The sequence below is a fragment of the Anaeromusa acidaminophila DSM 3853 genome (genome assembly GCF_000374545.1).
Classification (GTDB): Bacteria; Bacillota; Negativicutes; order Anaeromusales; family Anaeromusaceae; genus Anaeromusa; species Anaeromusa acidaminophila.
Window position 1 is genome coordinate 1 of record NZ_KB894608.1, and the last position, 45,258, is coordinate 45,258.

The following is a 45,258-nucleotide window of genomic DNA, read 5'->3' on the forward strand; positions in this document are numbered from 1 at the left end:
CTACACCCTTATATTTGCACAACGCTTTTAAGATATCTCTGATATCTACTTTTAGTTGGTTATAGATGATTTTTCTCCTATACTTGGGCGTAAATACTACGTGATACTTGCACATCCATTTTGTGTGTGCTAAGCTTTTGTCCATAGAAATTCACCTGCTTTCTTCTTTCTGATGGCTTGAACACTCATCAGTATAGCAGTTGGTGAATTTCTTTTTGTTTAACTTTTTATCTCCACCCGTTTAACGGGTGGTTTTTTGTTTCCGACGTTCCTTCGTCAACACGCTGAAGCGCATAATAAAAACAAACAGCAGGCAATAACGCTCTCGGCTTACTTGTCGGCTGTTTGTTTTATAGTCGATATAACGCAAGAGCTTGCTTCGATTCCCCCGTAAGTCAGCCTAACGCCATTCTTTGTGAGGAACGCAGCGACACGGCAATCTTCTTTACTAATATTCTCTCTGGATTTTCTCTGTTACTCTATGTGACGTTCTCCCGTTCTCTAGCTAAGGCGCAGTAAAGGTCAGCACAGCTTCGCCCGCCGGAGCGCTTATCAGCACCTGGCCGCCTTGGATACGCCCCGGTCCGCTTTGCAACGTCCAGTCCGCAGGAACCTCCAGCGGCAGCTCTTCCACCGCTTGCGGCAAACGCAGCCGCACCTGACGAAGCTGTCCCTGAACGAACACATCCGCCTCCGCCTCATCCCGCGCCTCCCACCAACGTCCATATTCTCCCAGCGAGCCAAACCAGGCCTTGTCTTTAAGAGCGTTTACAAGCCCTTGCTCAAAAGTCATTTTCTCCTCTAACACGTTAGGATGAATTAGGATATTCAACAAGCCACCGTAGCGGGCGACCTTCGCACTCAGCGCCAGCGCTTTATCTAGACGCTTGTCCATTGGCGAATCCAGTTCGTCTTCAATCGTAATCGGAAATTCGTATATCGATGTCTCACCTTGGCTGCCCCGAGAATAGTTTAGTTGAAAAGGCCGATGCGTTAATGCCGTATTAGCAGTCACATTCGAACTGTAACGATAACCGGTTGCCGCCAGAGCCTGGGGCAAAGTCAGCGGATTTTGCAGGTGTCCCGCCCGGAAAGACGTCACGGCTACGCCTGTTCCTTGTTCTAACAAAAATTTACTGACCCGTAGTTCGCCCAGCACCGTGGCATTATGAATGGCGTACCTGCCGCTAATGAATGGCTGGTACGCAGGATATGTTTCCGTTCCGCTTCCTAAAGGCAGCGCCGCAAAAACATAAGAATGGCTGACTGTATGGCTTCCCAATTCCATGCCTAATTCAATTAACTTGCGCAAATACGGCAGATACGCTTCATTAAAAAATATTGCATCATAGTAGTCGCGGATGTATTTGGTTTGGATAAAGTACGTCCCCCGAATCCCCATAGATTTTTCATATTCCGCATATGCTACAGCATTGACTACTGATTTTGTAAAATCCACGTCATGCGTAAGCAAGACGGCAAGCCCCCTACCAGATGGAACAGAACCAAAAAAGACGGCATTTTTTTCCGCATTCCTATATACTTCCTTCAGCCACTGCAGCAAGATATCCAAAGACGGCTCATATTCGTTTACATAGCTGCGCGCACTACTCTCAGCTCGACTGTTATAGCCTGTCAAAAGCCAATGCCCCAAGTCCAGCCCAACTGCATAAGCCGCCCCTCCGCCATAATTCTTACGAATAATGGCTGCTTTGCCGTCTTCATACGCCGCTACAATCTTTCCTGTAGGAAAAAGAAAGCTATACGTCCCCAAGGCAGCTTCCGGCGTACTGCCATTTATGGTCAGCGAAGTCTCTCGGACATCATCCAATACCCATGATAAAACGCCTTTTTGAAAAGCTAGGCTTTTCTGCTGCCGTGAAGGAATGGCTTCGGTAAAACCAAACAGACTTTTCATGGAATTAGCCAACGGCTGCACCGCTACCAAGGTACCGCCGCTTTGCACATGCTTGGATAACGCTGCCGCCGCTTCCGGCGAAACCGTACCGCCGGAAATCATGGGATACGCCAAAATCGCCTTGTGGCGCAACGCTTCCATGTAATCCTTCGTCATCCGAAAAGGAATGCCGGCGCTCTTTAAACCATGCGCCAGCCCCAGCCAATCCGACTTCTCATCGGTAACCAACACCGCAAGACGACTGCTATCTCCCTGCTCATAGCGTGCCCATTTTTCTTCCACAGGCGCTACTGTACTAGCGCTGGTCGGACCAGTTACGCCAGGAGCTATATATAAATCAGCAGCGTCCACATGAAACGAACCGGAATTGTCAATTTGTCGCGGCTCTTTAGAATTGCTCGGTCCGACCTGGCCATATGCATCCGCCGTGCTCAAAGCAATAATCCAGAAAAACAAACAAGACGCCATAACTTTAGCAAATCGTTTCATCCTAGCCTCCTTACGGCCATGGCCGATACTGAAAACCATGAATTATCACTTCTACATTCTCGCCGTTATGCGGCTGCCTTCCTCCATAGAGCCACAAATTCATACGCACCTGCAGATAGCGCCGTTCAAAAAGTGTTTCTCCTAAAACCGGCTTCTGGGGATACTGCCAGCGGGCAAAGACAGCTTCCTCGTCGCTGCGATGCCCGTATTGCCCGACAAATCGCACTTGCTCCGGCATCCAATCGATCCAATAGGTGCTGTAGCTTCCCTCTGGAAGCGAAAATCGAAAAGGCTGCGCCTCGTGCAAATCTTGCCGATATATACCGAACAAGCCATTAGAGTTTTTCGCCCTTCCCCAGCGCGCCACTTCCACATCCGCCTCCTCTAAACTGGAAGGATGGTACAAAAATAAGCCCAGCACTACCTGCGGGTCCAGCCGATCCAGTTCACCAATGACTTGAAACGAAAAGCGTCCATAGGAAAAATACTCCCGAGTGATCACTTCAGCGCAATACCAAAGGCCTCTCTTTTCCAATCGCAAATGCAAAGCGCCAGTTTCATCCACCCACGCCTGGCGAAAAGACCAATGATTTTTTCCCGGATAATCATAGCCGTCCTTCACCTGCCATTGATAGCCAGCAAAGGACAATGCCGCTGCAGCCCAAACGCTGGCTGGCCAAACTAACACCAAGGCCAAGTAGACAAAGACGAGCTTTTTTCTCATAGCCTTCTCCTTTGCAGACACAAGTCGGTGAGCAAAAAAAGGATTATTGTGTTGATACAGTTCGCGCCCAAACAAGAGGTTCCTGCTATAGAAAGCCAATTTAACAAAACAGCGACTATCCAAAGACTTCGAATTCCGCAAATTTTCACCAAAGTCTTTTATGAGGCTTCTATTTTTGCTATGATAGATATGGATAGATCTAGGCAAAGGAGACTTGCGACTTGTTACAGAAAGAACAGCAGTCCATTACCCTCTTTACCGTCTTCGTTCTGTCCGGCATTTGGGCCGGCGTCATCTTCTTTACATACCAAGAAAGTCAAGTGGTCAAAGAAGCCTTCTCCGAGCGTCGTTCCCTCTATTACATAGCAGCCACTGTATTCAGTGCGCTGCTGCTTAGTTACGCCATTTACCTAATTCGCAGCAAAAAACAGGCGTTGCTTTTGGCGGAAGCCAAGGAAGAACAGGAACAGCTGCTGCGGCTGTACGCCAGTAAACTCCCGGATCCGTGCTTCATTATTGCCGAAGACGGCACCTATATGGACATCATCGGCCCGGAAGACAAGCTGTTTATTTTCACGGCGGAGCAGGCTATCGGGCGAAACCTTGGCGATTTTTATCCTCCTCGGGAAGTGCAGGAAGTGTTAGAAGTCATTCGACGCACCATTGAAAGCGGCGAACCGCAGGTGACGGAATATACGCCGCAGTTTCCCTTTGGCGGCACCCGTTGCTTTGAAGTGCGAACCTCTCCCATCGACCGATTGGTAGAGGAAAAAAGAGTGGCCATGATGGTAGTCATTGATATTACCAGCCGCAAGCAAGCGTTGGAGCACATTCAGTTCATGACGGACCATGATTCTGTTACAGGCCTCTTAAACCGCAGCCGTTTTGAGAAAGAATTGCTGCGTCTTACCGCCCCTGGCTTGCCCACAAGCCTTATTGTCTTTGACATCCACGGTCTGCGCAGCATCAACAATGCCTTCGGCTATCAAGCCGGCAATGATCTCTTGCTGGCGCTGGCGCACGTCCTCAAGCAAGTCGGCGGCAAACACTTTATTCTGGGCCGCATCGGCGACGACGAATTAGCCGCCATTCTGCCGGAAAGCGACGCCACCGCCTTAGAAGCCTACCGCAGCGCGGTATTGGCTCAAATCGAGCTGTACAACCAGTTGCATCCGGAACCGGCCTTATCGGTTCTTATAGGACAGGCCTTCTCTAACGGCACAACCAATCCAAGCCTGCTTTTACGCACAGCCGATGAAGCCATACTCCAACAAAAACAGGTGTTACTCTGCCGCCCACGAGACTAGGATTGAACCGGAGCACGGAATACGGCTTTTGAACAGGAGTAGAGGGAGTAAAGTGAGGGCTACGGAACAGGATTGAACAAGAGAATCGGCGACGGCGCTGGATGCGCCTAGGGTCGGTTGCGCCATGGATGGCATGGCAACCGACATCTATAAAGGGCTCGCATGAGACCTCTGGAAATAGAATATTGAACAGGAGTACGACGGTGCCAGAAGCACCTATTATGTTCTCTCTGTTTCCTCTGGCCTTTCCTCTGTTACTCTGTGCGAATCGTATCTCTTGTGTTGAGGTTACACTTTAATTCTCTAATTCTAGTATTTTATTATTTTTTGATACATTGTTATAAAATCAGTCGTTGTTTTCTGTTGTTTTTTGTCTTTTGTATTCTTTTCGTTGACAGATTGCACGCCCCTGCGATACAATTTAACCATCGTCGATTCGGAATTGTCCGCCAACAATTCGCGAACTCGACCCATGAAGAGTTAGACAAGCAGCGCAAGGCTGTTTGTCTAACTTTTTTTATATGCAAAGGAGTTGCGCCAGGAAGCACAACTCCTTTTTTTAAACCGTTGCTTACTTATAATGATTCGCTCATTCCGCTCTCTTTTGCGTATAATAGAAAAACTCTTGGTCATCGTGGATCATATGATTCGTAATGATATCATCAATGAAAAAAGAACAAAACGCAAAGGAACTAATTTTTTCAGCTACATAGTCTTCTTGTAGTTTAGCTGCTTTCGCAAGTAAGGTTTTATGGATTCTTTCATGTTCTTTTACATCTGGATATCCGATTTCCTCCAATATTTGTTCTTCGCTTTCAAAATGCTTTACAATTTCTCCGACTAAATTAACCATTAGCGAAATTATCATTTTCCGATCCGGCTCCGGCTGCAAAGCATAATAAAAGTACTCGCTGGCCAAATTCACAAGAGCTTTATGTTGGCTATCGATTGTCGCTTCACCGCTATTCCATTCATCTCTCCATTCCACGTTCATTGACGCAACAGGAGCTAGCTTAGGGATATAGCAGACAACTCTATTTCTTCCTAATTTTTTAGCTCGATACAGCATTTCATCGGTTCGTTTATACCAAGATAAAAAATCTTCTTCTGCCTTTTTTTCGCTAACTCCCAGACTTGCGGTAACGTGACCGGCTATCGGATGCCTGGCGGTGTCCATAGCCACTCGGATTTTTTCCGCGGCACTTTCGGCTTCAATAATATTAGTGTGAGGCATTAAAACAAGGAATTCTTCTCCTCCAATGCGGAAAAAATGATCCGCGCTTCGAATAACCTTCTTAACCGTTTGCGCTGTTTGAATTAAAACCTCGTCTCCAATTGGGTGCCCCCATGTGTCATTTACTTTCTTAAAGTGATCAAGATCAAATAAAATCATGGCTAAGGATTCCTCATAACGTTCCGCATGAGCAATCAATTTTACCACTTCTTGTTCAAGCATTTGTCGGTTATATAGCCCAGTTAAGCAGTCTTGCGTCGCTAGTTTTTCATTCTGCGCTTTTAGCTCCTGCGTTTCTTTTAGGCTTGTATACAGCATTTTCACACCTTGCGTCAACAAGCCGATTTCATCTTTCCGCTTCAATTCTTCTTCTAACGGAATAACCGGTCTGCCATCTACAATGCTTTTTAACGCCCCGATAATTCGTTCTAAGGGGGCAAATAAACGCACTCGAAAATATACCAATGTAAAAAGAGCAAATCCCACTGCCAGGAAAAATTGCAGCGTCGCCCGCTCTAGTTGTTCTTCCGCTCTACTTTCTAAAGCGTCAACCGATCGAGCCGTTTCGCGGTTCACTTCGCGGATTAATTCAAAAATAGAATCAAAGGCTTTTACCGATAAATCAGCCAAACGGGCTGCATCAGAGCTTGTTGCGCTCCCATTCATTGTTTTTTGCAATACTTCATTTTGAAAAGGTCTATAGGTTTTATAATAATCATTGTACACTCTGTCTTTCTTTTCGGTCAGTTCCGCACGATTGATGTCAAAGACACTTTTTTCAATACCACTCCAAATGTAATCGGCTTTTGAACGATATTCAATAAAGTTCTCATATTCGCTTGGAGATAACTTCTTGCCTTGATTGACCACGGAAGTTAGTGTGCTCGCACTAGAACCGCTAAAAAGACGAAACTCAACACAATCAAGCTGAAAATGGTGATAAAAGTCAAAAAAACCGATTTCACTTGTTGGTTTTTCCAGTTCTTCAATGACTTGTTTTATGTGAAAAATGATCAAAGTCGACTCATTAAACCAGGTAGTCCGAAACGAAATGTCTCGATCCGCTAAATTTAGCGAAGCTTGCACATCTGCATTCGATCGTAATTGCTTCAATTGATTATGCTTTTTTTTTAAGTTTTCCGCTTCTTCGGGGTTAAGAGAAGCAAGTCGATTAATTCCATCACTCAAAGAAGTATCAACCTGCCTTCTTCGCTCGGTAATGAAAATACGATTTGCTTCGCTAAGCGGCGTTTTTGACGTTAGCACAACATTAGTTCGTCCACGTTCAAAAGCAAGCGCTTCTAGCGTAGAAAACAGAAACATACTGCACTCGTTAATAGTCTCAATTTCTTTTGCTTTTTCCTTCTTCTCTATGACATCCACAAGCATAAAGGCGGAAGTAGAAATCAAGATCACGTTCACTAATAAAATACAGATTAGCAGTCTTCTTTGCAAAGAACCTCCAATAATAGCAACCACCTTCTTAACGAATTTTATAAGTTTCTATTTCTCTCATTGTTAACTGAACTCCTTTTTCGTAAAGAATATTACGAAAATACTCTTTGCGTACCCTCCCTCTACTCTTGTCAAAACTCATACCCCGTAACCCTCATTCGTACCCTCTCATGACTCCGGTTCTCTTGTTCAATCCCGTCTTCCCTCGCACCCCTCTTGGTATGAATTGGTTTTCATGCTAAAATGGAGGGACCGACAAATAGCAAGTAGTTGCTGATTTATATACATGGAGGTACATTAACTATGACACAAGCATTGGCCGCGGAGAGCAAACGGCGACGCACGTTCGCCATCATCTCTCACCCGGATGCCGGTAAAACAACCTTAACGGAAAAACTCCTCTTATACGGAGGCGCTATTCACTTGGCCGGTTCGGTCAAATCCCGCAAGGCGCAGCGCCACGCCGTATCGGACTGGATGGAGATCGAAAAGCAGCGCGGAATTTCCGTTACCTCCAGCGTTATGCAGTTCGACTATGACGGTTTCCGCATTAATATCCTCGACACCCCTGGTCACCAAGATTTCAGCGAAGATACCTACCGTACGCTGATGGCCGTAGACAGCGCCGTCATGCTCATCGACGTAGCTAAGGGCGTAGAGCCCCAAACAATCAAGCTCTTCAAGGTCTGCCGTCAGAGGGGCATTCCCATCTTTACCTTCGTCAACAAGCTGGACCGCCATGGCAAGCATCCGATGGATTTAATGGAAGAAATCGAAAAGGTGCTGGGTATCCAAAGCTATCCCATGAACTGGCCCATCGGCATTGAAGGCGACTACAAAGGCGTCTACAACCGGCGCGAGCGTCAGATTGAACTGTTCCAGGAAGACGGCACTCATGGTCAATGGGCGCTGCCGTCCAGCAAAGGCAGTGTTGACGACCCGGCTTTTACCGAAGTCATTGGCGAAGAAACGCATCGCACGCTTTGCGAGGAAATTGAGCTTTTAGACACCGCCGGCGAAGCCTTCGACATGGAACGCGTCCAAAAAGGCGAGCTGACTCCTATCTTTTTCGGCAGCGCCATGAGCAATTTCGGCGTGCAGCCGTTTCTAGAAGAATTCCTGCGCCTAGCTCCCGAGCCTGCTCCGCGTCGTTCTTCCGACGGCGTCGTACAGCCTACGGAAGAAGAGTTTTCCGCTTTCGTTTTCAAAATCCAGGCCAACATGAATCCCGCCCACCGGGATCGTCTGGCCTTTATCCGCATTGTTTCGGGTCATTTCGGCCGAGGCATGACGGTGAACCACTCCCGCAGCGGCAAACCGGTCAAGCTCTCGCAGCCGCAGCAATTTTTGGCGCAGGACCGCACCATTATTGAAGAAGCATGGCCTGGCGACATTGTAGGCCTCTTTGACCCGGGAGTTTTTGGCATTGGCGATACCCTTTCGGTCAACCGCAGCAGCGACTTCGCCTTTGCGGACTTTCCGATTTTCCCGCCGGAGCGCTTTTGCCGCGTCCAACCCAAGGACACGATGAAACGCAAGCAATTTTTAAAAGGCATTACCCAGCTCACCCAAGAGGGCGCTGTACAGCTGTTCCAACAAGACGACGCCCTAGCGGAAAGCTATGTCGTCGGCGCTGTCGGCCAGCTGCAGTTTGAAGTGCTGGAATACCGCCTTAAAAACGAATACGGCTGTACTATTTTAATGCAGCCGCTGCCTTACGAGCACGCCCGCTGGCTCGATGCCGGCAGCCAAGATGTGACCACCTTCAAAGGCATTGACCGCGCTATGATCGTGCGCGATGCCAAAGACCGCAAAGTGGCGCTGTTCCAAAGCGACTGGGCTCTGCGCTGGTCTGAAGACAACAATCCGAAAATCGGCTTTTTGCTTTCGCCGCCAGAGCTGTAGGCCATGAACATCAATCGACGCAAAGAAATCCTCAACCTGCTCCTGCAGCACGGCTCTGTCAAGGTTTCCGTCCTGGCGGAACGCTTTGCCGTCAACGACGTCACCATTCGCCGGGATCTTAAATATCTAGCGGAAAAGCACGGCGTCACCCTCACCTACGGAGGCGCTTTTATCGACACGCCCTCCAGCACCTACCCCATTGCCGAGCTGACCCTTGCAGCCAAAAGGCGGCAGCAGTACGAAGAAAAGCAAGTCATCGCCCGCAAGGCGGCGGCGCTCATCGAAAACGGCGATACCATCGCCCTGAACGCAGGCAGTACGGTGGAATACGTCCTAGATTACCTGCCTTCGGCGGTGCAACGCCTCAACGTACTGACCCTCTCTTTGGGCGTTGCCGTTAAGGCTAGTTCCCTGCCGCAGGCCACGTTATTTCTGCCTGGCGGCAAAGTCCGTCCGGAATCTACGGAGATGTGCGGCAGTGAAACCGAACGGTTTTTGCGCCAGTTCAATGTGGACAAGGTGTTCTTCGGCGCGGCGGCGGTCCACCTCAAACGCGGCGTCACGCATCCCGTACCGGAAGAAGTCACAACGAACCGACTGATTTTGGATATCGCCGCCAAGCGCTACTTGGTCTGCGACTCCAGCAAATTTGACGGTGTCTCGCTGCAGCATATTGCAGACTTGTCCTTTTTCGACGCCATCATTGCTGACGATAAGCTGCCTGAAAGCTACCGCACTTACTGCCAGCTTAACGGCATCACGATTCTATAATATTTTCTAAAACTTGATACTGCAGAAGGCAATTGACAGCAATCACATGCTGTCAATTGCCTTCTCTTTTTATGCCGCATTCCTCACAGACAGCCACTGTGCATCTCCCCGAGCCGCGTCTTTTCATCTCGTACAGACGCTTCTCTTTTTCTCTCCGAAACAAACTTTTCTCTTGTATACAAAAGATTTCTCTTGTTCTCTTGACTTTTCTCAGGTATTTCTATATCATTATTTTCAATTTAAAAGTTATGTTATTATATCCTCACATTTTAGATGCACAAGCTAATGATCTTTCTAGTCATTGGCTTCTTCTTTTTTATCGTCTCGTAGACTACATAACTTGTTGATTTTCTCTTGTTTATTAATTTCTTTTTACAAATCCTGAGCCACTCCAATTGTATGTTATTATAATTTCAAAACGATTCTCTTTCGATTTCACATAAAGGAGGCTTCCACATGCTCCCTCACCCTATATCGCAGCCAATGCTGCCTGACAGCATCTTAGACGGCTTTCCCTGCCCTATTATCAAAATTGACCGAGACTTTCGCTTGCTGTATCACAATCCTGCAGCCTGCCGCTTACACGGTCCTGTACCGGAAACAACGCCGACGCCGCGTTGCTATGAATGGCTCAAGTTAAGCCAGCGCTGTCCGCACTGTCCTGTGGAACAGGCATTCCAAAACGGCCAGCCCTCTACGAATCAAAAGTGCTCTGTAACCTCAGACCATCGCCTGGTTCGCCTTGAACAAACGGCCATTCCCGTCTATGACGCCCAAGGAAACATTGAATATGTTTTAGAAATTGACCTGGATACTACGCCGTTAATGACGCTCCAATGGGATTATGAAGTTGATTTTGTACAAACCATGTTCGCCTTTGCAGAGCTAATTGAAAAACGCGACATCTACACCGGACGCCATTCGGAAAATACCCGCGCCGTTGCGCTCGAACTGGGGCGCTCTCTTGGGCTGGACACAGCGCAATTGGACGATTTATCCACCATAGCGCTGCTTCATGATATCGGCAAAGTCGGCATCCCGGAAACCATCCTTCTGAAAAAAGGGCCTCTTAGCGCCGAAGAACGACAACAAATCGAAACGCACTCGCAACTCGGTCACGACGTGCTTTGCAAAATTAACCGTTTTCAAAAAATCGCCAACTGCATTCTCTGCCACCACGAATGGTTTAACGGGCAAGGCTATCCGGAGGGCCTGCAAGGCGAGGAAATCCCTTGGTTATCGCGTATTCTCAGCGTCGCCGACGTCTTTGAAGCTTTGACGGCGGACCGCATTTACCGTCCGGCTCTTCCCCGCGAAAAAGCGCTAGAGATCATCAATAACGGCAGCGGCAGCCAATTCGATCCGCAGGTAGTTGACGCCTTACTGCAGCTTAACGCAGAAAGCCCTTGAAATTAACGTTCCTCGGAAAACCATGGGAACCTCTGGTTTAATGAGCACGCCAAGCAAAGAGAGAACTTTTTTCGCCAGACAAGAAAGAAAACGCAGGCATAGCGGCGCTATGCCGAGGCTTTCTGACGATGTATGACGGAAAAAGAGCCTCTTTGATGGGAGTTGCGCATAAAGCAGTGGTTCCTAAAGAGAAAAAGGGAGGCACTACATAATGAATCGTTTTCCTCTCGTAGCCCAAATTGTCGGCATCATTGTTTTGATTGTGGCATTGATGACTGGCGTTGTAAGCTACACCTATTATCATCTCCGCGCCGTGGGCGCCGAAGCACAGCAAGTCATTGAAACCGACGCGATGGACATGGTGTTGGCAAAAGACGCCCACACCCAATTTACCAGGGCGCTTTTAGACATGCGGGGCTTTTTGACCTATGCTGACGGCATGGATACCTATGAAAAAGGCTATCGCGCCAACATCCAGACAAGCTACCAAATCATGACCGACTACACCTCGAAGGTGCAAAATCCCGCCCTGCACAGTAAAGGGGCGGAAGTGCAAAAGCTGATTGGCGATTATCTCAAACTAGGCAACCAAGTCATTGCCGCCAAACGCAGCAACGCAGCGAATATGACGCAATTAACAACGCAAGGTCGAAATCTGGTGGCTGCCATCGACAAAGGCTTTGTAGACTTGTCGGAAGTCCAAAAGAAAGAACTTCTGACCCAAACAGCCGCTATGAAGAGCGACGTCCAAGCCCGTTCCAACAATGCTCTTTTAGTCACTGCTGTCATTCTTCTATTTTCTTTGGCTCTCGGCATTTGGTACAGCCGCCAACTGGCAGCTCCCGTCAAGGAACTGCAACGCTTGATGGCGGAAGCCAGCAAAGGCAATCTGACCATCCGCTCGTCTAACCAGGCGGCTGATGAAATCGGCCAGCTTAGCCAATCCTTCAACACCATGATCGAAGGCCAGATGCGCATCGTCAAAGATGTTTCCACCAGCGCCGTCGAGCTTTCCGCCGCCTCCGAAGAACTGGCGGCTTCGTCAGAGCAGGTTTCCGGCGCTGCCAACAGCATTGCCAACGATATTCAGCAGGTAGCTTCCTCGATGAGCGACGCCGCCAAAACGAGTATGGAAACCTCGCAGGTGCTTGTAGAATTATCCTCGCTCATTCAAATTGCCAAAGACAAAGCGCATTCGGCCAGCGACAAATCGGAAATTACCATGGCCACCGCCAAAGACGGCAAGGATACCATCAACAACGCCATGCAAAGCATGAACACGATTCATGCCAAAACCATCGAAGCCGAACGGGTCATTACGCTGCTCAACGATTATTCCCAGCAAATCGGCAGCATCAATGAAACCATTACTAGCATCGCCAAGCAAACGAATCTGTTAGCTCTGAATGCCGCTATCGAAGCGGCGCGAGCCGGCGAATCCGGTCGCGGTTTTGCTGTTGTCGCCGAAGAGGTTCGCAAACTGGCGGAACAATCCAATACGGAAGCGGATAATATTTCTCACCTCATTACTAAAATCACCGACAATACGCAAAATGCCGTTTTCGCCATGAAACAAAGCCTGCAGGAAGTGGAAACCGGCGTTACCGCCGTGACCGCAGCGGAACAGTCTTTGGAGCACATCATGGCCGCCGTCATCGAGACAGTGGAAGACGTCGACGGCATTGCCAAAATTACCAACGCGGAAATCGCTTCGTCCGATAAAATCATTCAACTTATTGAAAACGTCGCTAATGACATCGAAAGCACGGAACGAGAAACGCAGTCCGTTGCCGCCGCCATCCAGGAAGTTACAGCTACTGTCGAAACCATCGCCTCCACTTCGGAGGAAACCAGCGCTATGTCCCAAAGTCTTCAAAACAACATTATCGTTTTCCAGATTTAATTTAATAGTGAAAGGAAGATTCCCGCCATGGAACATACCTTAACAACCAACGGAAATCAAGCCATTCTCTCTTTAACCGGCAAGCTATACGTACATGACGCCGGCATTATTCGCGACGCCATGATCGAAAAAATCGAGACCGGTCACCATCACCTGACAATGAACCTAGCTGGCGTGACCTACATCGACAGCTCCGGTCTGGGCGTGCTGGTCACGTTGCACAAAATGACCCAGGAAAAAAACGGCTCTCTTACCTTAATAGGCGTCCAGGGCATGGTCAAAGAACTGTTGCAGCGCACTCGTCTGGATAAGGTGCTGCATCTGGAAAGCTAAGCAGCTGATACTGGCTTCACACTTTCTCACACAAAAGGAGTCCTTGTTCATGAACCACGGAGAGCTTAGCCCGTTGCAGGTCATCTTTCAGCACATGCCAACCCTAGCTTGGATGAAAGATAGAGAAGGGCGCTTTTTAGAAGTCAATACCGCCTTTACCCGCTTCTGCCACAAAAGCCCTGCTGAAATTTTAGGCAAAACCGTTCACGACATTATGCCCGCTTTTTTAAGCACTGTCTATGAATCGCTGGATACGGCGGTCCTGCAATCACGCATGCCCCAAAGCCGGGATCATATATATCGGGAAAATCGCGCCGGCAGCAATTGGTTTGACACCCAAATCATTCCTATCTTCCATCGAAACGGCAGCCTTTGCGGCACCATCGGTTTTTCCCGTAAAATCTCCCGACGCAAGCAATTGGAGCTAAAGCTGGAAAATCAACAGCAATTTTTACGAACCATGATGGACAGTATCCCGGATATTCTTGTCTTCAAAGACCTGCAGTGTCAGGTTCTGGGCTGTAATAAATCTTGCCGCGAATTATTGTACGGTGTTGAACAGGAACAAGACGTTATTGGCAAAACTAGCTGGGACATCCTGAAAGATACCCAACTGGCGGAAAACTGCCTTAAGAAAGACTATGAGGCGCTGCTGCTGAACCAGCCTGTCAAAGTAGAGGAGCAATATACCTTAGTCAACGGCAGCGTCATTGACGTGGAAACCTTGAAAACGCCCTACCACGACAAAGAAGGCTATGTTACCGGCTTGATCGCCATCTCCCGGGACATCACCGAACGCAAGCGCTATGAACAGGAGCTGCGCTGCCGCGAGCAGCAGACCTTGAAAGAACTGCACCTAGCCGCTCAAGTGCAGCAGGACACTTTGCCGGATGCCTTGTCCTTGCCGGAACTGCGTGTGAATACGCTCTTTTTGCCTTATCATACGGTAAGCGGTGATCTTTTTAACTACAAATGGTTCGCCCCGGAAAAAACGCTGCGCGGCTACATGGTCGACGTCAGCGGCCATGGCGTAGCTACGGCTCTGCAGACGGCTTCTTTGAAAATGCTGCTAGACACGCGTCTGCTTACTGGTGAAAGCATCACCGAGGACCATTTTGAGCTCATTAACCAACGCATTAAGCAATATCTTCATGAAGACGCCTTCGCTGGCATCGCCTACTTCGAATTTGATCTGCAAAAATCGCTGCTTACCTTTATTTCCGGCGGAATTAATTTCTATCTTGCCGCCAATGAAAGCCGCTGCTCTTTAATTCCCGTCAGCAGCCGTTTTCTAGGCATCTTTGACGACATTGACATGCAGACCGTCACTCGTCCTTTAAAAGCAGGCGAGGTCTACTGCATCATGAGCGACGGCGTTTCCGATTTAATGGAGCTTCATGGCTTACAAGCGCAACCTGGCTTATCCGGCTATACGCGCTGGCTTGAAACACTGTCGCAAAAGCCGGAACGCAGCGACGATTTCTCTGCGGTGGTTCTGGAGATTAATCAATTACCCGGTCAATTGCGCCTGCCTTGCATCCAGACGCAGCAAGATCTCTCTCGGGCGCAAACAGCGATTCATGAGTATGTAACAAGCTGCGCGCCGGAAGGAGAAGCCGCTTTCCTTGAAGTAGCCGCCAACGAAGCCTTGAACAACGGCTTTTTAGCGGGTCAACGCGTTTCTTTGCGTATGCGCCGCTGCGGCAATCGCCTGAGTATACGCGTCAAAGACGACGGGCCTGGTTTTGACGCTCGCAGCCTCTTAAGCAAACTGCAAAACACCAGCCCGGAAGCTTGGTACGACGAGTTGGGTCTCCACGACCATGGCCGCGGTATTTTCTTGATGCATTCGGCCTGTGATCGCTTGGCTTACAACGCCAAAGGAAATGAAGTGCTGCTTCTGCGCAAATTCTCGACGCCGGCGCTTGAAAACAAGGAAGCCGAAACACAAAGCAATAGGGACCCAGAAAATACCAAAGGAGTTCTTTAAGGTTACGCTTTTCTATGAATCTTTCGGCCCGCTTAAGCGGGCTTTTATTTTTTGCCTACTTTTGTGTCGGTTTATTTCTGATTTTTGTCGTTTTATAGTATATTCGTGTTGACTTCAGAAAGTTCTGTCGTAAAATAAAATAAAGAGCTTCTTGAAGTTGTTTATTTTTACCTATTTATCGAAAAGCGGAACGCGCGCCGCTTTTCCTAAAAAACCACAGAGAATGGAGATATGTGGCTATGATGAACGACATGGAACGCTTGCACAATCTGAAGTATTTCGCCTTGGACATGGACGGCACTATTTATCTGGGACAAAAGCTGCTGCCAGGAGCCTTGGACTTCTTGCAGTACCTGAAGGACAGCGGGCGCAAGCATCTATTTTTGACCAACAATTCTTCAAAACACAAGCACAGCTATGTGGAAAAGCTGCAAAAGCTAGGCATCAACGCAACTGACAAAGAGGTCATGACCTCTGGTGAGGCGACCGCTCTCTACTTACAGGCTAAAAATATGAATCGAGTCTACCTTTTGGGAACGCCGGACCTGGAGGATGAATTTCGCCAGCATGGTCTGACGCTGACCTGCGACAAGCCTGCCTGCGTCGTCCTCGGCTTTGACCAAACGCTAACCTACGCCAAGCTCACCGAAGCCTGCCACCTGCTGCGAGAAGGGGTCCCTTTTATCGCCACGCATCCGGACATCAACTGTCCTACCAATGAGCGTTCCGGTTATCTTCCTGACACCGGCGCGATGCTCAAGCTCATTGAGGCATCTACCGGCGTAACGCCACAGCTCATTATCGGTAAACCCCACCAAGAAATCATTAATGTCCTCATGTCCGCCTTGCATTGCACCAGAGAAGAAACCGCCATGGTCGGCGACCGTCTCTATACGGATATTCAGCTGGCTACCAACAGCGGCATCTGCGGTGTTCTCGTCCTCAGCGGCGAATCCACCCGCAGCGACATAGCCGCCAGCAGCGCTAAACCGACTTTCGTCTTTGAAAATGTCGGCGACCTAGCCAACGCCTTGCGTACGGCCGATGCCGCGTTGGGTAAAACGCCTGTGCTAGTATAAGAAATACGGAACAAGAATCGTACCGAGATTACAAGCAGACGCCGCGGTCTTTAAGACGGGCGTCTTTTGCTTTTTCAGCAGGAACCTCTCATTCCGCAGCGAAATAGAAATTACTGGACACCGCAGTTTACCGTGAAAGGAGTCAAAACTAAAATGAATCATCGTTTTTCCTGCAAGACCGCTTCTCTCGTTCTTGCTTTGTTCTTATGGCTGCCCGCTTTGGTCTGGGCCGCACCGGTCAAAAATGTGATTGTCTTGATGACCGACGGCACCGGCACAACCCATACCACACTCACTCGCTGGTACCTGGGCGGTCAGCTTCTGCCGCAAGACCCGTACGTAGTCGGAGCCGTGCGCACCTTCGGGGCTGATTCAATTATTACTGATTCCGCACCGGCCGCCAGCGCCTTTGCCACCGGCCATAAAACCGATGACAAATTCATCAGCGTCTTGCCGCCCAAAAGCACGATTCCCGGCGTAGAGGCAACACCGCTAGCTAAGCAGTATAAACCGGTGGCCACGGTTTTAGAAGGCGCCAAGCTCCAAGGTAAAGCCGTCGGCCTTGTAGCCACTTCCAACATCCAGCACGCCAGTCCGGCCGCCTTTTCGGCACATTGGCCCGACCGCAGCAATTACGAAGAAATCGGCAAACAACAAGTCTATTTGGATATTGATGTTGTCCTTTCCGGCGGCAGCCAGTATCTGCTGCCCCAAACCGCCGGCGGCAGCCGCAAAGACGGCGTTAATTTATTTGACGTGCTGAAACAGCGAGGCTACGCCATTGCCGCCACCGAAAAGGAAATGCAGGCCGCCAAAAGCCCTCGCCTTTGGGGTCTTTTTGCGCCAAATGATTTAGACTACGACATGGACCGCAAAACCTTGCATCCGGAGCAGCCTTCCTTAGCGGAAATGACCGCCAAAGCCATTGAAACCCTTTCCCAAAATCCGAAAGGCTTTTTCCTTTTTGTAGAAGCCAGCAAGGTAGACTGGGCCTCCCATGCGAATGATCCCATCGGCGTCATCAGCGACTCCGTCGCCTACGCCAACGCCATCCGCACAGCGCTGGACTTTGCCAAAAAGGACGGTCAAACGCTGGTGCTCTGCTTTGCTGACCACAGCAACGGCGGCCTAGCCATTGGCAGCAAGAAAAGCGACAAGGGCTATGATCACATGCCTTATGAAAACCTTGTCGCCCCGCTGCGCCGCGCCACGCTGACCGCTGAAGGAGTTGCAACCCTGCTTAACGGCGACCGTTCCACTGCTTCCTTACGCGAATACATTCAACGCTACTACGGCGTAGATGATTTAAATGACGAAGAAATTGCCCGCCTGCAACAGGCCCCTGGCATTCGTTTCAACACCGTATTGGGACATATTCTCAGCGAGCGTTCCATCTTGGCCTGGACTACAACCGGTCATACCGGCGAGGATGTTATGCTTTACGCTTATGGTCCCAACAAACCCAGCGGCCTTATTGACAATACCCGCCTAGCCACGTTATGCGCCGAAAGCATGGGCTTCAACCTGGACGAAGTCGATCAACGCCTCTATGTAGAAGCCACTTCACTCTTTGCCCCCTTAGGCGCTGCGATTTCTCTAGAAACGGACGCTACTGCCGATCCTGTCTTGGTAATCCGCCGCGGCGCCAAGGAAGCGCGACTGCCCTGCAGTACCGACTTGCTGCTTTACGGCGGCAAAACCTACCGCCTTGACGGCATTACCATTCATGCGCCCAACACCGGCCGCACCTATGTCAGCCGACAGGCTGCGGAGCTCCTGGAAAAGCAAGGTTTTTAAAAAAGAACGGGACTGCGAACAAGAGTCGCGGGAGTCACGAGAGGGTACTGTATGAGGATTACGGTATGTATTCAAAATCGTGCTACTCCTGCGTACCCTCCTATTCTCATCGCGACTCTTGTTCGATCCTCTATCTTCTCCCACTCAAAAAGACGCTGCTGTCTTCCAAGACGCAGACGTCTTTTGTCTTTTCAGGCAGGATGCCTGCCGCCTGTGTCGAACTAAAGAATAAAGAAATTTAAAAGGAGGCTCGCGCCATGACCGACCAACTTCGTCTAACGGCAGACGTTTGCCAACTTCACAATATGGTACATACTGCATTGCGCGACGCCTTGACTGCGTTGCTTACCCTTGATACGACTCTCGCCCAAGAAGTTCGGGAGAAGGAAAAAGAAATTGATCGCACCTCGGTTCGTCTCGATGAAGCCTGTATCGCTTGGCTGAATGAGCATCCTTCACCGACCGAAGTCTCCCGCGCCGTCGCCAGCGTCAAAATCGTCGCAGAACTGGAACGCTTGGGCGACTATGCCAACAACATCGCTAAAATGGTACGTCGTCGTTTTTGCTGCTACGACATGGCTCCTTTCGAAAATGTGCTCGCCTTGATTCGCTCCATGATGGAGCATGCCCTTTCCATGCTCCAAGACATCATGCAAGCCTACGGCCAAGCGGATGCCGAACTTCTTTTAGTTTCCGCTTTGCACGAAAAAGACAATATTGTCGACCAACTGTGCCGCGACATCTACAAAGAAATCATTATGGCCGCCATGGTCCATCCCTGGACGCTGGAAGCAGCCATTGATCTGCAAATCGTCGTCCGCTTCATCGAACGCGTAGCCGACCGCACCACGAATATTGCCGAATGGCTCCACTACGCCGCCTGCGGTCAACGCTTTCAAAAGGAGGCAACCGGCTCATGATCATTGATGACGTAACCGCCACGCTGCGCTTAGTCCTCTCTTTAATTCTGGCCGGTGTCATCGGCTACGAGCGCAGCTACTTCCATAAAGCAGCCGGTCTGCGCACACACATTCTTGTCGCCCTCGGCTCTTGCTTAATTATGATTTTATCAATGAATCTTTACGGCGGCGTTGAAGGCAAAACCAATGCCGACCCCGCCCGCTTGGCCGCGCAGGTAGTCAGCGGCATCGGCTTTCTCGGCGCCGGTACCATCATGAAAGAAGGCGCTACGATTAAAGGGCTGACCACTGCCGCCAGTCTCTGGGTAGTAGCCTGCGTCGGCCTGGCTGTAGGCAGCGGCTACTACTTGGGTGCCATCGTCACTACCGTCCTATCTGTGGTGACCTTGACTTGGCTGTACCGCGTTGAATCGCATCGCGCCACAGGACCAAGCGAAGCCGTGCTGGTCATTCATTCGCTGGATAAGCCGGGGCAAATCGGCAAAGTAGCGTCCTGTCTAAGCAGTGCCGGACTGACCGTCACGGATATGCGCCTGGAAAAAGGCGACAAAGGACACACCACTTTTTTTGTCGCTATTAAATCGCCGGACCCCTCCGTCACCAAGACCGCCCTTAAAGACTTGAGCCAGCTCGAAGGAATTACCGAAGCACAGCTAGCTGAGTAGAGAGAAGACTCATCGCGACTCCTATCCAAAACCTCGTTCGCATTCGTATCTCTAGCAGAGAAAGGCGTGAGGCAGCATGTCCAAGGACGAAATCGGCCAATTGGCGGAAGCCCACCAAGTCATGTTGTCCGGAATTACCAGCGTCATCAGCCGTCTGCAGCAGGTCAACCAAAATTTAAAACTTAGCGAAGAGCGCTGGCAGTTGGCGCTGGAAGGCAGCAGCGATGGCTTGTGGGACTGGGATATCTCCACAGGTCTTGTTTTTCTGTCATGCCGAGCGCAACATTTGATGAGTTTGGAGCCGACGGAAAAACTGCTTCCTTTGCGGCATTGCCTGCAGCAGGTCATGCCCGAGGACCGCAAACAGCTTTCTTTATTAATTCGCCGCCATCTCAAAGGAAAGTATCCTTTGTTGCGGGCTGAATTTCGCGTTATCACCGACGAGGGTCCTTCTTGGCGCCTGCTCAAAGGAGACAGTTTGCGTGCAGAAGAAGGCTACCGCCCTTTGCGCATGGTAGGCTCGCTGTCCAATATCCAGTACCGCAAGAACGCCGAGCGGCAGCTGCGCGAGGCCAACGAAAAATTAGAAAGCAAAGTCCAGGAGCGCACACAGGCGCTGGCGCAAAGCAATCAGCAATTAACGCAGACGCTAGAACAGTTGCGCAGCGCGCAGGAGCATGTACTGCAGGCGGAAAAGCAGGCCGCCCTTGGCGTTTTAGTCAGCGGCATCGCCCACGAGCTCAACACCCCATTAGGCATCAGCATTACCGCTTCCTCCCATGCCCAGCAGGTACTGCAGGAAACGCAGGAGGTTTTAAACGCCCCCGCCGTCAGCCGCCAACAGCTACAAAGCCACCTGGATTTATTAGCACAAAGTCTGCATCTTTTAGAGGACAATCTGGAACGCAGCGCTGATTTAGTACGCCGTTTTCGTACGGTTGATGTAGAGAACAGCAGCGCCTCTCAATGGTTTGATGTCAAGCAGTACCTCTATGCTATCGCCCACAGCCTGGAAAACGAATTGAACTACACGCCCCATCACCTGTCTATTTCCTGCCCGGATCAGGTGCAGCTCTTCGGTCCCCCTACCGCCTTTTCCCAGATCATCACCAACTTAATTCGCAATTCCTTGCAACATGCTTTTCCTACTAAGCAAGCAGGAGAACTGTCCATAGAAGTCCGTCCCTCCGAGACCGCGCTAGAACTCATTTACAGCGATAACGGCGTTGGTATGCCGCCGGAGGTGCTTGCTAAAATTTTCGATCCTTTCTTCACCACTAAACGCGGTCAAGGCGGCACCGGCTTAGGCCTATATATCTTATATTCTTTAACAACCAAAAGCTTTCGCGGCAGCGTTACCTGCCAAAGCCAACCTGGGCAAGGCGCACGCTTTCTTTTTTCTTTCCCCGTCAAAGAAGCAACAGAGCCATTAACGCCGCTGCAAGGAGGGAGCTAGGATGGGCATTCGCATCAAGCTAACACTTATGTTTTCCCTGCTTCTTACCGTCAGCCTACTGTTGGCCAGTTTGGTAGAATACCAGTTTGCCCGGCAACAATTGCTGTTGCACCTGCAAAAAGAAAGCAACGCTGTTACCCAAGCAGAAGTGGCCCGCCTTGATTTCTGGCTGCAGCGCAAAGCAGTCGCCTTAGAACAAACCGCCAGTTTCTTGCCGCTGCTCCCTCGCTCGCCGGAAAGTCTGCAACCATTATTGGCGCGACAACTGAGTCTTGACTCCGATATTACCGATATCTATTTAGGCACGGAAGAAGGCGTGATGATCGACGGCTCCCGCTGGCAGCCGCCGACAGGCTACGACCCTCGACAGCGCCCATGGTATCGCCAAGCGCTTTTTTCATCCGGCTTAGTCTTCAGCGACCCCTATCTGGATCTGGTTACCAACCAATACGCCATATCCATCGCCAAACAAGTGCGCCTTGATAATCAAGCGCTGGCCGGCGTTCTCAGCCAAGATGTGCCTCTGTCTCGCTTTTTAGATCGTATCCGCCATATTCAGCCTTTTGATGGCGGATATGCCTTTTTGTTGGATCAGAACGGCATCATTCTGGCTCACCCGGATCCAAGTCTGCAGTCGCTGGACATTAACCAGTCAGAAACCCTCCAAGCCCTGCCGCCTGAAATGCGCAGCGACCTGCTACAGCAAAGCGAAGGCTTTCTTGAATACACATTTCAGAATGAATCACGCTTAGCTTACTTTGGCAAGCTCCCCAGCACAGGCTGGACATTGGTCATCACCTTACCGCGCAGCTATCTTGACGAACCATTGCGCGAGCTCTTGCTACGCTACCTCTTTTTGACGTGTTTCGCGCAAGTTTTAACTCTCTTTTGCATTCACCGTTTGGCGAATCAATTCATTCGCCCCTTGGAATCCCTCACTCTGCAAGCCCGCCAGGTTTCCGGCGCTGTACAGCGGCTGCAAGAACGCCTAGATGCCGGTGAAAACCCAGCCCAGCTATCCGATTGGGCGCAAGATCTCCCTTCCTCCAAGCCGGTACAGGCGGAAAATCGTCCCGAAAAGCCTTGACAAACAGTACATTCGCACCGTATTATTAGTTCTAGTTACAAAAAACTGTATAGAGTAACTCTTATCAAGAGCGGTGGAGGGACTGGCCCTTTGAAACCGCGGCAACCGGCCTCCCGAGGCGTCCGGTGCTAAATCCAGCGGAATGCATGCGTTCCGACAGATGAGGGAGAGAATTATCGCCATTACGCGCCTCTTTTCTTCCGAAAAGAGGCGCTTTTGCATAACAAAAAGAGGAGGCCTACTATGTCCACGCAAAAAAGTTATGAAGAAATCAACGAGCGCATCCGCAAAGGTCAAGCGGTCGTACTCACTGCGGAAGAAGTCAGCCAAATGGCTCAAGAGCAAGGCGTAACCGCCGTAGCCCGCAAGGTCGATGTCGTCACCACAGGCACTTTCGGTCCCATGTGCTCCTCCGGCGCCTTCTTAAACTTCGGCCACAGCGAGCCTCCCATTAAAATGAAGCGCGTCTGGCTCAACGATGTGCCCGCCTACGCCGGCATCGCCGCGGTGGATGCTTATATCGGCGCTACGGAGGTAGCCGATAATGATGAACACTACAGCGGCGCCCATGTGATCGAAGATCTCATCGCCGGCAAGAAAATCCATCTGCGGGCTACCGCCCCCGGCACGGATTGCTATCCGCGCCGCAGCATTGACACCTGGGTCACAAAAGACGATTTAAACGAGTGCTTCCTCTTTAACCCCCGCAACGCCTACCAAAATTACGGCGCTGCCACCAATACATCTGAACGCATTCTCTACACCTATATGGGCATGCTGCTGCCCCGCTGCGGCAATGTTACCTATTCCACCGCCGGCGAGCTCAGCCCGCTCCTCAACGATCCTTATCTGCGCACCATCGGCCTGGGCACGCGTATCTTCTTGGGCGGCGCCGAAGGCTATATCGCCTGGAACGGCACCCAACACAACCCCTCACGCCCTCGTAATACCTGTGGCATCCCCACCGGAGGCGCAGCCACCTTGTCTCTTGTGGGGGACCTCAAAGCCATGAGCCCGGAATTCATCCGCGCTGCGGTTTTTGAAAAATACGGCATCAGCCTCTCCGTAGGCGTAGGCATTCCTATTCCGGTGCTGGACGAGGATGTGGCCAGGGCCGTCTCGGTGACCAACGCTGATATTGAAACCTCTCTCTTCGATTACAGCGTGCCCTCGCGCAACCGCCCCGCTTTGGGAACCTTCACATACGCACAACTGCGCAGCGGCAGCATCTCCTTCAAGGGGCGCACCCTCCGCACCGCGCCCATGTCCAGCCTTCCCAAGGCGCGGCAGATTGCCGGCCAACTCAAGGACTGGATTGCCGCCGGACGTTTTGAAGTCAGCCGTCCGGTAGCGCCATTGCCAGAAACAGCGAAACTGAACAGCCTGGAAATCCGCAAGGAGGGTGAATAACATGCCGGCTACGGAACGAGTTTTACTGAATTTCACCGCTGAATCTTACGATAAAGCGATCGCTTACCATTTGGTCAAAGATTTTGAACTGAAGATCAACATTCTCCGGGCGGAAGTCACCCCCGGCGAGGAAGGGCATCTGCTGCTGGACCTGGAAGGCGAAGACGCGCAAATCGCCGCGGCCTTGGAATTCCTCACCGCTGAAGGCATTGAAACCACCTCGGTACGACGCCAGATTCGCGTAGATGCCGACCGCTGCACTCATTGCGGCGCCTGCACGGCAGTCTGCTTCTCCAAAGCCCTGGTGTTAGAGCAGCCCTCTTGGGAGCTGGCTTTCCGGCCTGAAAAATGCATTGCCTGCGGCCTCTGTTTGCAAGCCTGTCCTATGCGGGCCATCCGCCAGGGAATGGTCGCGCAGGCAGCGCAAGAAACACCGGAAGCATGAGTTCCTTTGAACCGCGCTGGTACCGCGAGGCGCTGCATCGCTCCAGCCTCGCCCCCTTTGCCGTGCGCTTTCGAGAAACCGATCTTTGGGTAGCCGTGCCGCCGCGCCAAAACACAGCGGCCCTGCGACAATACTGTGAAAAAATAGCCGCCTCTCTTTGGGAGGAACTGCACGCCTATATTTTAAAAGATCCGGTATTTTTGCATTCTCTGATTCCCCATACGCCTCATTTTGGCGCACCGCCAGTGGCGTTAAAAATGGCAGCCGCTGCAGACAAAGCCGGCGTGGGTCCTATGGCCGCCGTGGCCGGGGCCTTTGCTGAAGAAATAGCGCAGCAGCTGATGCAAAAATTCAAAGTCCAAGATATTATTGTTGAAAATGGCGGCGACATCTATCTGGCCGCTACCCAGCTTCGGCGCATTGCCATCTGGGCCGGCGCTTCACCGCTTTCCGGCAAGCTGGCCTTAGAGCTAGAACCAGCCCAGTCACCGCTAAGCCTCTGCACTTCTTCGGCTACTGTCGGCCCATCCCTCAGCTTAGGCCAGGCTGACGCCGTCACCATCCTTGCTAAAAGCGGCGCTGTCGCTGACGCCTACGCCACGGCGGTCGGCAACCAAGTGCGCTCCGCCGCCGACATTGAACCCGCCTTAGCCTACGCCGACGCCCAAGAAGATATCCTGGGCTGCGTGATCGTCATCGGCGACCGCATCGGCGCTATCGGGCAAGTAAAACTTTCCCCCTTATAAGAAACGAACAAGAGTCAAGGGTGTCCCTTGTTCATTTCCCATCTTCGCCATTATTTTCTTATAGAAAGGACTTTTATATGCTGATTCACGAACTGTTTCAACAAAAAAAACCGGTTGTTTCTTTTGAGATTTTCCCGCCTAAGCCGGATTCGCCGCTGGAGTCGATTTTCCAGTGCATCGAAGAGCTGCAGCAAATCAAGCCCGACTTTATCAGCGTCACCTATGGCGCTGGCGGCTCCACCCAAGGACGCACGCTGGAAGTGGCCCGCCATATCCAGGACGACCACGGCATCCTTGCTTTGGGCCATCTGACCTGCGTAGGCGCAACGCCCGCCCAAAGCCAAGCCGTTTTGGACGACTTCGCCGCCCATGGCATTGAGAACATCCTAGCCCTGCGCGGCGATAAGCCAAAGGATGCGCCGCCTGGGCCTTTAAACTGCTATGCGCAAGATCTTATCCGTCTGATTCGCAGCCGCAACCAGCCTTGCAGCATCGCTGCAGCCGCCTACCCGGAAGGCCATCTGGAAAGCCCTAACCGCGAAGAAGACTTAAAGCGCCTCAAGGAAAAAGTAGACAGCGGCGCTGATTTTCTCATCACCCAGATATTTTTTGACAATGCTATGCTCTACCGTTTTCTCGACGGCGCTCGCGCCCACGGCATTGCCGTCCCTGTTACCGCCGGCATTATGCCCGTGTTCAGCCGTTCTCAGGTCGAACGCATCTGTTCGCTCTGCGGCGCATCCCTGCCGCCGGCGCTGCTTCTCATCATGGACAAGTACGGCCACCAAAAAGAATCCATGGAAGAAGCCGGCCTGGAATACGCCAGCCAACAAATCGAAGACCTCATGCAGCACGGCATTGAAGGCATCCATCTCTACACCATGAACCGCCCGCATCTGGCGCGCACCTTGGCTTGGAATACGGGACTGCGGTAAAAACTAAACAACGCAAAAAGCAAGAGTCCAGGCTGGCCTCTTGCTTTTCTTTATGGCGTTTAGCGAGCGTCCCTGGCCGCTTTGACTACGATTTTCCGCCTTCTATTACCTTTTGAACTCGTTTTAAGATTTAAATTTCTTCCTGTTCCCGCAACAGTTCCGCCGCCGCGCTGGCCATAAACTGCATCGCCTTTCTTAAACAGGCTTCATCGATATCGAAGGCTGAGTTATGATAGGGAGCCGCAGCGGCTGCGCCATAGATGACAAACGCCGCCTGACCGCCCTGCTGCTGCACGCGCTGCATATAATAGGAAAAATCCTCGCTGCCGTTAAGCGCATGGGACGGCACAACGTTATCAAAAATACCTAGTCTCCGCCCCAGCCGCTCCAGACGGTCCGAGAGAGCCGGCGAGTTCGTTGCGCTGGCCGCGCCGCCGGCTTTGGTAATGGCAACATCAATATCGTACATTTGCGCCGCTCCCTGCAAAATACGGTACGCCGCAGTACGCACAAAATCATCAATTTCGGACGTTTCTCCCCGAGTCTCCACCTTGAGCAGCGCCTGGCCGGGAATAACGTTACGGCCGCTCCCTGCTGTTAACACCCCTACGTTCACCCGCGAAGCCCCTTGACTATGCCTGGAAATGCCCTGAATGTTCAATGCCGCCGTGGCCGCGGCCATCATGGCGTTCTTGCCGCATTCCGGCGCCCCCCCTGCATGAGACGGTACGCCCGTAAAGACCGCGTCAAATTTGCTTGTCGCCAAAAAATGCCCCACATGACAGGCAATGCTCCCTGCCGGCGCTTCCCCCGTATGAGCGCCCAGCATATACTGCACGTCATCTACTACGCCTTTATCCACAATGGCTTTCGCGCCGCGCGTCCCTTCTTCGGCCGGCTGAAAAATCAATTTCACCGTTCCCGCCAGTTCTTCTTGCAAGGACGCTAAAATTTCCGCTACACCCAGCCCTACAGACGTATGCGCGTCATGGCCGCAGGCGTGCATCAGTCCTGGATGAATGGAGGAAAATCCGTTTTGACAAGGACGATGCTCCAGTGCCGCCGTTTCCGCAACATCGTTGCAATCCATATCAAAGCGCAGCGCCACCACCGGCCCGGGCCGGGAAAAGCGCAGCGTGCCCACGACCGCCGTACGACCGCCCTCCATTTGCGCCACAAGGTCCGGAGCAGCTCCTTCCTCTATCGCCCGCTTGACATGCGCCGCCAGCACGTCTTCAGCCGGCACGCCCATGCGGCTTTCTTCGTGCAGCACTTCTTTACCTATGGCCACTTCATACCCTAGGGCGCGCAGCTCCTGAACCACCAAGGAAGCTGTACGATATTCCGTCCAACCCGCCTCGGGATATTTGTGCAAATCCCGCCGCCGCTGTATGGTCTTTGCTTCCAAGGCTTCCGCTAACATTGCTATTTCTTTATCCATAAACGCCACACCCTTATTGAATAGTTTAATTGAAAGTAACTTCCATTTCTCTTTACAGAAACCCTTCTAACTCTATTTTCTTATTTTCTTTCACTAAAAGCAGGAATCAGCTGTTTTTTTTCGAAGTTATGAAAATCACATAATTTGTCTATTTTAAGTTATTTTATTGTGCAGCAACTGCCTAAGGAGGGTTTTCGTGAGAATTCTCGATGCCACTTGTGCCTTACGTGCTGTAAACCAGCTAAATAAGAATAGCGCCGCTAGTAATAAAGTATTGCAAAAATTGGCCAGCGGCTATCAGATTAATCATGCTGCCGATAATGCCGCAGGCCTAGCTATCAGCGAAAAGATGCGCGCCAATATCTGGGGTCTAGAGCAGGCTGCCCGCAATATCCAGGATGGCATGAGCTATCTGAATACTGCTGACGGATATTTAGAAGACATTCAGAATCCTGCCTTACTGCGCTTGCGGGAACTAGCCGTACAAGCGTCGAACGGATTTTTAACCCAAAGCGACCACCAAGCCATTCAAAACGAAGTCGATGAAATCAAGGCGCACTTGCAGCAAACCTTCCGCACCGCACAATTCAACACCATTCCCATTTTTGCCCAAGACATCAAAAAAATCAAAACGCCAATTCCAGGTATCTTGCCTGGGGACACCCTCCTCCGCCAGTATGGCTTAACCGTGACAGCCGGCAATAATGATCACCTAACGTTTCGCCTAGATGATACCTCCTATTCTCTCACCCTAAGCCCAGGGTATTACACGGCAGACCAGCTTGTGAGCACCTTAAACAGCAAATTTGCAGCTTTAGGGACCGATGTAACCGTATCTTTCGAAAAAGACAGCCTTGTCTATCATTCTCCTAGCAAAATTCTCGACAGTTTAGGCGGCTCCATGATTGAAATCGACTCCCCCCTTGCCTATACCTCCATCATCTATGACAACCGTAATGCTGGCCACATTCAAGGCGCATACATCCAAGGATGGGAAGATCTCTCCGACGGAGTAACAATTAACAGCACGAACAATACTCTCTCCTTTCGCCTCGGCGATGCCGGAACCTATACAAATGTCAGCATGACCTTTCCTGACGGCTCCTATACCGCTTCTCAAATCGTCGATACCTTAAATACTTATTTTACCACCAATTCTTATCCGGTCACCGCTTCTTTAAATGGCAATTACCTGAAAATCCAGCATAATAACTGTGGTAGCGACTATACTCTCGATACCTGGGGCGGTACGGCTAAAGCCGTCATCTTGGACCGCCTTGTTACTTCATCAATAATGGAATCCTACAATAACAGTCCCCCAGATGCCAAGGCCATCTTTGCTGGATATGGCATACTGCCTAGCAGCCTTGACATTCAAGCTGGAAAAAACGATACTTTTCGTTTTTCAGTTGACGGCAGCTCGCACATATTAGCTTTATCTGCCGGAACCTACTCGCCAGCAACCCTTGTGACCCATCTAAACAACCTGTTCACTGCTAACAGCATTTCTGTAACCGCCGCACTCAGCAGTGGACGGCTGCAGCTAACCTACAGTGGCGCTGGCAGTGGCTCCATCGGCGGTACTGCCGGAATGGCTGCTTATACGCTGCTGGGCGGCGCTGCCATCGCCCCTACAGAATCTCCAGGCACCTATTATCTGGTAGAAGGCAGCACAGAACCGCATGCAGGTAATCATGCCAGCGTCACTGGCCATACAGCACTAAATAACGGTGTCCAGATTATTGCCGGCTTTAACGACACACTAACCTTTAATCTCAATGGGGCCCCCCAGAGCATTACACTGGCTGCTGGCTGGTACGCCTCTTCTGGCACTATAGTGAGCGCCCTCAACAGCGCCTTAAGCGGCCTGGACGTCACTGCCTCTTACAACGGATCTGCACTGGTCTTTACACACAACATGGCTGGCGGCGGTGTTCCCCAATTTCCTTATTCCCTAAATAATTTTTCCGGCAACGCCTTGACCACCCTTATGACCACCCCTATGCCTGTTAATACAGCTTACGGTACCAGCAGCACCTACAGCAGCGTAACCGGCTCAGCCAATATCGAAAATATCACCATCACTGCTGGTGTCAACGACGGTCTCACTGTCACATTAAACGGCACTGCTCATACTCTTACTCTTGATGCCGGCACCTATATCAAAACAGACCTCTTAACTATGCTCAACCAAAAGCTATCAGCAGAAGGCATCGGCAGCCAAATTGAGGCTCTATCTTCCTCCTCTAACTTGCAATTAAAAGCTCTAATCACAGGCACGGGTACCCAATTTAACGCTATCACTGGCACAGCCAGCAACACTCTCTTCCGAGCAATTACTACTTATTACATTAATGCAAGCTCGTATTCTCCCAGCGAGGACGATACTTATATAGACGGACGTCTCAATTTAGCAGAAGACACGATAACCATTAGCCAAGGAAAAAATGACGTCTTAGCTTTTGATCTCACTACCGACGGCATAGCAACGCGCAAAAATATCACCTTATCTGAAGGCGAGTATGATCCCGCTTCGCTGATATCCATGCTCAATCAAAAGCTGCAGGAAGCAGGCCTCGACGTACAAGCATCCGTCAAAAATGTAACTACGCCCCAAAAAACGATGCCGGTCTTATCGCTTACCTATGAGCCTGGAAAAAATGGTAATTTTGTTATTGACGGCGTCGGCGGCAGCGCCTCGTACAGCATTTTTTATCCAGGACCCTACAATCTTAAGTTCACAGGCGGCGAAAAACTCTATTTTCAGGTGGGTGCCAATACGGGCAATCGCTTTTATTCCGGCACTCAGCTTGTCATGAACCTGGAAGTACTCGGCTTAAACCGGCTGGATATGACCAACTGGAGCGGCGCACAGCAAGCGCTAGAAGACATCGATACCGCCGCGGCCTCGGTTTCTGCCGCCCAGGGCCTTATCGGGTCCAAATATAACGCCCTGCAAGCCTTATCTAATAATGTCACCTTGTCTGCAGAAAATCTGCAGACAGCGGAAGCCCGCATTCGAGATACAGACATGGCGAAAGCCGTGTCAGAACAAATCAAGCTCTCTGTTTTAATGCAAGCTGGCACGGCAGCATTGATTCAAGCAAACCAACAACCAAAAACCGTATTATCTTTGTTGGAAAATCGCTGACAGTTCCTTATATTTCATACTCCCTTTAATGGCCGCTAAACCGGAACGCATCATTTTGATGGATTCCGGTTTTTCTTTTTCCATGAAAACAACCATTTACTCTCAAACGACGAAAGTTAATTTTTCTTTGCTTTTTTTCTCAATTGGACTCTTTTTGTAAATTTTAATTGGATATTTACGACTCACATTTTGGTGTTTATTATGAATACAAAGTACTCTATAGTCGCTTTTCTATTCTGATATACATTATGAGGAGGTTTTTGTATGAACGCCATGACCGTTCCCTGTACCCCGCCTTCATTTTCTTTCTCTAAACGCACGGACGCCTTAAAGGCGTCCGAAATCCGGGAAATTTTGAAAATCACCGAGCGCGAAGAAGTCATTTCTTTTGCCGGCGGCCTGCCGGCGCCGGAATTGTTTCCCGTGGAAGAACTAAAGCAGGTATCCTTGCAGGTGTTGGAAGAATCCGGCCAAAAAGCCCTGCAGTACTCCACCACTGAAGGCTATGAACCGCTGCGCCGCCAGATCGCCCAGCGCATGCAGCAAAAATTCCGCACTACCTTCCAAGGAGACGACATCCTAATTACCTCCGGTTCGCAGCAAGCCTTGGATTTATTAGGAAAGGTATTTCTCGACGAGGACGACGTCGTACTCTGCGAAAGTCCCACGTATTTGGCGGCGCTCAGCGCCTTTCGCGCCTACCGTCCCCGTTTTATTGAAGTTCCTACCGACGAAGAAGGCATGGTTTCGGAAGCCTTGGAACGCATCCTCCAAAGCACGGAACGCATCAAATTTGCGTACGTCATTCCTGATTTTCAGAATCCAACGGGAAAAACCTGGTCGCCTTCACGGCGCCAGGCTTTCATGAAGCTTGCCAATCAGTACCGCCTGCCGGTCATCGAAGACAATCCTTACGGAGAATTGCGCTTCGAAAATGAAATTCCGCCGTCCCTGCAAACCTTAGATCAACACGGTCTGGTCATCGCTTTAGGTACGTTTTCCAAAATCTTTTGCCCCGGCATGCGCATCGGCTGGATTGCCGCCCATCCGGAAATCAGGAACAAGTGCGTACTCCTTAAACAAGGCGTTGACTTGTGTACCTCGTTAAAAGCGCAAATGGAAATTTCCCGCTTTATCGATCAGTATGATTTTGAAGCGCGGATTCAAAAAATTGTCTCTGTGTATCGTCAGCGACGCAATGCCATGCTGCAGGCGTTGGATGACTTTTTACCAACTGGCGTCTCCTTCACCCGCCCGGAAGGAGGTCTGTTCCTTTGGCTGCAGTTGCCAGAGTCGATCAAGGCCATGGAACTTCTGCATGATTGTTTAGCCCAAAATGTCGCCTTTGTTCCCGGCGATTCGTTCTTCCCGAACGGCGGCGTTACCAACACTCTGCGCCTCAACTATTCTAATACGCCAGAAGAGCAAATCCGCGAAGGAGTCCGCCGCTTGGCGCAGGCGATAGAAAGACGGCTGCACCGCACGACTTGAGCTACTCTTTCCTAAACTACAACTTCCGTTTACTCATCTGCTTACTTTTAGCCCAAAAGGGTTGAGAAGCGTTTACTCTACGCTTTCTCAACCCTTTTGCAAGCCTTCTTGCCTTCTTTATTATTTGATTAGCCGGATTCCTGCAAATAAAAGTCTCGTTGATTATGCCGCAGAATATACATTGCAGCATCTTCCGCCGCCAACGGCGGACTATATAAATAGCCTTGATAAACAGTACACCCCATGGAGCTAAGCACTTGCTGCTGCCTTTGCGTTTCCACATATTCGACAACCATTTCAAGCCCAAGAGAGGCGCAAAGAGAAGTAATCGATAAAATGATTTCTTGACTACTTTTATCTTCAACTACATTGCGGCTCAGCATGCCGTCGATTTTGAGGGTATCCATAGGAAAGTTTTGAATATATCGCAAAGAAGTATGCCCCATGCCAAAATCGTCAATCGCCAGCCGTACCCCCATGTTTCGCAGCGCTTCTAGATTTTTCGCCGTATTTACATCGGCCGTAATCGCAGCAGTCTCCGTAATCTCGATTTCTAAATCCTTCGGACACAGCGCGTTTTGCTGCAAAATCACACGCACCTGTTCACTCAACAACGACGCTTGCAACTGACGCGGCGAAATATTCACAGAGACTCGCACATTAAAAATCCCCATCCGTTTCCAACATTGCAGCTCTGAGCAGGCTTCTTGTATAATCCACCGCCCTAGTTCATGAATCAAGCCGCTTTCTTCGGCAATCGCAATAATAACCGGGGGCGCCACCGCTCCATATAAAGAATGCTTCCAGCGCAGCAACGCTTCTGCCGCTACTACTTTCCCAGCCGCATTGACTTGCGGCTGATAGACTAAAACCAATTCTCTTTTTTTCAGACTCTCTTTGAGATCATGCGCTAACGAGCGCGCCAGCACGCCTTGTGCATCCCCACGTTCCAAGAGTCTCTTATCGGGCGCGGCGTTCTGGAACAGACTCTGCTGCAAGCCTTGAAAGGCAAGATTCATTTCTTCTTTTCTTTGTTTTTCATTCCACCTCACAAAAGGAATGTAAATCAATGTCCCTAACAGCAAATTTAGCGCCTGCAAGGCCACGCCAAACCAAGAACCGCTCACAACATAGCCGCTAAAAAATACAGGCATGGTCCATGATACAAGCGGTGCGTCCGCTGGCAGCCACCCGAAGTATAACGCGCCAAAGGTCGTAACCATCGCCACTATCGGCACGAGCACAAAGGGCAGTAAAAACGTAGGATTAAGAACAATTGGCAAGCCAAATACTAATAGCTCATTAATATTAAAAACGGCAGGAACCAGAGACAGCTTTATCAGCCATGACATCGCCCCGCGCCTAGATACCAGCAGCAACGCCAGCAGAAGGCTCAGCGTCATTCCCGCTCCACCCATAAGCACAAAAGCCTCAAAATAGTGCAAAAAAGCATTAGGCTCTATAAAAACCGTTGTTCCTGAATACTGTACGACTTCCAGCGTATGAAGATAGTCTAACACCGGGTTCATCAGACGACTGCCATGCATCCCAAAAAACCAAAATACATGCACAAAAAAAGGAAATAAAAACATCGTCAAACTGGTATGTGCAAGGTCGTTCATCCAATTCGACAAGAATACATAAATACATGCCTGCACATCAAACAAACCAGACCAAGCCGCAAAAAGATGCACTGCATAAAAAGAAAGAATCGTTGCTGTGGCAGGAACCATATTAGAGAGAACCTGTGCTAAAAGCGGATCTCCTACATCCGCTCTACATAAAATATACCGCCCTCCACGGGACGTAAAAAACAACACCATCTCTGTTGCCACAACGGCGGTAGCCACACCAATCCAAAGGCCGTCCGCCCCTGTCCAAGAAGAAGAAAAAAAGGCTAAATCCTGCAAGCTCCAAGAAGGCATCAGAACGAAAAAAGAAGTTAAAGAAACCAATGCAGCCATCATGGGATGGATCCGTCTTTTGCTCTCCGCTTCCGCCAAGCAATAACTGATTGCTCCTATAACAGTAAGGTTCATTCCTTTCATCGCCGCAACGCCCAACAAACCGAAATAGGCAAACGTCTCTTTGTCCAAAAAGGTGACAAAGGTTGGCAGCGCCCCTAACATAATGGCAAAAGCGCCGATAACAATCAAAGGCAGGTTCAACAAGAATCCTTGGCGGATCGCCCTTAAATGCCGTTGACTGGTCAGCCAGTCCGTAATCCCTTGTATTTGTTTCATGCCAGAGCGACTCCTTCTCTTAAGGAAAATACACATACTTTATGGTAATTCAAAGAAAATAGTGTAAAATCCTTTTTTTAGGAAATCGTCTCTGCCAAAAATGCTCTGTCTCTTACAAGCCGCTGACTATATATTGATAAAACCGGCTGTCCACCTTCATCACCGGGAATGAAGGTGGCAACTGTTTTTTCGCCACCTCTATAAAGCCGTTCTTTTCATAAAAACGATGCGCCGCTAAAAATTTGTCCGTTGTTCCCAAATAGATTTCTCGCAAGCCTTGCTCCTGTGACCAGTTCAAAAGAACATCCAGCAGCTTTTTCGCCGTTTGCTTAGCGCCGCGGTAGTCTTTGTGCACAAACATTTTGCGCAGCGCTCCCTGTCCTGCGCCAATATCAATGAGCGCGATGGTACCCACAACAAGGCCGTTATCTTCAGCCACCCAAAAATTTCCCTTCCCGGTTTGATAAAAAGAACTCACTTGGCTCAAATCCGGCTGATCTTCCTTGGTAATAGCAATGCCGAATTCTTGCTGCTGAATCGGCAGAATCAAGTCGAATACCCCTTGCTGATCCTCTAGCTGATATTCACGGATTTTCATATTTCTCTCCTCCTTTACCTGTTTTCCACGCCAGCCACTCGGTTTCGATATTCTCGCGTATGCGCTCCATAAGGGTTTCCGCCAAAGCTTGCTCTTCCTTAGTCATTCCCGTAAAACAACAGGCAAGATAGCGATTTTCCTCGGCAATCAGCTCCGGATACGCTTCCTTCGCCCGCTCCGTAGGAAACAAGTGAACCATTCTCTTGTCCGTCTGGTTTTGTTCCTTACGAACATAGCCCTCCGCTTCCAGCTTCTGCACCGCCTTCGTCGCCGTTGCCTTATCCACTTTTAGAAGATGAGACAGCTCCAGCAAATGAAGGCCCGGGCTTTCGCAAATACGGGTCAGGAAAACAAATTGGCCGCGCTGCAACGCAAGCTTTTTAAATCTCACATCGCTGAGAGACTGTACGCAACGAGCCACAGCGCCGACTTCCCGCAAAAATTGATGTGTTAGCATACGATCCTCCGATTTTTAATTGAACTTTCAACTATAATCAAAGTACCAAAATTTAATTGAAATGTCAACTATATTTAAATACTGCTATAAAAAGTAAAAACCTGGTCAAGAAAGCCACGCTTTCTTGACCAGGTTTTTCACCATCTCCAAGGTTCCCAGGACTCCATAGCCGCTGTAATCTGCTCCGGCGTCGTCTTCTCCGGCAGATAATCCAGCTTCACCTGCCCGTTATGCCCGAATAGGGGCATATGAAGATGTACTTGATTGACTCCCGGCAAATCCAACAAATATTGTTCCAACGCCTGCTTGCTCCCCTTCGGAATCCCCGTAATTCGCAGCACCAGGCGCGCCTCCCCCGGCGCGGAGCATCCACAGCCTTTACACATGTTCTTGCCTCCCTGCCTTTCTACAAAACAACACTAAACAAAACCTTCTTACTGTGCTTCCCGATGTTTAACATTGGATAACGCCGGAGGAATTGCATAATCAAATTTGCTAAAAAACAGATCCAGCGATTTTAAAAGCACCGTTTTAAATCCAGGACCGCCGAGAAATTCTGCATCCCGCGAAGTTTCATTAAACTTTCCATTATAAAGATACGTTCCCGTATTTCGATCCACCGCTTTTACGGGAATGGACGTGGTTACCGCCTTCGTTACCGCCAAAAATTCCACTCGGTCTTGCACGGAAAAAGGCTCTACTTCAATCAGCAACAATACATCGGCATCCCCTTCCTGCCCTACCGCAAGAATGTCTGTGCGCTCCGCCATCGACACATTACGAATGCCTTTAGCTGCCAAGCGATCCTTGTAAATTTCTCCCGGAACCAGTACCCACCGATTCACCGCCAGCTTTTTGAGATGGCTCATAATTTTAGCGTCAATGTCCGTGTCATACTCGGTTTTAGCATTATTGGTGTATAAAATCGCCACCCGGGGCAGTTTGCTATCACGCTCTGTCAAAATCGCTGCTGTTCTTTCTGAGATGCTGGTTCCATCTCCTTCGTTTTCCGCAGCCCAGGCCGAGCCTACGCCTACCATCAGCAGCAACAGGGTAATCAGCCAAATTCGCTTCATATACTTCCCTCCTGTCTTTGCTTTGCATCTTCTTATAAAAAAAACCACAAAGAAGGGACATCAAAGATGGTCCTTTTTCTTAGTGGATATGTAGCGCAATGCAATATAACAGAAAGAGAAGAATGGCATATTTTTACTTTCACTATACCGCCGCAACTCTCTCCCGTCAAGGTTTTAACCCTGACTTGCCATTATTTTTTTCTTTTACGAGCTCCTATCAGTTAGCTGCCGCAACAATCGTTCCAACGTCGCCGCAAAACGAGCGTCATCCTCCGCCTGGCGTTTACGCGGCCCCTTCGTCCGCCCGCCGCCGCGGCGCACCTTGGCTTTAATCTCCCTTTCCTCCAGCAAAAAATCCATTTTCTCGGATCGATACTCACTCCCCGAGGGGCTTACACAGCACGCTTTCTTAGCCAGCACCAGCGCCGCTAACCCCCAATCCTGAGTAATGACCAAATCATTCGCTTCTGTCAGATTCACAATCTTCAAATCCGCTTCCTGCGAAGCATTGCCTACAGTAATATGCTCATCCGAGGCAATCTGGTGATTAAAGCTGGCTACGGTTATCACAGAAATTCCATAACGCTTTCCCGCCTCCAAGCAGCAAGCAAGCACTGCCTTCGGACAAGCATCCGCATCAATAATCAGTTTCATATCCAACTCCATATACAGGATTTTCTATATTCTCACAGAATATGTTATCACAATAAATTACGAATAGAGTTCCACTGTATCTCCAAAAGCAGTGGTTCCTCTGGAAAGAAGGAATCTGCTTGCAAAAACACATTCATCCTACAGCACAGCGCTTACACATTGTAAGGCATTTTTTTCTTCTCGCCCTGCTGCTGCTCTTTTATAGCGGCAGTGCATCCGCCGGCGGCTCCGTAGAAAAAGACACCAGCCAGCAAGTAGCCCAATACTTTGAAAGCGCCAAGAAAAATGAAGCCGAGCTCGTCGCCTTTTTGCACAAAATGCCGAAAGGCGCGGACTTGCATAATCATCCTTGGGGCGCCGTCTATACGGAAACCCTTTTAGACTCGGCCATTGCGCAAAACCTCGTTTTTGACCGCACAACCCGGTCCTTTGTCAAAGAAACCGCAAATCCCTGCTATACCGCACAAGAATTAAAGCAGAGCAACTCTAAAATGGGCGAAGTTCTCTCCGCTCTTTCCCTGCGCAACCAACCAAAGGAAACGGAAAACGGGCATGACCATTTCTTCGATTCCTTTGGGCGCTTTGCCGCCGCCGTCCCCAGCGAAGAATCCATGCTGCGCGAACAAGTAGGGCGGGCCATCAGCCAGAAAATCCGTTATTTGGAGCTTATGACGGAACCGCCGCGCGAGGAAGAAGCCGTTCGTTCCTGGCTGCAACAGATGGGTGCAGCGCGCCGCGAGACCATCTCCCAAGCCGGCGGCGCTTGGAATGTCGACGTAGCTTATATCGTCCCCATCAATCGCAACGCCTTGCCGGACTCCTTGAAAAACGGTCCTTGGAATCAAGAGGTTTACGAAGAATTTTTTACCCAGGAAGTACGACAAGCGCTTACCGCGATTGTTCGTTTTTCTGACCAAGGCATCCGCAGCCTCACATTCTTAGATCCTGAGGATTCTTGGATTTCCCGCACCCAATTTGCTGTGCAAATGCGTATTTTAGACCAAGAGTGGCGCCGCCTGGTTGCCGAAAATCCAGCTAACGCAGACAAGCTCAAGGTCAACCTTCATGCCGGCGAGCTTACTTTGGCTTATTCGCCGTATGAACCCATGCGCAATCGCATTAGCCAAAGCATTGCCTTGGGACATGCCTCGCGCGTCGGCCACGGCATTAGCATCCAATGGGAAGACGACGTCTATGGCCTGCTGCGTCAAATGCGCGACTATAAAACCGCGGTTGAAATTTGCCTGACCAGCAACGAAGGCATCCTGAACGTCGCTGGCGGTGACAAGCATCCCTTCCGCTTATATTGGGACGCCGACGTCCCAGTAGCGCTATGCACGGATGACGAAGGAATTTCCCGCAGCAATCTGACCATGGAATACGCCAGAGCCGCCCAATGGTTCGGCCTCAGCTACGGCCATCTCAAATGGCTGGCCTTCAGCAGTCTGGAATATTCGTACCTGCCCGGAGAAAGCTTCTTCATCAACGGCGACTTCAACCGCCCCAAAACCGCCCTTCCCCAAGGTTCAGCCAAAGCGATTTTAGAACAGCAGCTACGCAAAGATTTTCAGCGTTTTGAAGCCGATATGGAGCAAAATATACGCCTGATGAAAAGCCGCTAGGTTCAGGGGAGTACCAGCGCATCTTTTTTATCGAGTTTCAAGTACGGGTTCCAGGCCACTTCCCACAAATGGCCGTCCGGATCGGCAAAATAGCCGCTATAGCCGCCCCAAGACACTTTTTGAGGGGCTTTAATCAAAGCTGCTCCGGCAGCCCGCGCTTCTTTCAAGACAGTATCTACTTCTTTTTCGCTTTTTGCGTTATAAGCCAGGGTCAAACCGGAAAACCCGGTCCCCGCCGCAGCGATGGTCGCATCGGCCGCCAATTCTTCCCGTGGGTACAAAGCCAGCGCTACGCCGCCCAAATCAAAAAAAGCGATGCTCTCTTGGCTGGCTGAAGAGGGTTTCCAGCCCAAGCCATTTTGGTAAAATTCCCGAGATCTCGCTAAGTCACGCACTCCCAAAGTCACTACATTTAACTTTTGCCGCATCAATTACCGGCTCCTCTCGTTCGTTATGTACTGCTCTATTGTACCATGTCGAAGAAAAAAGAGTGAAAGTTGAACAAGAGAGCAGCAAAAGGGATGATGCCGAAGCAGCAAACACAAAGCATCGGTGAAAAGCCAGAAAGTCCTGGCAAGCCTTCATGGCTGCCAGGACTTTCTCTAAAGAACAACTACTAATTTTACAAGAATCCCGACAAATTATGAATTTTTTCTCGCCAGACGCGAAAGAAAACACAGGCATAGCGGGACTATGCCGAGGCTTTCTGACAAAGTCTGGTAGAAAAAAAGCTAATTTGTCGCGAGATGCTTGTTACATATTGTTGACGCTTTGCACCAGCTTCTCAATAGCCGCCACCTGCTCGGGCTGCAACGCCAAAGACGGTTCCTGCGTGACCGTCTCTATGTTTACGCCTTGAGCGGCTACGCCGCCTTTAATGGCCGCCACAAAGGGCGACGACAAATCGTACAGGTTCATCAGCACGGAAATTTTAGCCTGCCCTGCGGCCACACCGGCAAAATCCTGCTTTTCATACGCCGCCAGCAACTCTCGGAACACGCCGGGGATGACGTTAGTCAGGCCGCCAATAACGCCATCGCCGCCTGCGAGCAGATTGGGCACCATGTATTCGTCATAACCGGACATGACGCAAAAATCAGGCCGCTCTTTTTTGACGATCTGAATGAGCTTGCGCGTATGGCTGATACCATCAACCGTGTCCTTGATCCCGATAATATGGGGAAATTCCTTAGCCAGACGCAGCACCAGCTGCGGGTCCAGATTAACCGACGTCCGATCCGGGAAATTGTAAATCATAATTGGCATGGTGGTGTTTTTCGCCAGTTCCGCATAGTAGCGGTACAACACTTCGTTCCCTAACTGGAAATAGTAGGGGGAAATGACGACTACCGCATCAGCGCCAGCCTGCTGCGCATAATTGGTCAGCTCAATGACTTCCGCCAAAATGGTGCCGCCAGTGCCGATCAATACAGGAACTCGCTTATCCACAACCCGCACGACCAAATCAATAAACTCTTTTTTCTCGTCCATCGTAAGCGCGAAAAACTCGCCGATACTGCCCAAAAACAGAATGCCGTTGATGCCTTCGTCAATCAAGCGGTTAATGTGCCGCTCATTGCCAGCCGCATCGATTTTCCCTTGCTTGTCGAACACCGTAATTGCTGGAGTAATGGCTCCCTTGAACATGAAATCCCCTTCCTTTCTTGCCTTTCGCTTCACGGCTGCCCTAAAAATACGCCGTTGCCTGGGGCTCCCGGCTGCCATTGAGCACGATCCGCAAATTTAACCCAGCCCTCTTCGCCCGTGCTTTTTTGCAAGCAAAACCACATTTCCTCGCCGCGATTCTCCACTCCCTTGTAACCGGCCCACAAGCGGGCAATGCCTAAATCGCCGTTAAAAGGCAGCGAAGAAATGCCGGAACCTGGCAAATAAATCAGGTTATTCTTGAACCAGGCATAAAAATAACCTTCCCCGGCGTAAAAAAGAATGTACGCGGTATCTCCCGGTTTCGGAAGCTCTTTACCTTTGTTCGCCGCCAAATTGGGCGCTATCGGGAGCTCGCCGGTGATTTGAATGCGCCCGTTATTCGGAAATGAATGCACTTCAAAGCCAACAACCTTAGCCCCTTCGCCAGCCTCTAGAGAAGCGACCTTTTCGCTTTCCTCATTGGCGCGCAAATGCAGCACCACCGGCGCTAAGGGCTTCATGTAAGCGCTGCCGGAAAAAAGAATCGCCGGCGAATCGCCGATAATGCGATTATGCGTAATTACCACTGACGGCGGCTCCACTACCGGCGCAGCTTCAACCGCACCCATCGCCAAAAGAAAACAGGCTGCTGCCAAAATAAACTCTTTATGAAACCATTTCATAGCAAGTAACACTCCTTAGAAAATCCTGGTTTCCTTCACCAGATCGTTCCTTAGAAATTGTAGCAGATCCGCTTTGTTTAAGCTACCACTAGGAGGATATCCCATGGTATTTTCATTTTTCGTCCACTCGCCAATATACTCTCGCAGTCAACGACTCGGAGCGTTCTTCCACGCTGCCATCGCGCGCCAACGCCGCTAAGCTTGCCCGCAGCCTGGATGCCAGCTCCTCTTCTGACGAACACACCTCCTTAAAAAACGGCGTATACGTCCGGACCGCCTCGTCTAACGACAGTTCCCACTGCCAGTTTTCTTGCTGGTAGGTTACTTCCGGGTAATAACCGGCGGCAAACAATGTCGCCACGGTATAGGAAAGCGTTTTCCCCCAGGGCGCTTGGTAGGAATCGCCGAAAAACTGCCGACCCAGCTGTTCGCGAACGACATCGCGCCGCCGGGCAAAGGTTGTTAAAAAACACGCTTTGCGACTGGCGCGGCACAGAGCTAGCAGCGCATCCACATTGCTGATCCCCGGACACATCGAAGCAAAGGTCAGATCAAAAGCGCCTTGCCAGCCTTGCGCTTCCAAATCAACCGTTTCCCAAACGGCCTGTACAAAGTCGGTTTTCCCCAACAATCCTTCTTCCTCGGCACGATTCCTGGCATGGCGCAGCATATTGCCGGAAATGTCCGTCCCTACCACGCTGGCGCCGCGTCTGGCAAACGCTAAGGCATACGCACCCGGACCGCAGCCAACGTCAAGTACGGCAGTCCCAGCGCCCAACACGCCTTTCCCTTCCAAATAGGCTAGGGTAGAACGCATCCGACTGCTGTCGCGCTCCTTCCCCGCAAATTCCGCCGCCCGCAAATCCCAAAATTCTTGGGTCTTTTTCCAATCTCCGTCCGCCTTCCACTCTTGCCGCAAGGTCTCCAGCTGCATTCCGCCACTCCCTCTCCAGGCATTTCCTCTTGCAATACTTCCTCTCTGACAGGCAAAATCCTGCTGAAACCGCCACCTGCCGAGAAAACCATTTCGCGTCTTTCGTGTATTTCGCGGTTCTTTAGCAGCGTCCCTCCAATTTATTACCTAGCCGTTTAACGCTTATCCATTCAGCTATATGGATAAAGCTCCTCTGCCGCACCGTCTTAAAGGCTTGGGCAAAGGAGCTTTTATAGATTACTCAGTCCGCTTGAACCGCCAGCCGCCGCAAGCAAGCGGTCAGCTCGTTTATCTCCGTCATCTTCTTTCCACACAGCAGCAGTTCTTCCGCTAGACACAGCACCAGCCGCTGCCCTGATGCCTGTACCCGTAGATCTGTCAATTCTTTGAAATCAAAAGGCAGCCCTGCGTCGCACAGGCGTCCTACCGAAGCGCAGGCAATAAAACCGAGGGTATCAGCCAAACGCTCTTGCCGGGAAAAACGGTTGTAAGGACTTTGAAAGGGGTTGCTCTCCCCGAAATGCTCCTCCCAGGCCGTCTGAAAAGAATCGCCAAATTCTTGATAAATCTCTTCTATTACGTCCAAAAGGTATGCCTGATACTCCCTTTTTTCCACCGCCGCCACATCGTTCCTGGCTTGCAGAGCGGCATAACTCAAAACCAGACTGCTTAGAAGCCGCCCTAGATCAAAGGCCACCGGCCCGTAGGTAGCATACTCGGCGTCAAAAATCTTGATTTCCTGTTCGTCCGCAAAAATATTGGACGTATGTAAATCGGAATGAATCAGACATTGCCGCTGCCAGGCATAGCGCTCCTGCAAGCGTTCCACCTCCCTCCGCACCGGCGACAAGGCGCAGAGCTCCGCCATTTCTTTCTTGATGAGCGGATTGACCGCTTCCAGCGGCGGCGTCAGCATGGCGCCTTGAAAAAACAACCGCTTCCAAAAAGGCTTGGTTTGCCCATCCGCAAAGGTCGCTTGCAGCAGCTTCTTTTCTTCCAGGTCAAGAAAACACTCTGAGGTATAAAACGCGGTTGTCCCCAGAAATTTGCCTAGTCGCTTGCCAACTTCCGGAAACTGCCTGCGTTCCAGAATACTCTCACTTAATAAACGGAGCCGCCCCAAATCTTCCATGATTAACAGTTTGCGCTCATCATCCCAACGATAAATTTGCGGCGTCGTACCTGGGCAAAGACGCTCCCAAAAACGCAGCGCATGCACTTCCACCGCCATGCGCGCTAATGGCAGCTCATAGACTTCCCCGTGAGAGGTCAAGTTGACCTGCGGCATCAGCTGTTTAAGGATGACCGAGCTTCCGTCAACCGCCTCCACGCGGGTAATCTCGTTCACATGACCGTCTACGCTGCGGCTGTCTCCTGCAAGACGCCTGGCGCGAAGAGGCCCCTTCTTGCTAAATTCGGGCAACGCCTGCCGTACGTACGCTGCCGCTTCCTCCGGGCTGAAGATCTTATAGACATCCATAGTCCGCCTTCTCCCTGCGTCATCGTTCCTTCTCTCTATGGTAAAAGTAAAGCCGCCCCCTGTAAATCCAGAAGGCGGCAAGGCCATAGCACGCTCCTATTAAAGAACAAGAATTCACCAAGTCTTTCTGTGGTTAGCGTACCGAGAAAACCAAAAGCACCGCGATTACGCCCAGCACCATGCCCGGCGCCGTCCTTTTGGCAATCTCAAAGGGATTGACCTTGGCAATGGTCGCGCAGACAATCAAACCGCCCGCTACGGGTGACATGGTCCGTCCCAAGGCGCCGGAAATGGTAGCCAGCGAACCCATATCGCTGATAGCCCAGCCGAATTGCGCCGCATGAGGCGTTACCGCCCCGTTGAAAGCCAGTGCCGCCGCATCGCCGGAGCCGCTGAGAATTGCTAAGAAGTACGGCCCAAAGGTCGCCGCATAAATCGCAATATCCTGGGAGGCTTTCATTTTCTCAATCATCGCGCCGGTGAGACCAATAATCTGCATCCCTTGGGTGAACACAGCAGCGGCAATGATAATGCCCATAATGTCTCCATACGAATCGCCCATGCCTTTAAAAAAGCCTTTGGAAATTTCCTGGGGATTTTGGAAGGTAGCCAAAAAGCCCAGCATAGCCCCGATAATCATGGCCTGCGGCACAGTCACCGTCGGAATCACGCCAAGCTGCTTGCTGCCCAATACCAGCAGCAACAGCGGCAGCGCTGGAATAATGGCTTTTAAGAGATTGACTTTGAAATCCTGACCGTCTTCCTGAAACGCAGCGGCACGCTCCGCGTCCGGGCCTTCCTTGCGCCAGTACGCTACCATCGCCAGCATCGGCGCCGCAATAGCCAGTACCACCAGCACCGCCGGCGCGTGATTGGCAATGACCGTCATCACATCCACCTGCGCCAGCTTAGCCACAAAGGGATTGTGGCTAAGCCCCGGGCTCATGGTACTGCCGAAAGTCCCCGACATAACACAGGCCGCAGCCATAGCCGGATGCACGCCGGAACGGATCAACGTGGGGATCAGCACTGCCCCTACGGCGGCAGCGCAGCCAGCTGTACTAGGCAAAGCAATGTTCAACACCCAGGTCACCACCACCGCGCCAGGCACTAAGATCGGCTTCACCCGCTTGAGGCCCCCTGCCAGCAAATGCACCAAATGCTTGTCGCAATTGGTTACGCTCATGACATAGGAAAAACCCATCACCGTACAAATCGTCGTTACCAAGCCTTCATTCACCATGGCCTTGGCAAAAGCGTCCATAGCCGCCAGCGGTTTCCCCGCCGCCGCCGCCATGGCTAAGCCGCCTAAAAACAGCACTAACCTTGTTTCATAGCGTTTCACAATAGCAACAAAAGTAAGCAAGACAATAATAGCTCCCACCCAAATCATCTACCAATTCGCCTCCTTAAAAATGTTTTTTCTATACGCACATTTGCAACCACAGTACACTATTCGCCACATTAAGGATATTTCCTTTTTTAATTTTTGCACAATTTGAAACAAGTATACAAAATGCTAGTTAATTGCTGTTTTTATAACGCCACTAAACACAGTCATGACCGCCCGTTAAACGGGCGGCATGCACCAGCCCTATAAGGGCTGATTACTAGCGGCACCTAAAAGTGCTGCTTTTCACTTCGTTCAAGCCATCTTTGCACTTGGTACTAGCTACCCCTGAAGGGGTCTTCTAACTCTTTTACACTAATTTTATCCATCATTTGATCTGCTTTCTCTTGTTCTCTTATATACTTTTTTATTGTAGCTTCATTAAGGCCAACTGTACTCACATAATATCCAA

Annotated in this window: 37 protein-coding genes, 1 pseudogene and 1 riboswitch; of the genes and pseudogenes, 20 read left to right on the top strand and 18 right to left on the bottom strand. The window is 50.5% G+C overall.

Translation table 11 applies throughout. The annotated features are described in order from the left end of the window. The 3 genes from C508_RS18895 to C508_RS0115400 form a co-directional block, all read right to left on the bottom strand. The coding region (locus C508_RS18895; protein ID WP_018704417.1) for a transposase at nt 1-145 on the bottom strand (145 nt) is incomplete at its 3' end. Between the two features lie 360 nt (nt 146-505). Then, nucleotides 506-2,407, bottom strand: coding sequence for a polysaccharide deacetylase family protein (locus tag C508_RS0115395; RefSeq protein WP_018704465.1), 1,902 nt, complete (start codon nt 2,405-2,407; stop codon nt 506-508). A gap of 10 nt (nt 2,408-2,417) precedes the next feature. Then, nucleotides 2,418-3,131, bottom strand: coding sequence for a LamG domain-containing protein (locus tag C508_RS0115400; protein ID WP_018704466.1), 714 nt, complete (start codon nt 3,129-3,131; stop codon nt 2,418-2,420). A gap of 221 nt (nt 3,132-3,352) precedes the next feature. Between C508_RS0115400 and C508_RS0115405 the strand changes: the two genes are divergently transcribed. Beyond that, the gene (locus C508_RS0115405; protein WP_018704467.1) at nt 3,353-4,438 is read left to right on the top strand and encodes a sensor domain-containing diguanylate cyclase; all 1,086 of its coding nucleotides are present in this window, start codon (nt 3,353-3,355) and stop codon (nt 4,436-4,438) included. 589 nt (nt 4,439-5,027) lie between these two features. Here C508_RS0115405 and C508_RS19650 read toward each other — a convergent pair. Next, nucleotides 5,028-7,127 carry a diguanylate cyclase gene (locus tag C508_RS19650; protein WP_156817652.1) on the bottom strand — a complete coding sequence of 700 codons (2,100 nt, stop codon included), beginning with the start codon at nt 7,125-7,127 and terminating at the stop codon, nt 5,028-5,030. 303 nt (nt 7,128-7,430) lie between these two features. Between C508_RS19650 and C508_RS0115415 the strand changes: the two genes are divergently transcribed. The 16 genes from C508_RS0115415 to metF all read left to right on the top strand — a co-directional run bounded on the left by C508_RS0115415 (nt 7,431) and on the right by metF (nt 25,979). After that, complete coding sequence (locus C508_RS0115415) at nt 7,431-9,032, top strand: peptide chain release factor 3 (protein WP_018704469.1); 1,602 nt, start codon at nt 7,431-7,433, stop codon at nt 9,030-9,032. 3 nt (nt 9,033-9,035) lie between these two features. Next, the gene (locus C508_RS0115420; RefSeq protein WP_018704470.1) at nt 9,036-9,803 is read left to right on the top strand and encodes a DeoR/GlpR family DNA-binding transcription regulator; all 768 of its coding nucleotides are present in this window, start codon (nt 9,036-9,038) and stop codon (nt 9,801-9,803) included. 456 nt (nt 9,804-10,259) lie between these two features. After that, nucleotides 10,260-11,213: an HD domain-containing phosphohydrolase gene (locus C508_RS19655; RefSeq protein WP_156817653.1), complete on the top strand. Its 954-nt coding sequence runs from the start codon at nt 10,260-10,262 to the stop codon at nt 11,211-11,213. 211 nt (nt 11,214-11,424) lie between these two features. Further along, the gene (locus C508_RS18910) at nt 11,425-13,116 is read left to right on the top strand and encodes a methyl-accepting chemotaxis protein (protein ID WP_018704472.1); all 1,692 of its coding nucleotides are present in this window, start codon (nt 11,425-11,427) and stop codon (nt 13,114-13,116) included. Nucleotides 13,117-13,143: 27 nt separating this feature from the next. Continuing rightward, entirely contained in the window at nt 13,144-13,449 is a 306-nt protein-coding gene (locus C508_RS0115435; protein ID WP_018704473.1) for an STAS domain-containing protein, read from the top strand. A gap of 49 nt (nt 13,450-13,498) precedes the next feature. After that, nucleotides 13,499-15,439, top strand: coding sequence for a SpoIIE family protein phosphatase (locus tag C508_RS0115440; protein WP_018704474.1), 1,941 nt, complete (start codon nt 13,499-13,501; stop codon nt 15,437-15,439). 239 nt (nt 15,440-15,678) lie between these two features. After that, entirely contained in the window at nt 15,679-16,518 is an 840-nt protein-coding gene (locus C508_RS0115445) for an HAD-IIA family hydrolase (RefSeq protein ID WP_018704475.1), read from the top strand. Between the two features lie 153 nt (nt 16,519-16,671). Continuing rightward, nucleotides 16,672-18,315 carry an alkaline phosphatase gene (locus C508_RS0115450; RefSeq protein WP_018704476.1) on the top strand — a complete coding sequence of 548 codons (1,644 nt, stop codon included), beginning with the start codon at nt 16,672-16,674 and terminating at the stop codon, nt 18,313-18,315. Between the two features lie 257 nt (nt 18,316-18,572). Beyond that, nucleotides 18,573-19,235 (top strand): phosphate signaling complex protein PhoU, encoded by a 663-nt coding sequence (gene phoU / locus C508_RS0115455; protein ID WP_018704477.1) that lies wholly within the window; start codon nt 18,573-18,575, stop codon nt 19,233-19,235. Next, the gene (locus tag C508_RS0115460; protein ID WP_018704478.1) at nt 19,232-19,900 is read left to right on the top strand and encodes an MgtC/SapB family protein; all 669 of its coding nucleotides are present in this window, start codon (nt 19,232-19,234) and stop codon (nt 19,898-19,900) included. The genes phoU and C508_RS0115460 overlap by 4 nt, the downstream gene beginning before the upstream one ends. Before the next feature lie 76 nt (nt 19,901-19,976). Beyond that, nucleotides 19,977-21,356 carry a PAS domain-containing sensor histidine kinase gene (locus C508_RS18915; RefSeq protein ID WP_018704479.1) on the top strand — a complete coding sequence of 460 codons (1,380 nt, stop codon included), beginning with the start codon at nt 19,977-19,979 and terminating at the stop codon, nt 21,354-21,356. Between the two features lies 1 nt (nt 21,357). Beyond that, the gene (locus C508_RS0115470) at nt 21,358-22,443 is read left to right on the top strand and encodes a cache domain-containing protein (RefSeq protein WP_018704480.1); all 1,086 of its coding nucleotides are present in this window, start codon (nt 21,358-21,360) and stop codon (nt 22,441-22,443) included. Between the two features lie 58 nt (nt 22,444-22,501). Next, nucleotides 22,502-22,610, top strand: a riboswitch (SAM riboswitch). A 76-nt stretch (nt 22,611-22,686) separates the two neighbouring features. Further along, nucleotides 22,687-23,853: a homocysteine biosynthesis protein gene (locus tag C508_RS0115475; RefSeq protein ID WP_018704481.1), complete on the top strand. Its 1,167-nt coding sequence runs from the start codon at nt 22,687-22,689 to the stop codon at nt 23,851-23,853. 1 nt (nt 23,854) lies between these two features. Then, nucleotides 23,855-24,298: an NIL domain-containing protein gene (locus tag C508_RS0115480; RefSeq protein WP_018704482.1), complete on the top strand. Its 444-nt coding sequence runs from the start codon at nt 23,855-23,857 to the stop codon at nt 24,296-24,298. Then, nucleotides 24,295-25,044, top strand: a complete 750-nt coding sequence (locus tag C508_RS0115485) for a UPF0280 family protein (protein WP_018704483.1) — start codon at nt 24,295-24,297, stop codon at nt 25,042-25,044. The genes C508_RS0115480 and C508_RS0115485 overlap by 4 nt, the downstream gene beginning before the upstream one ends. Nucleotides 25,045-25,121: 77 nt before the next feature. Next, on the top strand, nt 25,122-25,979 hold the full coding sequence (gene metF, locus C508_RS0115490) for a methylenetetrahydrofolate reductase [NAD(P)H] (protein ID WP_018704484.1): 858 nt from the start codon (nt 25,122-25,124) through the stop codon (nt 25,977-25,979). Between the two features lie 130 nt (nt 25,980-26,109). On the opposite strand, the gene C508_RS0115495 is transcribed toward metF, so the two are convergent. After that, nucleotides 26,110-27,420, bottom strand: a complete 1,311-nt coding sequence (locus C508_RS0115495) for an amidohydrolase (protein WP_018704485.1) — start codon at nt 27,418-27,420, stop codon at nt 26,110-26,112. Nucleotides 27,421-27,616: 196 nt separating this feature from the next. Between C508_RS0115495 and C508_RS0115500 the strand changes: the two genes are divergently transcribed. Together C508_RS0115500 and C508_RS0115510 are read left to right on the top strand one after the other, a co-directional pair. Beyond that, nucleotides 27,617-30,571 carry a flagellin gene (locus tag C508_RS0115500; protein WP_018704486.1) on the top strand — a complete coding sequence of 985 codons (2,955 nt, stop codon included), beginning with the start codon at nt 27,617-27,619 and terminating at the stop codon, nt 30,569-30,571. Nucleotides 30,572-30,835: 264 nt separating this feature from the next. Beyond that, nucleotides 30,836-32,062 carry an aminotransferase-like domain-containing protein gene (locus tag C508_RS0115510; protein ID WP_018704488.1) on the top strand — a complete coding sequence of 409 codons (1,227 nt, stop codon included), beginning with the start codon at nt 30,836-30,838 and terminating at the stop codon, nt 32,060-32,062. Between the two features lie 128 nt (nt 32,063-32,190). On the opposite strand, the gene C508_RS0115515 is transcribed toward C508_RS0115510, so the two are convergent. The 6 genes from C508_RS0115515 to C508_RS0115540 form a co-directional block, all read right to left on the bottom strand. After that, a complete protein-coding gene (locus C508_RS0115515; RefSeq protein WP_018704489.1) occupies nt 32,191-34,305 on the bottom strand; it encodes an EAL domain-containing protein in 2,115 nt (704 codons plus the stop codon). A gap of 112 nt (nt 34,306-34,417) precedes the next feature. Continuing rightward, complete coding sequence (locus tag C508_RS0115520) at nt 34,418-34,903, bottom strand: GNAT family N-acetyltransferase (protein ID WP_018704490.1); 486 nt, start codon at nt 34,901-34,903, stop codon at nt 34,418-34,420. Beyond that, entirely contained in the window at nt 34,890-35,360 is a 471-nt protein-coding gene (locus C508_RS0115525) for a MarR family winged helix-turn-helix transcriptional regulator (RefSeq protein ID WP_018704491.1), read from the bottom strand. The genes C508_RS0115520 and C508_RS0115525 overlap by 14 nt, the downstream gene beginning before the upstream one ends. A 137-nt stretch (nt 35,361-35,497) precedes the next feature. Then, entirely contained in the window at nt 35,498-35,746 is a 249-nt protein-coding gene (locus C508_RS0115530; RefSeq protein WP_018704492.1) for a hypothetical protein, read from the bottom strand. A 48-nt stretch (nt 35,747-35,794) separates the two neighbouring features. Continuing rightward, complete coding sequence (locus C508_RS0115535; RefSeq protein ID WP_018704493.1) at nt 35,795-36,436, bottom strand: hypothetical protein; 642 nt, start codon at nt 36,434-36,436, stop codon at nt 35,795-35,797. Between the two features lie 204 nt (nt 36,437-36,640). After that, complete coding sequence (locus C508_RS0115540; RefSeq protein ID WP_026319570.1) at nt 36,641-37,090, bottom strand: YaiI/YqxD family protein; 450 nt, start codon at nt 37,088-37,090, stop codon at nt 36,641-36,643. Nucleotides 37,091-37,209: 119 nt separating this feature from the next. Between C508_RS0115540 and C508_RS0115545 the strand changes: the two genes are divergently transcribed. Then, complete coding sequence (locus C508_RS0115545) at nt 37,210-38,712, top strand: amidohydrolase family protein (protein WP_018704495.1); 1,503 nt, start codon at nt 37,210-37,212, stop codon at nt 38,710-38,712. A gap of 2 nt (nt 38,713-38,714) precedes the next feature. Here the strand turns inward: C508_RS0115545 and C508_RS0115550 are convergent, their stop codons facing one another. The 7 genes and pseudogenes from C508_RS0115550 to C508_RS18920 all read right to left on the bottom strand — a co-directional run. Further along, entirely contained in the window at nt 38,715-39,140 is a 426-nt protein-coding gene (locus C508_RS0115550; RefSeq protein ID WP_018704496.1) for a VOC family protein, read from the bottom strand. Between the two features lie 325 nt (nt 39,141-39,465). After that, entirely contained in the window at nt 39,466-40,359 is an 894-nt protein-coding gene (locus C508_RS0115555) for a dihydrodipicolinate synthase family protein (RefSeq protein ID WP_018704497.1), read from the bottom strand. Nucleotides 40,360-40,388: 29 nt separating this feature from the next. Continuing rightward, the gene (locus C508_RS0115560) at nt 40,389-41,042 is read right to left on the bottom strand and encodes a hypothetical protein (RefSeq protein WP_018704498.1); all 654 of its coding nucleotides are present in this window, start codon (nt 41,040-41,042) and stop codon (nt 40,389-40,391) included. Between the two features lie 112 nt (nt 41,043-41,154). After that, on the bottom strand, nt 41,155-41,976 hold the full coding sequence (locus C508_RS0115565) for a class I SAM-dependent methyltransferase (protein ID WP_018704499.1): 822 nt from the start codon (nt 41,974-41,976) through the stop codon (nt 41,155-41,157). 241 nt (nt 41,977-42,217) lie between these two features. Beyond that, nucleotides 42,218-43,456, bottom strand: a complete 1,239-nt coding sequence (locus C508_RS0115570; RefSeq protein ID WP_018704500.1) for a phosphotransferase — start codon at nt 43,454-43,456, stop codon at nt 42,218-42,220. Nucleotides 43,457-43,589: 133 nt separating this feature from the next. After that, complete coding sequence (gene dcuC / locus C508_RS0115575; protein ID WP_018704501.1) at nt 43,590-44,849, bottom strand: C4-dicarboxylate transporter DcuC; 1,260 nt, start codon at nt 44,847-44,849, stop codon at nt 43,590-43,592. Nucleotides 44,850-45,124: 275 nt separating this feature from the next. Beyond that, a pseudogene (locus C508_RS18920) lies at nt 45,125-45,258 on the bottom strand (IS200/IS605 family transposase); the annotation flags it as partial.

Bases quoted from the DNA above. Each gene is read 5' to 3' on its own strand.
- C508_RS0115535 (WP_018704493.1), bottom strand. From the start codon at position 36,436: ATGAAGCGAATTTGGCTGATTACCCTGTTGCTGCTGATGGTAGGCGTA.
- C508_RS0115495 (WP_018704485.1), bottom strand. From the start codon at position 27,420: ATGGATAAAGAAATAGCAATGTTAGCGGAAGCCTTGGAAGCAAAGACC.
- C508_RS0115415 (WP_018704469.1), top strand. From the start codon at position 7,431: ATGACACAAGCATTGGCCGCGGAGAGCAAACGGCGACGCACGTTCGCC.
- C508_RS0115565 (WP_018704499.1), bottom strand. From the start codon at position 41,976: ATGCAGCTGGAGACCTTGCGGCAAGAGTGGAAGGCGGACGGAGATTGG.
- C508_RS0115395 (WP_018704465.1), bottom strand. From the start codon at position 2,407: ATGAAACGATTTGCTAAAGTTATGGCGTCTTGTTTGTTTTTCTGGATT.
- C508_RS0115555 (WP_018704497.1), bottom strand. From the start codon at position 40,359: ATGTTCAAGGGAGCCATTACTCCAGCAATTACGGTGTTCGACAAGCAA.
- C508_RS0115540 (WP_026319570.1), bottom strand. From the start codon at position 37,090: ATGAAACTGATTATTGATGCGGATGCTTGTCCGAAGGCAGTGCTTGCT.
- C508_RS0115550 (WP_018704496.1), bottom strand. From the start codon at position 39,140: ATGCGGCAAAAGTTAAATGTAGTGACTTTGGGAGTGCGTGACTTAGCG.
- metF (WP_018704484.1), top strand. From the start codon at position 25,122: ATGCTGATTCACGAACTGTTTCAACAAAAAAAACCGGTTGTTTCTTTT.
- C508_RS19655 (WP_156817653.1), top strand. From the start codon at position 10,260: ATGCTCCCTCACCCTATATCGCAGCCAATGCTGCCTGACAGCATCTTA.
- C508_RS0115560 (WP_018704498.1), bottom strand. From the start codon at position 41,042: ATGAAATGGTTTCATAAAGAGTTTATTTTGGCAGCAGCCTGTTTTCTT.
- C508_RS0115435 (WP_018704473.1), top strand. From the start codon at position 13,144: ATGGAACATACCTTAACAACCAACGGAAATCAAGCCATTCTCTCTTTA.
- C508_RS0115510 (WP_018704488.1), top strand. From the start codon at position 30,836: ATGAACGCCATGACCGTTCCCTGTACCCCGCCTTCATTTTCTTTCTCT.
- phoU (WP_018704477.1), top strand. From the start codon at position 18,573: ATGACCGACCAACTTCGTCTAACGGCAGACGTTTGCCAACTTCACAAT.
- C508_RS0115440 (WP_018704474.1), top strand. From the start codon at position 13,499: ATGAACCACGGAGAGCTTAGCCCGTTGCAGGTCATCTTTCAGCACATG.
- C508_RS0115525 (WP_018704491.1), bottom strand. From the start codon at position 35,360: ATGCTAACACATCAATTTTTGCGGGAAGTCGGCGCTGTGGCTCGTTGC.
- C508_RS0115475 (WP_018704481.1), top strand. From the start codon at position 22,687: ATGTCCACGCAAAAAAGTTATGAAGAAATCAACGAGCGCATCCGCAAA.
- C508_RS0115470 (WP_018704480.1), top strand. From the start codon at position 21,358: ATGGGCATTCGCATCAAGCTAACACTTATGTTTTCCCTGCTTCTTACC.
- C508_RS18910 (WP_018704472.1), top strand. From the start codon at position 11,425: ATGAATCGTTTTCCTCTCGTAGCCCAAATTGTCGGCATCATTGTTTTG.
- C508_RS0115420 (WP_018704470.1), top strand. From the start codon at position 9,036: ATGAACATCAATCGACGCAAAGAAATCCTCAACCTGCTCCTGCAGCAC.
- C508_RS0115515 (WP_018704489.1), bottom strand. From the start codon at position 34,305: ATGAAACAAATACAAGGGATTACGGACTGGCTGACCAGTCAACGGCAT.
- C508_RS0115520 (WP_018704490.1), bottom strand. From the start codon at position 34,903: ATGAAAATCCGTGAATATCAGCTAGAGGATCAGCAAGGGGTATTCGAC.
- C508_RS0115400 (WP_018704466.1), bottom strand. From the start codon at position 3,131: ATGAGAAAAAAGCTCGTCTTTGTCTACTTGGCCTTGGTGTTAGTTTGG.
- C508_RS18915 (WP_018704479.1), top strand. From the start codon at position 19,977: ATGTCCAAGGACGAAATCGGCCAATTGGCGGAAGCCCACCAAGTCATG.
- C508_RS0115480 (WP_018704482.1), top strand. From the start codon at position 23,855: ATGCCGGCTACGGAACGAGTTTTACTGAATTTCACCGCTGAATCTTAC.
- dcuC (WP_018704501.1), bottom strand. From the start codon at position 44,849: ATGATTTGGGTGGGAGCTATTATTGTCTTGCTTACTTTTGTTGCTATT.
- C508_RS0115570 (WP_018704500.1), bottom strand. From the start codon at position 43,456: ATGGATGTCTATAAGATCTTCAGCCCGGAGGAAGCGGCAGCGTACGTA.
- C508_RS0115530 (WP_018704492.1), bottom strand. From the start codon at position 35,746: ATGTGTAAAGGCTGTGGATGCTCCGCGCCGGGGGAGGCGCGCCTGGTG.
- C508_RS0115485 (WP_018704483.1), top strand. From the start codon at position 24,295: ATGAGTTCCTTTGAACCGCGCTGGTACCGCGAGGCGCTGCATCGCTCC.
- C508_RS0115450 (WP_018704476.1), top strand. From the start codon at position 16,672: ATGAATCATCGTTTTTCCTGCAAGACCGCTTCTCTCGTTCTTGCTTTG.
- C508_RS0115460 (WP_018704478.1), top strand. From the start codon at position 19,232: ATGATCATTGATGACGTAACCGCCACGCTGCGCTTAGTCCTCTCTTTA.
- C508_RS0115445 (WP_018704475.1), top strand. From the start codon at position 15,679: ATGATGAACGACATGGAACGCTTGCACAATCTGAAGTATTTCGCCTTG.